This is a genomic window from Pseudomonas sp., assembly GCF_002796985.1.
GTDB lineage: Bacteria > Pseudomonadota > Gammaproteobacteria > Pseudomonadales > Pseudomonadaceae > Pseudomonas.
In genome coordinates, this window is record NZ_PEKX01000013.1 from 1 (window position 1) to 50,675 (window position 50,675).

The following is a 50,675-nucleotide window of genomic DNA, read 5'->3' on the forward strand; positions in this document are numbered from 1 at the left end:
TGAAGTTGTCCAGCCCGGTTGCCTTCAACTGGCCGGCCGTACCTGGCCGAGCTCGCCGAAGGCATGCGCCAGGTCGGCGACCTGGCGCTGCTCGCGCTGATTCATTTCCTGCAATTGCTGGCCGAGACCGGCCGAACCGAACACACCTCGCAGCCCCTGGCTGATATCGGCCTGGCGCTGGCCGAAGGCCGACAACGCCTGCTCGTCGCCCTCGCGGGCGGCGCTGAAAATCGCACCGAGGGTGCTGTTGCCGAAGACTCCGGCATCACCGCCACCGAAGCCGAGGAAGCCATGACCGCTGCCGTCGCCGAAGGCGCTGTTGCCGTGGTTGGCGAAGATCAGCGCAAGCTGGCTCTGGCTCGGGCCCTCGCGGAACACGCTGCCCAGCCCCGACTGCGCCGTGCCACGGTTGCTGCTGTCGAGCAGCGGTGCCTGGCCGAGCATCGGAGGGCCGACATCCGGCAGCACTGACTGCAGCACTGGCGTACCCCCCGTGATACCGCTGTCGAGGCCCGGCACCACCGGCACAATGCCCTGCTCGGTGCGGTACTGCGGATCGCCGTCACCCAGCGAGCCCTGCACCAGCAGGCCACGGGTCGACGGCAGGCTGCCCAATGCCAGGTTGGCGAGATTGCCCAGCGCATCGGTGAGATTTGCGCCATTGGCCAGGATGCTGTCGCCCAGCTGGATGCCATTGTTGTCGGCCTGGCCGCTGCCCACGGTGTAGGCAAACACCAGGTGGCTGGTTCCCGAGCCGGACACGTAGTCGGCATACACGGTGCCGCCCTGGTCCAGGGTGATGGCGATGCGCGGGATGCCGCCACGGGTATCCACCACCACGGCCTCGCTGAAATCGACGCCGAAGTTCAGGGTCTGCCCCGGTGTGTAGCGGCCATCGGCGGGCAGCGTCACGCCGCTGACCTGTGGGCTGCTGTGGTCCAGCACGTAGGTTTCGCCGACGAAGCCGTTCTGCAGGGTGTTGGCCGCGCCATCGCGCACTCCCGTACTGGCGTTCATCGAGAGAGTCAGATTGCCGTCGCCGGCCACCTGGCCGACGGTGACGCGCCAGGTCTGCTCGCCGATCTGTACGACCGAAAGCACGGTGCCATGGGCGCTTCCGGTCGCCTGCAGGGCGAAATCGGCGATCTCCAGGCCGGAGACCTTCTCGCTGAAGTTGACGTCGAACGCCAATGCCTGGGCGTTACTGGGCGAGGCGTCCACGCGGCTGATCGAGGACACCGTCGGCGCGGTGGTGTCGACCTGCACATCGGAGGTATCGCCCACGGTGGTCAGGGCCGTGTTCAGCGGGTTGCCGGCGGCATCCGCTATCACCGCCCCATTGGCCTGCAGGGAGACGATCTGGATGCCGTCCGCATCGTTGTCGCCGGCCTGTACGGTATAACGGAAGGCCATGCCGCCGCCGGGCGTGCTGCCGACGAAATCGGCGTAGGCGGTGCGCCCGCCGATATCCAGCGCCAGGCGCGGCGTGCCGTTGCGGGTGTCGAGCTGCAAGGCCTCGCTGGCGTCGAGGCGGAAGTCCAGCACGCTACCGGCCTTGTAACTGCCGGCTGCTGGGCCGCCGCTGAAGGCAACAGTGGGGGCGCTGGTGTCGACGGACACGCCAGCGGTGTCACCAACCTGATTCAGGGTCAGGTTCGCGCTGTTGGTCGCGGCGTCCGTCAACAGGCTGCCATTGGCCTGCAGACCGATGACCTGGATACCGTCGGCATCCGTGTCGCCGGCCTGGACCCGGTACTGGAACACCAGGGCGCTGCCGCCGGAGCCGGAAACGTAGTCGGCATAGACGGTACGCCCACCCAGATCCAGCGCCAGGCGCGGCGTGCCGCCGTTGGTGCTCACCAGCACCGCTTCGCTGGTGTTGACCGTGAAGCTGAGCACGCTGCCGGCCTTGTAGCTGCCGACCGCTGGCACGTCGACACTGACGACGCTCGGTGCCAGCGCGTCGATGCGCACGCCGAGGGTCGAGCCGACATTGTTCAGGGCGACTTGCGCGTCGTTGCCGGCGCTGTCCCTGATGGTGCCGCCAGTCAACCCGGCGCCGACGCTGATGCCGTCACTGTCCAGTTGGCCATTCTGCACGCTCAGGCGGAATACCAGGGCGTTGCTGCCGGAGCCGGATACATAGGTGGCGTAGACCGTCTGCCCGCCAATATCCAGAGCCAGGCCAGGGGCCCCGGTGACGAGCACGCTGTCGTTGAAGTTGACGGTGAAGTCCAGGTCCTGCCCGGCCACATAGGTGCCGTTGGCCGGAACGCCAACGCTAGTGACCAGGGGAGCAAGGCCATCGATGACGATGGCCTTGTTGGCCCCCAGGGAGTTCGCGCTCCCGGGGGTCGGCAGGGTCAGCACGGCATTCTCGGTGGTGGCGTTCTGGATGCTCGCACCGTTGAGCGCTAGCGCGGCGCTGGAGTTGAAGTCGAGGTCAGCGCTGACGTCACCCGCCTGCACGGTGTAGGTGAAGGTCAGCGAGTTGCTGCCGGAACCGCTGACATAGGTCGCCAGGCGATCGATGGCGCCGGTTTCCAGCAGCAGCGTCGGCGTGCCGCCACTGACCGTGACACTCTGGTCGAAGGTCACGATCACGGTGACCGTATCACCGACCTTGTAGGTACCGTCCGGAGTGCTGGAGGTGACACCCTGCACCACCGGGTTGGGGACAATGACGGAAATGGCGATGCTGTCGGTGTCACTCAGTGCCCCGCCACTGCCGGTATTGCCCAGGTCATTGGTGGTGATCTGCAGGCTGTCGTTGCCGCTGTAGCCGGCAGCGGGCCGGTAGACCATCCCGTTGAGCGCGCTATTGATATCGCTGCGAGTGCCAGTGAAGGTCATGCTGCTGTCCGTGCTGCCGTCACCGGTAGAGAAGACCAGGCCGGTGGTGCCGAACAGGGTCAACGTGCCGTGGCTGACGGTGAGGGTCACCTCCAGCATATTGTTGCCGGCATCGACATCGCTCACCGTGATGAGGTTGCCGTTAGCGTTGTTGAAGATCAGCGGTTGGTCACGCAGGGTGTCCTGCCCGGCCGGCACCGCGTTGACCGGGGCATCGTTGACCGCACTCACGCTCAGCACCTTGCTGCCGGCATTGCTGTCGCTGGTGCCGTCGTTGACCGCGAAGCTGATGCTGCGGTTGGCGCTATTGGGGCTGTCGGAGGTGTTGCGGTAGATCACCGCGCGCAGCGCCTCCTGCCATTGCCCCAGGCTCGCGACGCCTCCCGAGGAGGTCAGGGTCAGTACGCCGGTTGCGCTGTTGTAGCTGCTGCTGATGTTTCCATAGAGGAGCGAGTTGGTGTTGTTGAATGCCAGGACGTCCTCCCCGCTGTGGAAGCCGTTGCCAATGCTCACTGTGGCGCTGGTCAAGGTCGTGTTGTCGACATCGCTGACGGTGAGGCCGACATCGATGCGGGTGCCGCTGCCGCCTTCGGTATAGCTGCTGGCACCACCGCTGGTGCCGAGGACCGGCGCGTCATTGACCGCGACGACATCCACCCTCCGGGTCGCGGCGATACTGCTGGCCGCTCCATCATTGACCACGAAGCTGATAGTACGGGCAGCGGTATCGGGATTGTCCGAGCTGTTGCTGTACGTCACCGAGCGCAGCGCCGCCTGCCATTGCGCGAGAGTGGCGGTGCCGCCCGCCGAAGTCAGGGTCAACACGCCGGTAGCGGTGTTGTAGGTGCCGGTGATATTGCCCATGTTCACGCCGCCATTGGTGAAGCTCAGCAAGTCTTCGGCGGAATGGAAGTTGCCAGCGATGTGGACCACGGCATTGGCCAGCGTCACGTTATCGAGGTCGCTGATCAGGATGCCGCCATCCACCACCACCGCGGCACCGGCACCACCGTTGCCTTCGGTGAAGGTGGCCGAGCCGCCGCTGGTGGAAACGATCGGCGTCTGGTCGGTGTCCGTCACGGTCACCTGGCGGCTGACTATGGCGCTGCTGGCACTGCCATCATTGACCTGGAAGCTGATGGTGCGGCTGGCCGTGTTCGGCGTCACCGCGGAATTGGTGTACTGCACGGAACGCAGCGCCGCCTGCCACTGGGCAAGGCTCGCACCACTCACGGAAGTCAGGGTCAGTATGCCTTGGGCGGGGTCGTAGCTGCCGACGATGTCGCCCATGGTTGCGCCATCATTGACGAACTGCAGGATGTCTTGGCCACTCTGCAAGTTGCCGGTGATGCGCACGGTGGCGCTGGCCAGCGTAGCGCTGTCCGGGTCCGCCAGGAGAAGGCCGCTGTCGATCGCCACCGGGGTGCTGGCGATGTTGTCACCGGCGACGAAGGCCGCGCTGCCCGCCGAGGAGGTCAGTATGGGCGCCGCGCTGAGCGGCCCAGCCAGGACGAAGTCATTGCCGGTGCCCCCCACATAACTGACGGTCAGTTCGGTGCCGTTGCCGGCAGCGAGGAAAGTACTGCCCTCCGCAAGGCCGGTGAAGCTGCCGTTGATAGCTTCGGCGGCGTCGTTGACGATCAGCGCATAGGTGGTGCCCACCGCGGGAACATAGTCCTGGCTGACCGCCAGGACTGCATTGGTGCCGATGATCACCTGGCCATTGACCAGCACCTGGTCATAGCCGGTACCCGGGGCGCTGCCGTGGATCTCGGCCTGCAGGACCGCACCACTACTCATGATCAGGTTGCCGTTGATCGTCAGGGTACCGGCGCCACCATAGCCGGGGGACAGCGTGCCGCCGTTGCCGACCGCCACGGCGCCGCTGATCGTCGCCGTACCCGTGCCGCCCAGCGTTGCACCGCTCTGCACGCTGATCGAAGTGTTTCCACTGATCGAGCCATTGAGCATCAGGGTGCCGCCCTGCACGGCCGTAGTGCCGGCATAGCTGTTGCTGCCGCTGAGGATCAAGGTGCCGGAGCCGATCTTGGTCAGACTGCCGCCTCCGCTGATCGAGCCGCTGAACGTCGTGCTCTGGTTGCCGCCGCCGACAGTCAGCGTGCTGCTGCCCAACTGCACCGCGCCGGCTCCCGCCAGCGAGGCCAGGGTTTCAGCCGCCGACAGTGACAAGGTGGCGCCAGCGCTCACGGTCACGTTGGAGACATCGGCAATGGCATTGCCTCCGCTGACGGTCAACACGCCTGCGGCCACCATGGTGGCACCGGTATAGGTGTTGCTGCCCGAGAGTATGACGGTGCCGCTGCCGGTCTTGCTCAGGGCTCCGCCACCGGAGACCACTCCGCTCAGGGTCGCCGTGCCACCACTGATGGCCAGGGAGCCACCGGCGCTGCCCAGTACCACGGCATTGTCGACGGTGAAGCTGGCGCCGTTGTTGCTCAGGGTGCCGCCATCCAGCGTCAGGACGCCCGAGGACAGGTTGTCGTCGCTGCCGATCTGCAGGGTTCCGCCCTTCACGCTGATCGCGCCGAGCATGCCCGCCTCGTTGGCAGTGCTGCCCAGGGCCAGCGTACCGCCACCGCTCTTGCTCAAGGCGCCGGTGCCAGCCAGGGCGCTGGCCAGGGTGGTGGAGCCGCTGAAGTTGGTCACGGTCAGGGTGGTTCCGCCACCGAGATTGATGGTGCTACCGGTGATGGTCAGGCCATTGGCTGCATCGGTGAGCAGGGTCAGGCTCTCACCGATGCTCAGGTTGCCGGCCAGGGTGATGGTCTGCCCAGCCAGGGCACTGGTGAAGACGATGGTCTGGCTGCCGGTGCTGTCAGCCGCGGCGATGGCCACCGCCTCGCTGAAGCTGACGCCGTTGCTTGCATCGATGGTGGCCGTGTCGACCGCGTTGGTGACGTAAATGAAGTCGCTGTTGACGGTGGTGTTCGCGGTGACGGTGGAAGTGCCGTCACTCAGGCTGAAGCGAACCGTGGCGTCGCCGGCCGGCGTGTCGTTGCGGTAGGTGATATGCCGCGCGACATCGTTCACCAGCGCCGTGGTGGCCGCGGTGCCGCTGCTGGTGAAGCTGATGGTCAGGACGCCACCGCTATTGCTGAAGGTGGCGAAGGTCTGCCCGCTCACCTGTAGATTGTTGCCGCTGACCGTGAACAAGGCGCCCACGGTATTGAAGCCGAAGATATCCGCAGCGACAGCCGTGCCTGGGCGCTGCAGCGTGAGACTGGCGCCGTTCCAATCACCATTGCCGCCGTTGCGCGCACTGAGCTCGACGTCGCTCAACGACGCGTCACTGCCCGTGTCGAGGGTGACGTTGTTGCCAATACCGCCCCAGGCGCTGCTGTCGCCATTGAGGTTGCCCAGACTCGGCGCCGAGTCGATCACGATGGCCTTGTTGGCACCCAGCGACCCCGCGGCCCCCGGAGCGGCCAGGGTCAGCGTGGCGTCATTGCCGGCGCTGTCGCGAATGCTGCCGCCGTTCATGGCCAGCGCGGCGCTGCCGAGGTAGTCAAGGTCGGCGCTGGTGTCGCCGGCTTGCACGGTGTAGGTGAAGGTCAGGACGTTGCTGCCCGAACCGGAGGAGTAGTTGACCACCCGATCGGTAGTGCCGGTTTCCAGGCTGAGCTGCGGGGTACCGGTGACCAGGACATTCTCGTTGAACGTCACCTGAATGGAGATGGTATCGCCCGCCCTGTAGACCCCGTTGGCGGTACTCGAACTCACCGAGCTCACCGAAGGCGCCAGGGTGTCGATGACGAAGTTGCCCGAGTCGCGGCTCCCGGAGCCGGCCAGGCCGCCCTGGATCGCAGTGACCCCGCCCAGGTTGACGCTGATCACATTGCTCGCATCGGTGGTGCTGGCGTTCGGAGTGAAGGTACCGGTCCAGCTGAGGCCGCCATCAGAGGAGCCCAGCCCGCTGATGAAGCCGTTGGGCACCGTCAGGTCGCCGATGGTGAAGCCGGTGACCGCCGTGTTGAAGATGAAGGTGACCGTGGAAGTCTCACCAATTTTCAGGTTGTTGTCGGTGAAGGCGATGGAAACCAGATCGGGTACGACATTCAGGCTGACGGTGCTGCCGACCGCCGTCGCGAGGGTGCCGGTGTTGTCTCCGGCCCAGTTCGCCGAATTGGTCACCCGCGCCAGCCAGGTCGCGCGGTCGGCGCCGGTGATCGGGCCTGTGTACTGGATGTTGTCCAGTTCCGCTGCGCCGCCACCGGGAATGCCGACGGCATTGACGCCACTGGCGAGTGCGTTCTGGCTGTTGGTGCCGTCCGGCAGCATCGAGTCACGCAGGGTGGCGACGACGGAGGTATTCCAGCCGTTGGCGTCGACCACGCCGCCAGAGTTGTTGAAGCCGAAAATGAAATACGGATTGGTGTCCGTGTCCTGATAGATGAACAGGCTATCGCCGGCCAGGTTCATCGGATCGGTGACGGTATAAGCCGTGCCGGTGATCTGCCCGCTGAGGTCCGCGCCCGTGGTGACGTTGGTCAGCGTGTTGGGCTGATCGGAGCCGCCGAAGAACAGCGCAAGGCGCGTACCGGCAGCAATGGTGCCGGTGGTGGTCCAGGTGATGGTGCCGTCACCCGTGGAGGTGCTGGTGAAGGCATCGGAGGCCTGGTCCCAGCCCTTGTCGGTGAACTTGATCACCGTGCCAGCAGGAATGTCGACCAGGGTGGCCAGGGTCACGGTGTCGGTCAGCGCGTTCCAGCCCAACACCACCATGTCACCGGCATTGAGGGTATTGAGCACGTGGTCATAGCTCACGCCCGCCAGTACCGACTGGCTCTCGATGGCGCCGGTAGCGGTTTCCAGCACCCAGTCGCCGCCTTTGCCGGCATCGCCGCTCCAGTCGCTGGAGGCCGCCACATCGGCATCGGTGTAGCCGGCCAGCTTGCTCAGCAGCGCCGAGCCATCGGCGCCCTTGGCGACATCGCAGCCGTAGATCAACAGGTCGCCGTCGGCCCCGAGGCTAGCGCCAATCTGCTCCAGTTGCGCCTTCATGGCGTCGACGTTATCCAGCGTCAGGCGCGTGGAGCCGACCTGCACGCTGGCTTCGCCGCCGTGGGAAATCAGGTGGATCGCATCGAGGTCGGTGCGCCCCTTGAGGTAGTCGGCCATCTGCTGCAGGCCGTTCTTCGACGGGTCCAGCACCACCACTTCGCTGCCCTTGGGCAACTGGCTGGTGAGCTGCTTGTAGTCCTGGACGTTGCCGTCGACGAACACCACCTCACGGCGGGTATCGGTTGCCGCGGTCGCTGCCGGTGCTGCCGCCGCCGAGGAAGTGTCCTTCGCCACGCCATCGTGCTGCCCGGCGGCCTCGACAGCCTGGGCCGCCTGGTCGGCCACCACCGCTACCGAGGCGTCGAACATCATTCGCGGCTCCAGCGCCTGGATGAGCGAGGCCCTGTGCGCATGGCTGGATGATTTGCCGCCAGTCGTGTTGCGTTTCCAGAATGCCATGTTGACCTCGATCCGATTGCTGCTGGGACGGCGGAACGCGTCGGGGGATGCGCTGCTGGCCAGTCGATGTGTGAGTGCGTGAATTACGTTTCGAAACAGACGCCACTAACGGCGCCTGCTCGAAAGACCGGAACGGCTGTCGTTCCTCAGTTTCGGGACGGGAAAACCCCTTCCAGCGCAATGATGAAATTGACGCCCAGATAGGGGCTGTGAATATCGAAGGGGACGTTGCTGCCCACGACATTGGTGGACCCGCTGACGCTGGCATTGAACGGCGCCAGGGTGGTGGTGCCCGGCCCTGCGCCATACACCTTCACTTCGGCGCCAGCGGCGTTGTCGACAGTGGTCGCCAGGACGCTGGTGTTGGACGGCGACATGCTGGTGCCTTCGGTGGTGATCACCGGCACCGCAACCGAAGCCGTGCCCGTAACGGTAAGGTTATGCGCCGGCAGGTTGGCGATCGTGAGAGACGTGTTGGGGCTACCGGCGATCTCACCCAGATCGACATTGGCCAACCCAGGTCCCTGGCCGATGCCGACCGGGCTGCGACCACGCAGATCAGGCAAGCCGAAAGTGCTCTGGCCGTTGCCGCCATAGGTCGTGCCGAGCAGGGAAAACAGCGCAGCGTTTTGCGCAATCCCCATGATCTGCCCCCAGCAGAAGGCATATCCCCTCGGGGCGAAGTTGCCGCCGAACATCTTGATCTCGCCCAGGAACGGTTCGCTCATTGACTGTCTCTCCCTTGCCTTTCGCTGATTGTGGCGCCCGTATCAGCGGCCGCCGTGGGTCCAACGCCCGCTAGGCGGGTTTTTCCATATGGAAGACAGCCTGCAATACCGGGCGGCCATCGGCTTCCGGCCGGCCGGGGGTCATCAGCAGCAGCCAGCCTTCTTCATCCAACGGCGCAAGCCGGTACGAGCCCTGCGGCAACGCGCTACCCAGAGGTAGCCCGAAGAATGCCGAGAAGCACTCATGCCTGGCGGACATCGGCACGCCCGGCAGCACCTCCAGCAGCTCGACATCCAGCGTCTGTTCGGCGTCGATCCACAGCGTGAAATGGGAGCCTTGCGCCTGGGTCAGTTGGTCCTGGCTGGGCATCGCAATCATGGCGTCTGTTCTCATAGCGGCGCGCCCTGGGCAATAGGCGCGGCGAGGGTTGGCTGGGGAGCGCGCGGCGGACGGCGCAACTTGCGGTAGATGCCGTTCTCGCCGACGCACTCGAAGCCGTGGCGCTGGTAAAGGCGCTGCGCCGGGTTGTAGTCCTCGACATGCAGACCAACGCTGAGCCCTTGCGCATCGGCGCGCGCCAGTAGTTCACCGAGCAGCCCGCCGCCTATGCCGCGGCCACAGCAATCGGGCAACAGGGCAAGGTCGATGATCTGCAGGTGCTCCGGGCTCCAGCACAGGTAGGCGCGGCCGATAGGCTGGCCGTCCGCTTCGATCACGCAGAACTCCGCGTCGGGGAAATGCGCCTGGTAGTAGCGGTGCTGGGTGTCGAATTGTTGGGAGAGGAAGGCGTCGATAGCCGCTGGGGGCCAATCGAGCTGCGCCACCTCGTGGTTACGAGTGGTCGCGTATAGCGTACGCAGGAAGGTCTGGTCGGCATCCACGATGGGGCGAAGCTGCAGCAACTCGAGAGTTGGCATGAGGTCGAGCATCCTTGCGACCGCCCCTTGGCGGGGGCCACATCTGTTGTAATTGTTTTACGAGTGGTGAACGGCGGAAGCCTATCCGAAGCAGAAGGCGGATCGCCAGCATTTCCTGATAGATGTGTGATCCTTTTCCCTACTGGAAGTAGGACATAAGCACATCAATCGACCACTGACATCGTCTGGCGCAGGCCTTCCAGCGCTTCGTAGGGGCCCTGGGCCCATCGCTGCACGGCATCGCGCACTTCCGCGCTGGCTGACTCGCGCTTGCGCCGGGTATCGGCGCTGAAGCTCAGGGTCGGCTGTTTGGCGTCGAACCCGGCGACTTCGCGCAGTCGCGTGACATCGGCCTCGCGCACATCGAACAGGGTTGCCAAGCGCCCCCACAGCGCCCCCGGCAGCTCGCTGTAGTTCAGCGCAATGCCGCCCTGCCGCTGGCACAGCTCCAGGCCACCCTGAAGAATCTGGCCGACCATTCGACAGGTGTATTCCAGCGGGCTCATGGCCTGTGCTCCCGGCAACCGTTCGTCCAGCCCCGACGGCCCCAACAGCCCCGGCACCCGGTGCATGCCAGGCTGGGCCAGTTGCGATACGACGATTTCCAGCGGGTCGCGGTAGAGGAACACGAACGGCACGGCTGGATACAACTCACGCAGCAGTGGCGCCTCGAAGACGTTCCAGGCGTCCAGCTTCACCAGCAGACGCCCCTCGCCATCCTGGCGCCGCTGGCCGTAGGCGGAAAGCAAGGCACTCACCCACTCCGCCTGCCGCGCGACCAGGCTCAGGTCGCGATAATGCGCACGCAGCAGGCTGTCCAACGGCGACGGCTCGGAGAGCACGGTGTTACGCGGCAGGCCGGCAAGCATCTGCGCCAGCAGCGTCGAACCGCAGCGCGAGGCATGGAAGACCAGAGCGCCAGGCGCGAGGCCGGGGCTCACTCGCTGCCAGTCGAGCAATGCAGCAAGGCCCGTCTCACGGCGAAACGCCTGATTGAAGGGAAGGCGCAGCGCCTGCTCGACATCATCGCGGAAGAACGGCCGGGTCAGCGGCTGCTCGCCGAGCCAGCACCAGTCCACCCGCCACTCACCCGCTCGCGGCCAGACGCGGATGGGCAGCCAACCGTCCAGGGACGCGCGGGTCATTGCACCTTCCGTCATTGCACCTTCCATCAGTGCGTGGCCCATCAGTGCGTGGTCCATCCTTGCGCGGTCCATCAGTGCACCCGCCATTGATCAGTCCAGGCCTGGCGGCCCTGGCGCATCGCCGCGCGCACTTCGGCCTCGGCGAAGCGCAAGCCCAGGGTCTCGCCAAGACGCACCGCTTCGCGAATGAAGTCTTGAGTATCGGCACACGCGCGCAGGTGATTTGCCAGCTTGGCGTCGAGATCCACTCGCTGTCGGAACGCCGCGAAAGCGCGTACCGCCCTGCCCGGCTGCAGCGCCGGAGTCCCCACCCGCCCCTCCTCGATCAGCGCCAGCAACCAGGGCTCCGGGGCGCAGTCCAGCACCAGGTGGATGCGCGCGCTGGCACTGGGGTTGTCCACCCGGTGCGGGCGCGACAAGTCGAGAAACCAGCACTCGCCCGGCCGCATCGGCACCTGCAGGCCATCGAGAAGAAATTCGACGGACTCGGCACTTTGCAGCGGAACGTGAAGACGCAGGTCACCATCCGGCCGCCCCAGGTCAGGGTCGCAATGCTCGTGGATCCGCGCGCCCGGCCCCAGGCGCAGCAGGCGCGCACTGCGTACGGCGCCGTGGAACTGGCCGAGCAGCTCCTGCCAGGCCGGCTGCGCTTGCCACCAGGTGCTGGCGCGAGGCGCACCCAGGCCCGGCGCCAGGGGCAACGGTGCATCGGCTGCCGAAATCAGCGCGACCCCACTCCAGTCACCCTCGTAGTAGCCGCTGTTGAAGTGCGCCTGCCAAGCCTCGCTCTCCACTTCGCCGAGCGCTGCCAGCAGGGCCGGCAGATCGACGCGCATTGGCAGGCGTGAACAAGCTGGTAAGGGTCTGGCAGTCATGGAACAGCTCCTTGTTCCGGGAGGAAGATGAATGGCGCCGACTCAGAACCCGCTCTCGCGCACACCCAGCGCCGCCAGCCGGCGCCAGGCGTAACCGAGTATCGATTGCCCGCGCCCGTTCAGTACCACCACACCCCGGATGGGCTGAGTGAACTCCGCCGGGGGTTCGAGCAGAGTCAGGCGCACGCCGTATTGCGCCTGCACCGGCTCGGCACGTTGCTGGCTATCCCGGCGAACGGCGATCGGGCCCTGGTGGTCGGAACTGAGCGCTTCCAGTGCGAGGAAGGCCACGCCATTGGCGTCGACGTCGTCCAGGCGTACCGGCAGAGCCGAACGGGCCGGGTCGTCCGCAATGAAACGGCCGTCGGCACCCGCCTCCACTCGCCAGAGGTCGTCCTCGGCCAGGTAGCCGCGCAGGCGCAAGCCGGGCTCGACGATACGCACCAGCGGGTCGGCGGGCTTGAGCCAGCGCCCCGGGTACAGATCAGGCAGCACGTCGCGCACGACACCCGCTTGTGGTGCTCGCAGTTGCAAACGCTCGCGCTGGGCAGCGAAACCACGGAACTCGGCCACCGCCTCGGCCAGTTGCTGTTCGAGGATGCCGGCGTCAGCCACGGTTTCGCTGCGCCCCGCCTGGCGGCGCAGCTGCAACTGGAGGATCTCGATCTGGCGGCGGGCGATGGCCTGGCGCGAATCCAGGTCCGGAGACTCCAGTTCCAGCAGCAGGTCGCCCTGCGCCACGGCCTGCCCGTCCTTGACGTACAGCTGCTTCAGGCGCGCCGCCACCGGCGCGTGCAAGGCACTGGTATGCGAGGATTCGAGCAGCGCCGGAACGTCCACCGAGTCGCTCCAGGGCAGTATCAGCAGCGCCAGCACCAGCAGCATGCCACCCCCGGTCAGCAGGACTTTACCGGTCTCCGCCTGGTCGCGGCGCTGCCACCATTCGCGCAGCTCCCGCCAGATCGGCAGGCCGATGAACCAGACCAGCTCCACCAGCATCAGGAAGATGCCCAGCACCTTGAAGAACAGGTGGTACACCGCCAGGGCGATGCCGAAGAACAGCACTGCCCGCCACAGCCAGGAGCCATAGCCCCACACCAGCAGGCGCCGCGCCATGGTCGGCGACCAGGGTTCCGGACGTGGCTCGCCATAGCCAAATAGCGTCTCGCGCAGACGCCAGCGGCACAACGCGAAGGCGCGCGCCTGCAGATTCTCCACGCCCCACAGGTCACTGAGCAGGAAGTAGCCGTCGAAGCGCATGAATGGGTTGAGGTTGATGGCCAAGGTAGTGATCCAGGTAGCGCTGGCCAGCATGAACGCCGACGTTCGCGCCGGCCCGTCCGGCAACAGCGACCAGGCGAGCAGTGCCAGCACCGCCAGTACCAGCTCGGCGAGTACGCCTCCGGCACCGATCAGCAGCCGCGAGCGCCGGTCGTTGACGCGCCAGGCGTCACTGACGTCGGTGTAGAACATCGGCAGCAGCACCATGAAGGCCAGCCCCATGCTCTGTACCCGGCAGCCGGCGCGTTTGGCCATGAAGGCATGGCCGAACTCATGGCAGAGCTTGGCGAAGGTCAAGGCAACGCCGAAAGCCAGCGCCCCGCCGAAACTGAACAGGTGCGGGAAGGTCGAGAGGAAGCGATCCCAGTCGCGAGCCACCAGGAACAACCCCAGGCACAGCAGCACCGGCAAGCCCCAGCGCAACAGCCAGTCGCCATTGCGCGCCAGTACCGGCCAGGCGCGATTGAGGAAAACATCCGGACGCCATAACGGCACACGGAAGAACAGGTACTGGTGCAGTACGCGCTGCCACAGGCTCTGGCGCATCGAGGCGGCCTTGAATCCATAGCTGGCGCGCTGCTCGGCATCGACGGCAGCGATCAGGTCGTGGCCGCGCAGAAAGCGCAGCATCTCTTCCAGCTCGCTCTCGCCCAGCCGCCCGCCAGGCTCGGCGTTGGCCGCTGCCAGCACCCGCTGCGGGTCGCCCAGCGCCCAGTGCTGCAACAGCCGCACAGCGTCGGCGCCGAGCTTGAAATAGCGCCCGCGCAAGGAGTCGGCCAGGGTCCATTGCGGCGAGCCGTCGAAGTTCGGCGCGGCCGCGGACAGGCTCAGGTCGGGACGCAGCGCTGGCAGCATCAGAAACCGAGCCTCTGGCGCAACGCCGCCAGTGGTCGGCGCAGCAGGTAATAAGCCAGGGGAGCGCGCTCGCCCGAGAGCTTGGCCGTACCGCGCAGGCCGATGCGCGGCACGGCATCGAGGAAGTTGGCGTCCAGGCGGTAGCTCAGTTGCCCCGTTGCCGTGGCCTGGGCTTCGTAGGCGGAGCGTTCGAGGCGGGCGTCGTAACGGTTCAGCGGATCGCTGTCGAGGAACAGCGCGGCGTCGGCGCCAGGCTGCAGGGCAATGGCGTCGCCGACCGGCAGTTCGATGCGCAGTTCGGCTCGCGCCGGGTCGGCGATCTGCATCAACCGCTCGCCGGTCTGCACGGGGCGGCCCGTCCAACGCTCGGCGTCGGCGAACACCGCGATGCCGGCGCGATCGGCGCGCACCTCGCTGCGCGCCAGCAGTTGCCGGGCGTAGTCCAGTTCCGCGCGCTTCTGTTCGACACGCGCGGCCAGCAGGTCAATGCGCGCACTCGACTCGGCATCGGTGAAGGCGCGCTGAGAGCTCGATTTCAGTTCGGCCTCGGCAACCCCGAGGGCACGCTCGGCGACATCCGCCTGAGCCTTGAGGCTGGTGGCTTCGAAACGCACCAGCAGGTCGCCGGCAACCACCGGCTGGTTGGGTTTGACCAGGAATTCCGTGATGACCCCATCGAGTGGCGCGGCGACCACCCGACCACCCTTTGGTACCACCTCGGCCGGGGCCAGCACCGACTGGCGCACCGGCAACAGCAGCAACAGGCAAAGCGCGCCAGCCACCATCAGCAGCTTCTTCTTCGGCCAGCGCAAACGCCAGGGTTTGCCCGGCTGCAAGGCGAGCCAGGCATGGGCGTAGGTGTCACCCAACTGGGTCAGCAGGGCCTGTTCGGCTTCGATGAAGCGCTGGCCCCGGGCGATCCACAGCCCGCCAAAAACCTCACCGGCGCGATTCTTCAACGGCAACCAATACGCCTGAGCAACCGACAGCGCCTGCCAGTCACTCCGGCAGGCCTCATCCAGCGCGTCAGGCTCGACCATGCCCGGCTCCGTGTGCGCACCCTTGGCCTGCAACTGCCCGCTGGCGCGCTCGACGAACGCCACGAACGGCGCATTCGGCTCGACCACGCTGACGCCGGTGAGCGCACGCACCTTGCCGGCGATCAGAAGCGCCGCATGATGGAAGCCGAACAGCGCCTGGCCGTCGTTGACCATGGCGAAGGCCAACTGCTCGGTGCTGGCGGCCTGGCGCGCCTGGCGCTCCAGGCCGAGGAACAGGGCGAAGACCCGCTCCGCGCCGCCGACCGATGCGTTCATGGGCTCTCCGCGAACTGCGCGGTACCGCTCATGCCGGCGACCAGGCCGGCGGTGGGCGGCACGCTGGCGATCAGCAGCAACGTCTGGCTGGCTTCGTCGATGCGCGCGCCCAGGCGCTTGATCTCGACCTGCAGCGGCTGGCCGGTCTCGTCCGGGGTGAAACTGAAATGCTCGCCCGGCTTGAGCTTCGACAACCAGCGCGACGGCACCAGCAGGCGGATTTCCAGGCTGCGGTTGTCGACGATCTCCAGCAGCGGAGCGCCGCTGGCGACACTTTCAAAGGGCTGTGCCTTGCGCTGCACCACCTGGCCATCGTAGGGCGCCTGCACGCCGCAGCGGCGCACCTGCACCTGATAGACCTGAGCCTGCGCCTGCGCTTCGGCCTGCTTGGCCTCCGCCAGGGCCACTTCATAACGTCCCACGGAGTTCAGCGAGGCGAGCTTGCGGTTGTGCGACAGCTCTTCCGCCGCCGCCCGTACGCCCGCCTGGGCAGCATTCAACTGGGCCTGGTAGGCGGAGCAATCGAAGCGCACCAGGACATCGCCCTTCTTGAAGGCCTGGCCTTCGGCGAACGGCATCTCGAGGATCCGCCCAGCCAGCTCGCTGGACAGCATCGCCTGGCCGCGGGCATAGAGCACGCCGCGCACGTCCCTGCCCACCGTCGCGCCCGGGCCACCCTCGGTGACCGGCAACAACGGATCGGTCAGCGGTTCGGCCGCCTGCACACCGACCGCCAAGGCCAGCATTCCCCAGATTCCCCACGCCACTTGCCTGCGCATCCCTCGCCCTCCTCGATACGAAGCGCGGAGTCTATGTGAGCGCTGACCTGTAGGAAATATCTGCAGAGCACTCTGCCACTATTTATTCCCGGCGGAGCGCCGGTAGTAGCCCAGCACCAACTGCACCAGCGCTTCCTCGATGCCTTCGCGCCGCCCCGGTGCCAGAGCCTCTGGGTCTTCCAGCAGGGCACGCAGAACACCGCCGACGGCGTGGGCAAGGACGAACACCTCTGCCTCGTCGAGTTTGCGCAATTGCTGGTCGTGGTCGACCAGGCCATGGCTGACCAGGTGGGTCATGATGCTGCCGCGCAAGGCCGGCAAAGGGCTGCCGCCGCCACGGGTCAGCAGGTAATGCATCAGTGCCTTGTGCGCGCCAGTGCGCCCGCCGTAGGCGCTGACAGCAGCGTGAATCACCGCGCGAATGCGTTCACCGGGCGTTTCCGGCGGGCGGCCGGTGAGCGCGCCCATGATGCCTGTCGCCAGCGCCACCAGTTCGCGCTGGGCCAGTTCGTCGAGGATGCGTTCCTTGTTGGGGAAGTACTGGTACAGCGTGCCGACGCTGACCCCCGCCAGTTCCGCCACATGGTTGGTGGTGAAACCCTCCAGGCCATGACGCTCGAGGATGCGCCGCGACGCCTCCAATATGAGTTCGATCTTCTCCAGCGCCCGCGCCTGCCGTGGCAGGCGCCGACTATCTGGCTGATTTTCCGCTGTTTTTCGGGTCACCTGGGGCCACCGGGAAAGCGAGTACAGCAAGCGCCGTGTCCTACCTATCATGGCAGCCACATTCAGGCCGGCAAGGCGAGCGGATGAACCGCAGCGTCCGGCACGGGAGACCCGCCATGAGCCACAAGAGCCACACTGCGCAACTGGACGACGATATCTGCGTGCACATCTTCGCCGCCTCCGGCGCCATGGTCGGCGTGTGCCTGACGGTGGTGGGCATCCTGCGCATCATCGTCGGCCAGCACCGCGTCGACCTGATCGGCCAGGACATGCTCGCGCTGAACACAGTGATCTACCTGGCCACCACCCTGGCCGCCTACTTCGGCCTGCGCACCCGTAAACTGCAACGCAACCACCGCCTGGAGCGCCTCGCCGACACGCTTTTCCTGGTGGGGCTGACGATCACTACGCTGACCACTGCTTTCATCGCCTGTGCCATGTCCTGCTGTTGAGGCGACGGACACCTTTCAGGCGCCTTACATGGGTTCATGGGCGGGCAGGACAAGCCGTGCTCATTCCGCTGCCCACAGGCAGCGCGCCGGCCTTGTTCGCGAGCAAGCTCGCTCCTACAGATTGGCGGCGCGTGCAATGCGGATAATCCTCGGCAGCGGGAGGTTGGCGCTCTAACGATCAAACATCAGCGATGACTGATGTCAGCCTAATCAAATATGAATTTTTCCTGATGCGGCAGCACCCTACTCTGCCCCAGCGCTGCAATGACAGCGCCAGCTTATGGGTGATGACCGATGCAGGGCGCAGCCAGGCGCCGGCACGCCAGCGGCAAGGCTTGCCCTTACCGACCATGCGACGCCCTGGCGCACCCGTGATCGACTGGCCGCGAGGGTAGCAGACCGCCACTAGCTTGTAGGAAAAAACTTGCACGATCGTTCAGGAAATTCGCAATACCACTCATGCCCGCCAGAACGGTTTGGCGACCTCCAGCGCCACCTGGCGGCGTGTCAGGCCGATGTCCTCGATCAGGTGCGGATTGGCCCTGGCCATGCTGGCGAGCTGGCCGCGAACCCGGCTTCGCGCCTGCCAGAGCGCGAGCAGTTCCAGCAAGGCCGGCAGGCTGAGTGGCCGGTGCGAAGCTTCCGACAGCAGCAGGCGGGGAGTATCGTTCATGGCAACCTCCATTCAACTCGTGCCTCATGGGGCCGAGCATGGCGGTCACGCGTAGCGCCGTCCTCAAGCGGCGCCAAACACTTGCAAAAACTTGCAAAGGGGGCGTCATGCAGCGATCCCGTCTGGCTTTCGGCCCCTTCGTGCTGGACGGCCCTGCCGGCACGCTCAAGCGCGAAGACACCCCTGTCGCCGTTGGCTTTCGCGCGCTGAACCTGCTGCAAGCCCTGCTGGATCGCTCGGGCGAGATTTGCACCAAGGCCGAACTGCTGGACGCCGCCTGGCCGGGCCTGGTGGTCGAGGAAGGCAACCTCACCGTGCAGATCGCGCAACTGCGCAAGGTGCTCGGCGACGCGCCGGACGGCCGCTCGTGGATCACCACCGTGCCCCGTGTCGGCTACCGCTTCAGCAGCGCCGTACAGCGACTGGCGGACACGCCGCGTATGCCACCGGCGCTGCCGGAAGAACCCTCGATAGCCGTGCTGCCCTTCATCAATCTCAGCGACGACCCGCAGCAGGCTTTCTTCGCCGACGGCCTGAGCGAAGACCTGACCACCGAGCTGTCCCGCGTCGGCGGGCTGTTCGTCATCGCCCGCACCTCGGCCTTTGCCTACCAGGGCAAGGCCATGGACGTGCGCGAGATCGCCCGCGAGCTGGGCGTGCGCTACCTGCTCGAAGGCAGCGCCCGGCGTGCCGAGGCGCGGGTGCGGATCAATGCGCAACTGGTGGACGCCAGCACCGGCGAGCACGTCTGGGCCGAGCGTTTCGAGAGCCGGCTTGAAGGCCTCTTCGACCTGCAGGACCAGCTCACCGGGCAGATCATCCAGGCCCTGCTCGGCCACCTGCGCACGCCGCTGCCGCGCAATCGGCCGCGGAATCTGCAAGCCTACGAACTGTGCGTGCGCGCCCGCCAACTGATGGACGATTCACCGCTCGCCGCGCGCGAAGCGCACCTGATGCTGAGCCGCGCCATCGCCCTCGACCCGCAGTACGCCGAGGCGCGCCGCTGGCTGGCGATGAACCACTGGATGGGCTGGATACACAGCGGCGGCCCGACCCCGCTCGAACGCGAAACCGCCCTGGCGCAGGCGCGCGAGGCCGTGGCCATCGACCCCAACGATGCCGGCTGCCGCTGGAGCCTGGCCTACCTGCTGACCTACGAGCGCCAGTATGCGGAAGCTGACGCGCAGTTCCAGCGTGCGCTCGAACTGGACCCCAACGATGCCGACGCCTGGACGGCGCTGTCCGACGTCACGGTACTGGCCGGGCGCATCGACGAGGGCCTGGAGCACATCCGCCGGGCCTTTCGCCTCAACCCCTTCCCCGCCGGCTGGTACTACCTGACCCTCGGCCAGGCGCAGTACGCGGCGCGCGACTACCTCGGCGCCGTCCAGACCCTGCGCCGCGACGAGACCTACCGCAGCAGCTCGCGGCGCTTCCTCGCCGCCAGCCTGGCCCAGTTGGGCCGGCTGGATGAGGCGCGCGCGGAAACCGAGTTCTTCCTGGTCACCAATCCCCACTTCACCATCCGCCATTGGGTGGCGACCGAGCCCCTGCGCGATGGGGCGGTGCGCGAACATTTCGTCGAAGGCTTCCGCAAGGCCGGCCTGCCCGACTGAGCACGCGCATGGCCCCCGTAGGGCGGATAACGCTGGGAGCGTTATGCGCCCTACTCCTGCCCCCACGAATGGCCCCGTAGGGCGCATAACCCGGAACGGGTTATCCGCCATCGCGGCCATCGACACGCAGTTGTCATCCACGCCGGCTAACGTGCTCGCCCACCACTCGCCCCCGGCGCTGCCAGCAGACGGACCATGACGGTAGACACCAGCACCTCCCGCAAGCAGTTCCTGATCCGCTCGGAAAACATGACCGCCGACGATTTCGGCGACCTCTACACGAGGATGTTCGGCAACCTCTACTCGGGGCTGCCGCGCCCCGAAAAGCCCATCGCCATCGGTGGGGTCTATGGCCGCTACGAGGGCGTGAGCTTTCGCCGCCTGAGCTTTCACGGCGACCTGCTGAGCGCAATGCCGGACCTGGACGACGAGATCACCTTCATCTTCCCCAGTGCCGGGCGCATCGTCTTCAACCAGTCCAGCGACAGCGTCGGCCTTCCCAGCGTCGGTCTGGCCATGGAGAAGGCCTCGGTAAGCTCGGTGGGCTTCATCGACGGCCACGCGCACCACGGCTTGTCGGTACGCCGCTCGCTGTTCGCCAAGCGCCTGGCGACACTGCTGGGCCGACCGATCAGCCATAAAGTGCGCTTCCAGTCGCGCGTGGACCTGAGTAACGAGGCCTTCCAGGGCATCAAGGCGATCGTCGCCCTGGCCACCGGCAACGAGTTCGACCTGCTGATCAATTCCAGCGCGCTGATGCCGGCGCGCCTGCAGGAAATGCTGGTGGATTCGGTGCTGGAAATCTGGCCGCACAACTACAGTGACGCGCTCAAGCGCCCTGCCCCGCAGATCGCTCCGCGCCATGTGAAGCTGGCCATGGACTTCATCCAGCACTCCATTCAGGAGCAGCCCGATGTGATGGTCAGCGGCAGTGACCTGGCCGAACTGACCCATGTCAGCCTGCGCGCCTTGCAGGACGGTTTCCGCCGCTTCGTCGGCAGTTCCATCGTTGCCTACCAGCGCGAAGTGCGTCTGCAACGTGCCTATGACGCGCTGCGGCAGGATGGCGCGCAGTCGGTCAGCGAGATCTCCCTGGCCCTGGGCTTCAGCAACGTCGGGCGCTTCTGCCAGTACTTCCAGAACGCCTATGGCATGAGCCCGGCCGACCTGCGCCGGAACTTGCCGGTGACCGCGTAGGGCGGATAGCACCGTTGGCGTTATGCGCCCTATTCGCTCGCCGGTAATGATTCGACCGGCTCCGGTTCGCGAGCAAGCTCGCTCCTACAGGGTGTCTAGCTCTTCGTAGGAGCGAGCTTGCTCGCGAATATCTTCATCCACGCGCCTACTCGTTGCATGCAAACGGTGCCGATCAGCTGCGTAGGGCGCATAACCCGGAACGGGTTATCCGCCAACCGCCATGGCGAATAGCGCCGTTGGCGTTATGCGCCCTATTCGCTCGCCGGTAATGATTCGACCGGCTTCGGTTCGCGAGCAAGCTCGCGCCTACAGGGTGTCTGGCTCTTCGTAGGAGCGAGCTTGCTCGCGAATATCTCCATCCACGCGCCTACTCGTTGCATGCAAACGGTGCCGATCAGCTGCGTAGGGCGCATAACCCGGAACGGGTTATGCGCCAACCGCCATGGCGAATAGCACCGTTGGCGTTACGCGCCCTGCCCGCTCGCCGGTAATGATTCGACCGGCTCCGGTTCGCGAGCAAGCTCGCTCCTACAGGGTGTCTGGCTCTTCGTAGGAACGAGCTTGCTCGCGAATATCTCCATCCACGCGCCTACTCGTTGCATGCAAACGGTGCCGATCAGCTGCGTAGGGCGCATAACCCGGAACGGGTTATCCGCCAACCGCCATGGCGGATAACGCCGTTGGCGTTATGCGCCCTACTCGCTCGCCGGTAATGATTCGACCGGCTTCGGTTCGCGAGCAAGCTCGCTCCTACAGGGTGTCTGGCTCTTCGTAGGAGCGAGCTTGCTCGCGAATATCTCCATCCACGCGCCCTACTCGTTGCATGCAAACGACCCACCGCAAATTCCGCGACGGGCCGCTCTTGCAGCACGGTGCCGATCAGAACTGGTAGCTGGCCTTCAGGCTGCCACTGGCGCCGTGGCTACCGCTGCCGCCCAGCGCGCCCACTTCGGCGCCGACGCTGAACTCGCCCTGGCTGGCGGTCAGGCTGAACGCGCCGCTGAACTGGTCGCGGTTGTCGAAGGCGGCCTGCTGGGAAATATCCAGGCCCAGCAGGTGGCCTTCGCTGTCGACCTTGTAGTCACCCAGCGCGTGGTCGTAGCCCACTTCCAGGCCCGGCACCATCTGCCAGCCGCTGCCGAGCGCCGCCGGGGCGAAGGATGCCTTGAGGTTGGCGTAGGCACTGCGGCGGTTCTCGCTGACATCGTCGACATCCAGCGCCAGCTCGCTGCCCTTCTCCTGGAAGCCGTCCAGGTCGAGATGGCTGTAGCGCAGGCCAACGCTCGGCTCCAGGGTCACAGTGGAGACGGCGGTGCGATAGCCCAGCGCAAGGCTGGCGCCGCTGAGGCTGCCGCTGGTGTCACCCTTGGCCTTGCCCAGGCCACCGCCGATATCGCGCTTGCTGTCGTAGTCGAGCCAGCCGTAACTGAGGTTGGCGTCGACGAACAGGCCTTGTTCCAGGCCATCGAGGGCGAAGCGCGCACCGCCACGCAGGAAGGTCAGGTCAGTGTCCACGTCGCCACCGGCACCACCAACGCTGCCTTTGCTGTAGCCGAAGCCGGCGTTGCCGCTGAGCTGCTCGGAGAAACGCTGGGTCACGCCGATCAGCATGCCCTGGGTATGCTCGTTGCTGCTCTGCGCATTCGAGGTGGCGGAGTTGCCCTGGTAGCCGGCCAGCGCCGTGCTCCACAGGCGGGTCTGCCCGGTCTTCAGGTCGACGCCGCTGGCGTAGGGTGCCGCGGCGCGGTCGATCAGTGCAGCCTGGCGCAGCAGGTAGCTGGCCGCATCGGCATGCACCTGGCCACCGACGGTGGACTCGACGCCGCCGAGGGTTCCGGCGTCGATGGCCGATTGCAGGTAGTAGTTGTACGCGGTGTAGTCGCCGGAGAGGCTGCTGTTCTGCAACTGGGTCAGCAACTGTGCGCCGGCGGCGGCGTTGCCGGAGAGGCCTGCGACGCCCGGCAGGGTGCTGTAGTAGACCATCTTGCCGCGCAGCACGTAGAGGGTTTCCTGGGACAGGCCGAGGCCTTCCTTGAGGTAGTTGTCCATGCTGCCGTACTGCGCGGTGACTTCGTCCAGGCCCGCCTGCAGGAAGCTGGCCTGCACGCCCAGCAGCGGCTCGTAGATGGCCGCCATGCTCGCCGGCAGCATCGCCAGGGTCGCCTTGACCCGTGCTGCGGTGTAGTCGTTGGTGGCCAGGTAGTTGTCCATGATGGTCTGGCTGTCGACCCCGGCGATGCTCAGCAGCACGGCGGCGGTCCAGCCAGTGCGGTCCTTGCCGGCGGTGCAGTGGAACAGTGCCGCGCCGTCGGCTCCGGCCAGTTCATTGAACAGCTCGGTGAACTGGCTGCGCATGCCGGCGTCGCTGACGAAGGCACGGTTGGTCTGCTCCATCATCGCCACGGCCTGGGCGGCACTGGTGAAGGAGATGTTGGTGACGTTGGCGCCGGAAGTGGTGCTGCCGATGATGTCGATGTTGTGGTAGGTCGCCCCAGCCGGCAGGGTGTCCGGCGTGCCGGCGATCTCGCTGCTGGTGCGCAGGTCATAGACGTCGCTGATGCCCAGGCTGTTGAGCGTCGCCAGGTCCGAACCTTTCGGGGTCAGCGCGTTGGAGCGATAGAACACCCCGGAGCGCATCACGCCGTCGCTGGTGGTGCCCGCTGTACTGGTGAAATACGCGGTGGTGGTGCCGGCGATGTCGCGGAAGTTGTCGATGCCGGCCAGCCGCGGGGTGTCCAGGGTGTAGGTTTCGGCCGCGTGGGCACAGGCGATGGACAGGCTGAGCAGGGACAGTGAATAGAAGACTCGATGAAACACGATGTAGCCTCTTTGAGCTTGTTGGCGGGGCTACTATCGGTGGCGCTCGGGGACCCGAATGTGACAGTGGCGCGCCCTGCGCAAATGGGCGCGCGATCTGTCCGTGGGCTGCGTTTTCTGTCCGTGCGGCTAGTCTTCGCGGCGCCCGGAAGACTCGCGGTCGCGCGGGTAACGGTGCTTCGCAGGGAACGCCGGCAGCCAAGCCTCACGGCGGCAGGTCCACAGTTCGTAGGTGGGCTGAAACTGGTCGGGGGCGTCCAGCGAACCGAGGTTCACCTCCACTTCGTCGCCGCTGCGGCCGTACACCGAGGAACCGCAGCGCGGGCAAAAGTAGCGCCCGGCGTACTCGCGGGTTTCGCCGTCGATGTGTACGGCGCTCTCAGGGAAGATCGCCGAGCAGTGGAACAGCGCGCCGTGGTGCTTGCGGCAATCCAGGCAATGGCAGATGCCGACCCGGTAAGGCTGGCCAGAGGCCTCGATACGCACACTGCCGCACAGGCAGCCGCCGGTGATCTTGTCCATGCTCGTGCCTCCTTGATGGATTGGAGCTGGGGAGAGGGTGGTGGGCCAGACTCGACTTTCCGGCTCATGCGGCTTTTGACCTTGCCATCCCAGCCACAGGTCCTGTCAACCGACCGCGGCTATGGCCCGCCCCCGCCGATTTGGCCGTTTCGCGATATTCCTCGTCCGGATTGCGTGAGACAGCCGTCTGCGCCACGCCTAGCATAGGCCACCCAACACGAAGAACCCGGCGCGCCCTGCCCGCGCGCCCTACCTTGCTGCCCCGGAGTCCCATGTCTACCACCGCCTCCCCCCTGGCCACGCCGTCCGTGGCCAGCCAGGCCAGCCCCCTGGTCATGCGCGTGATCGGCGCCTGCGCCCTCGCCCACCTGGTCAACGACCTGATCCAGGCCGTGCTGCCGTCGATCTACCCGCTGCTCAAGGCCAACTACGGCCTGAGCTTCACCCAGGTCGGCCTGATCACCCTGACCTTCCAGCTCACCGCCTCGCTGCTGCAGCCCTGGGTCGGCTACCACACCGATCGCCATCCCAAGCCCTGGCTGGCGCCGCTGGGCAGCGTCTGCACGCTGGTCGGTATCCTCATGCTGGCCTTCGTCGGCAGCTTCCCGGCAATCCTGCTGGCCTCGGCACTGGTGGGCATCGGCTCCTCGACCTTCCACCCGGAAACCTCGCGCATCGCGCGCCTGGCCTCGGGCGGGCGCTTCGGCCTGGCGCAGTCCACCTTCCAGGTCGGCGGCAACGCCGGCAGCGCCTTCGGCCCGCTGCTGGCGGCAGCCATCATCATTCCCTACGGCCAGGGCAACGTGGCCTTCTTCGGCCTGTTCGCGGTGTTCCTCGTCGGTGTGCTCTGGGGCCTGAGCCGCTGGTACCGCAGCCACCTCAACCTGTTCAAGCTGAAAGCCGGCGGCGTGGCCACCCATGGCCTGTCCAAGGGCCGGGTCACCGCTTCCCTGGTGGTGCTGGCGCTGCTGGTGTTCTCCAAGTACTTCTACATGGCCAGCTTCACCAGCTACTACACCTTCTACCTGATCGAGAAGTTCGACCTCTCGGTGGCCAGCTCGCAGCTCTACCTGTTCGGCTTCCTCGGCGCGGTAGCGGCCGGCACCTTCTTCGGCGGCCCGGTGGGCGACCGCATCGGCCGCAAGGCGGTGATCTGGTTCTCCATCCTCGGCGTCACGCCCTTCACCCTGGCGCTGCCCTACGTCGACCTGTTCTGGACCAGCGTGCTCAGCCTGATCATCGGCTTCATCCTCGCTTCGGCCTTCTCCGCCATCGTGGTCTACGCCCAGGAGCTGGTGCCGGGCAACGTCGGCATGATCGCCGGGGTGTTCTTCGGCCTGATGTTCGGCTTCGGCGGCATCGGCGCGGCGTTCCTCGGCCACCTGGCCGATATCCACGGCATCGAATACGTCTACAAGCTGTGTTCGTTCCTGCCGCTGCTGGGCTGCCTGACCATCCTGCTGCCCTCGACGAAGAAGAAAGCGTAACCCTCCTGCCGCCGGCCCCGCGCCGGCGGCAGGCCCTTCGCCCGGCCGTTCGTGCGCGGGCAGGAATGATGGATCGTACAACGCGGCTCGCGGCAGTCACCGTGGTTCAGCATCGACGAGATGGCCTGCCGGCTCGTCAGCCCTCGCGGCGCTCCGGCTGGGTGGCGTGCACGAATACCGTGTAGGTATCGGCCGGGTGCGCCACGCCGGCCTGGTCCAGCGCGCGGGCAATGGAGCCTCGGTGGTAGGTGGCGTGATTGAGGACGTGGAAGAACATTTCCTCGCGGGTCAGGCTGCCGCTGCGCCCGTCAGTGAAGCGGAAGCGGATGACTTCCTGCGCGCACTCCGGCGTCAGCACGGCGAGCTGTTCGACGTACCACTGGCCAGACCTCAGCAGGCGCTCGCGCAACTCGTCGTAACCGGGCACCGCCTGGGTGTTGGTCGCCGGGTGCGGGTCGGCCTCGCCGTTCAACCGCGCGCGGAACAGGTCCTCGACTATCGCCAGGTGGTTGAGCTGCTGAAGAGCGAAGGCGTACTCATCGGGAAACTTCTCGGGGTCGATCAGAGCGACGGCATCCAGCACCCTGCGGTCCGACCAGCATTTGTAGGCGAAAGCCTGGGGCAGCATCGAAGGAACTCCTTCTCAGTGGAAAGCGGTGGCGCACTGTAGCGCAACCCGCTGCCCGGCAAGCTAGCCGGCGCCACCCAGCACGCCGGCTGTTATGCAGCCTCAATAACCGGCCTGGCGATCCACGGTGTGCAGCAGCTCGCGGCCATCCAGGTCGCGCAGGATGTTCTGCGCCACCACCGCCGCACCGCCTTCCACCTGCATGGTGCTGGCGATGTGCGGGGTGACCCACACCTGTGGGCGCGACCACAACGGATGGCCCTCGGGCAGCGGTTCGTGCTGGAACACATCGAGAATCGCCGCGCCGACCTGCCCCGCGTCCAGCGCTGCGACCAGATCAGCCTCCACCACATGCTCGCCGCGGCCGACGTTGATCAGCCCGGCGCCCCTGGGCAGTTGCGCCAGCGTTTCGCGGTTGAGGAGGCCGCGCGTGCTGTCGGTCAGCGGCAGCAGGTTGACCAGGATGTCGCACTGCGCCAGGAAGCTCGGCAGCTCCTCGGGGCCGGTGTAGGTCTTCACCCCGTCGATCTGCCGCGCGGAGCGGTTCCAACCCAGCAGCTGGAACTTCAGGTGACGCAGCTGCGCGAGGCAGGCCTGGCCCAGTTGGCCGAGGCCCATCACGCCGACCCGGCTGGTGGCAGCCGGGAGGATGCTCAGTGGCTCCCATACCTGCGCCGCCTGGGCGGCGCGGTAGGCCGGCATTTCGCGGTGCAGCGCCAGTGCCGACATCACCACGAACTCGGCCATGATGTCCGCCAGGGACTCGTCGACCATGCGCACCAGCGCCACCGATTCGGGGATCTTCGCCAGATCGAACTGATCCACCCCGGCGCCCGCCGCGAACAGCACGCGCAGGCCGGTGTAGCGCTCTAAATCGGCAACCGCCTTCCAGGTCAGCAGGTAGGTGACACGCGCCGGGTCGACCGCCTCGAAGCCTTCGACAAATTCAAGGTCGGGTATCTGGGCGGCCAGCAGGGCTCGCCATTTGTCCGCGTGTTCGGGTTCGGCGTTGTAAAGAAAGATCACGTCCTGTTCCTCGCTCTTGTTCTTCGCACGTCCGGCCAGTTAACCAGCCGGCCAGCACGAGGAACACCACGGGCAGCCGACTGCGGGCCCGCAGACCGAAGCGCCTGGCGCCCCCAAGACCCTCCCTTACTCCCTGCGCCACCATCTGCCGCGCCGCTCTTCGCGCATCAGTTTCGGCACGTCCGCCATTGGTACCCAATATTCGCCCTGCCAATCCAGCACCGCCACCGGCCGCCCTTCCCCCTTGGCCTGCAGACGCTTGGGTAGGCCCACAGCCGCCCGCCCCTGATCCCTGAGAACCGGCAGCACATGGCCCGTAAGCCATTGGCGCAACGCCCGATGCTCAGGGTCACGAAAACGGTTCAGCACGTAGAAAGCGCCATAGTCACTGACCAGCAGCACGTCTTCCTCCCCGCTGCCCGTCACCAGGCGCGCTTCGCGGAAAAGATCTTCATCCATTCGCAGGACATAGGCGTCGACCCGCTCGCGAATCAGATAGCCCAGCTCGCGGGCGACCAACCAGGGCTGGTTGTCGATCAGCACGCCGCGCAGGGAGCGGTTGTAGCGGTGAAAAACAGTGGGAACGTAGATGTCGTCCATGGAAGCTGACCCAGATGGTTGTGTATGGGAGCCTCCTCATCCGTCGCCAAACAGATTGGGAGGCGAAACCGTGCAGGGTTGGCGAACCGGCAACCATCATCCGGCAGACCCGAAGGTCTCCCTGCACGGCCCGCCATAGCAAAACACTGCACCCGCAAAAATACGGTGCAGGGCCTGTCAGCGCAGGTCGCGTGATTGGTTGAGACAGGTCGCCAAACCCGTTCCCCTGTCGCTTTCACAGGGGCCGGGCGAGGTTATGGGGAAGGTTTGCGCCGGTCAAGCGAGGACTGCTTGGCGTTTACCAGGGCGCTTTATCCCGCAGGAGGCTGCAACGGGAAGGTACGGTCCGCTTCCGCTCCGAAGCGGACCGTCGTATCGGGCAGCGATCAGCTGTCAGCCGCCCGACGTCCAGCCGGCACATCGAGCGCGCGGGCACCCTGTCGCCCACGCGCCTTGCCAGCGTTTTGCGTAGTGGGCGACAAGATGCTGCGCGTACTGGGTTCAGTCCGCGGTCTGCTCCACCGCCGGATCGGCGGCAGGTGCCGCTGGAGCGCTGGCTTTGGCCTTCGAACGATTTCGTCGGTCCTGGCTGCGCTGCCGCGCCGCTTGCTGCTTCGCATACTGCGCCTGGGCTGCCGTCACGGTGCCCACCGCTTGACCGTTCAAGTCCAGGCGCGGCGCATTCTCCACCATGCAGGCCCAGTATCGAGCGCCCCGGCACCAGGTAGCGATGCCCAGCTTGAGCTGTTCGCTGGTGACGCCAAGCAGCTCCAGGTGCAGCTCGGCATCCTTGAAAATGCCCTCCTTGAGCGGAACCTTGGGGGCCGGATTGACCGGGAAGGCCATTGGAAAGTGCTTCTGCAATCGCCAGATTGCTTCCACCGCGGGGTCCTGCTCACGAGGCTTCGCCTGTGGCGGGGATTTCCGCTTGGGGCGCACCGCGCTATCGGTCTTTACCTGCTCTTTTTCAGCCCGCAGGCGGTCACGTAGCTCAGCTAGTTGTTCAAAACCCATTGTTCAATTCACAGCTTCGAGGTTGATGGCGAGGCACAAGGTTATTCGATGCAGCCCTTCGGAGCACCTGAATCAGGATAAATCGTCGCTGATTTCCCGATGGCTGGCTGAAAACCGTGCCGCGATCAGCGCCTATGACGACCGCGCGCAAGCCCTTGGAGTGATCACGGCGCCTCTGGTTCCTCGGTGCCGCTACAAGCTGAAATAGCGGCCAATCAACGTCAATCCGCTGGCCAACACCAACCAGGTCACCAACCGTATGAAAGCCTCGCGGGACAGCCGCCGCATCAGCCGTCGCCCCGCCCAAAGGCCAACCCCCATCACCGGCAACAACGCCAGCGCAAGCATCAGCAAAGCGCTGTCGGCATACACCCCGGCCAACAGGAACAGCCCCAGCCGCACCACCGTACTGCAACTGATCAGCGCGCTCTGGGTGGCGCGGGCCTGTTCGCTGGAGGCCAGCCGCGCATTCAGGTACAGCGCATAGAGAAACCCTCCGCTGCCAAACAAGGCACCGAACAATCCGCCCAGCGTGCCCGCCGGCAGCGCCCACCAGGCATTCAATTGCTCGGGCCGTGCTTTCACCGCCAGGCTATAGAGCGCATAGCTGCTCACGAACAGCCCCATCAACAACAGCAACACAGCGGACTTCAGCTGCAGCAAAAACACCACGCCCGCGGTGCAGCCCACGGCCATGCACGGCAGCAGTCGCAGCAGTTCGTTTCGCGCGACCGCCTTGCGCGCGGGCAGCCAGTTGCCAAAGGCGGCGATGAAATCCAGCAATACCAAAAGCGGGATGATCCGCGACAGCGGCATGAAGTGAATCAGCACCGGCCCGGCTACCAGCGCCGTGCCGAAACCGGCAATGCCAAACACCACATAGGCCGCGGCGATACCCAGCCCGATGACCAGCCAATCGATGGTGGAGAAAGGCAGCAACGCAAGAACCGAAGCCAGCATGGGGAAACCCGTCGTGAAGGTAGGGGCACAGGTTAGCCAAGACGAAGCCATGCCGACTAATATGCAAAATTGCCAGCAGCCATCTCAAAAAGAGATTGCACCATGACCTCCATTCGCCAGTTGCGTTACTTCGTCGACATTGTCGAGTACGGGAGCTTTACCGCCGCCGCCGAGCATCTGTTTATCGCCCAGTCCGCCCTCAGCCGGCAGATCAAGGAGCTGGAGCAGCACCTGGGCACGCCGCTGTTCGAGCGCACCGCGCGCCAACCAAGGCTGACGCCCGGTGGCCAAGCCTTTTACGACCGCGCCCGCAAGCTGCTGGCCGATCTCGACAAAGCCGAGCGCCTGACCCGGGAAGTTGGCCAGGGCCTGCGCGGCAGCCTGCGCCTCAACCACTCCAGCACCGTGCCCATTACCGGCCTGTTGCTGGAGCGCATCGGTGCCTATTTGAACGACAACGCCGATGTTTCCCTTGAAATCGCCCAGCAGTCTTCCGAAGCCCAACTGCAGGACATCGCCGAAGGCAATCTCGATATCGGCTTGCTGCGTTTGCCGGTGCTGCGCCAACACGATGGCGTGGATATTCACCCGCTGTTCGAGGAACCCCTGTACCTCGCCGTTGCGGCGCAACACCCGCGCGCGCAGCTGGCTAGCGTGCAATTGGGCGAGCTTTGCGAAGAGCGTTTCATCTCCATCCCCCACGGCCAGCGTGGCGGCCTGAGCTATCAGTCCGCGGCGCTGTGCATGCAGGCCGGCTTCTTTCCCCGTGCTGCGCAAGTGGTGTCGCGCAAGACCACTCAGTTGCAATTGATCCAGGCCGGTTTTGGCGTGGCGCTATTGCCCGAGAGCATGCGCGCCTTGGCCCATGAGTCGGTGGTGTTCGTGCCGCTGGAAGATAAGGGCTGCATCACCACCGTGGCATTGGCGTGCGCACGCGGGAAGCGGGAAATGGCGAGGCAGTTTGTGCAGGTGATGAGGGGCGATGATGCAGGCTAGGCCCAGAGACGGAAGCTGGATGGGTGCGCTAGAGGTATGCCTTACCCGGCATCGAGCGAATCCCGAGCCCCCCCGGAACGGCTGGCCCGCCCGCTGGCGGAATTTCACCCCTGCGTATCGCAAACGCGCGGGGCATGTCGGGCACTGCCATTCTGCTGTCGGGGTGTTGCGACGCTTTAGGTTTGCACTGGCGCTTGTTGGCTTGCCAGCGAAGGGGAACCTTTGGATGCTACCGACTCTGAGCGGACTTCTCAGCCGCAGAATCAGGATGGCTCAAGGGGATACCGGCATCAAAGATGGCGACAGCAATATGTGTGCGAACTTTCAACTTCCCCAAGTGGCTTAGAAAAATCTGCATAACGCCATCCAGGAAGATAAAATCACTCACAGAAATCCTTGGATTTCAGGACGTGATTGGATATTGATAGCCATGCAAACGACGAAACGACCTGACCGCCCGCTTCTGGGCGTTGGTTGTCTGTCGAACCGGTTAGGTGCTCTTGGGCCAGGAGTCTTGAAACACGAACCAGGAAGCTTGGCTGCTGACATGAACATGCTTCTGCCTGGACGGCATGAAGGCCGTGTCCAACGTGCCAAGGGCTATCGAAACCCAATCGGAAAAATCCCCTTGGCTTTTTGACCAGAACAGGGACGAACCACAGTTGGCGCAGAACTGGCGTGTGACCCCTGCCGACGATGAGTAGGGCTTGAGCTCATCGTTGCCGGCCACGATCCGTAGATCACCGCGCGGCACGCTACCGTAGCTGGCGAACGCCGCACCGTGGCCTTTCCGACACTGGCCGCAATGGCAGTGGCTGACAGCCTTTGGTGGCGTTGCCACTTCATACCTGACAGCTCTGCACAAGCAGCTGCCTTGGAAAACTTCAGACATTTCGCCATCGATCCTTGAATGGGAGCGGCAGCTTAAATAGAGCGTTGCCGCATGTCGAACTGACGTTCCCATACTTCCGCTAACGACCCATAGCGGACGCCCGCTCAATGGGCGCTGCGATAAATGAGCCAGGTAATGAACGCTACGAATGGAGCGAATAGAACCAAGCCGCCGACCACGACTGCCCAGCCCCAGGCGAAGCCGCTTTCTCCCCTGAACCGGCCACCGCTCAGAAAGCGCAATAAGCGGACACCGATGCGGTGTGCCAGATAGCTGAGTATGAAGTCTTCGAGGAAGTCCATCTGATATCTAGGTGCGTGATTTCCAAGTGGGCGAATGGAGTAAAGCTCAGCTTTGAGGTGATCGGCGGTGGCCGCCCGCTTCTGGTCGATTTTTGCCTCTGACGAGAGGCCGCTACCGACCCAAAGCGGACGGCCCTCGCATCGACAACACTCAGCGCGCTTGCTTTGGCTGTCGCAACCACGCAAACAAGCGCAAGGCATCACTTTTTACCAGTAGCGCCATCGCCATTAAGCAGGCAGATGTCAGAGACAGCCCCTCAACAAGAACGGTGGGGTTGCTCTCCTGGTGGCTATGAATACGGACGAGTTGATGGAGGACGGTGCTCGCATACAGCTGAGTAGGGAAACACAGCAGGATCATGCAAGTTCGCCGAACGAAGACATGCAGCCGGCTCAGACGCGCCGGGACAATCGCCGGAAGCCAAACAGGTAGGCTGAATACGACCGCCATCGCCATCCAGACAGCAATGGCGCTCCGTGAAGTCTGCGGCTCGACAGCAAAAGTGAACGTGACCCCGAGGATTGCGAAATAGCCTCCGATGGCGCACGCGAGAAGCAGCAAGGTGATTCGGGCTGAGTTGGACATTTCTCTACCGACCAGCGAGAAGTGCTGACAAGTTGGCGAGTGAAGCACAGGTGCCATGTTTGCGCTGTGTTCAATGTCCGCTCCTGGGCGATAGCAGCCCCTGACGAGAGGCAGCTTCCGCCCCCACAGCGCACATGCCTGTGTGATTGGAACGAAAAAAAGGCGAAGCCACCTGGTTTCGCCTTTTTTGTCCTGGGCCGCGAGTGGGTCAGGTGAGGGACAGTGCCCCGGTCGACAGCAGATAGGTCGCATAGACGCCGGCACACACGACTGACAGCGCCAGGACGACTTCCACGGGTTTGAAGATCTGTGCGCCCTTCTCTTTCCGCGCCCAGATGTAGAAGGCGATGCCTAGCGCGTAGAGGATCATCGACAACAGCAGGTATTCCAGGCCGGCGGCATAGACCAGCCAGGCGCCGTAGAGAGTGGCCAGGGCGCCGATGACGATGTCGCGGGTAATCGCGCGGCCTTCACCGGCTTCGTAACCGTCCTTTTGCAGCGCCACTTTGAGGGCATACAGGCCGCTGAGGAAGTACGGAATCAGGATCATCGAGGTGGCCAGCAGGAGCAGCGCAAGGTAACCGGCCTGCTCGAAGTGGGCGATGATCAGGAACAGCTGGGTCAGGCCATTGGTGAGCAACAGGGCATTGACCGGCGCCTTCCTGGCGTTTTCCTTGCCGAGGAACTTCGGCATGGTGCCGTCCTTACCGGCGGTATAGGCGGTTTCGGCCGACAGCAGGGTCCAGGCCAGCAGCGCGGCACCCACGGAGACGATGAGGCCGATGTTCATCAGCGCGGCGCCCCAGGGGCCGACGGCAGCGGCCAGTACACCGGCCGTGGAGGGGTTCTTCAGTTGCGCCAGTTCCGGCTGCGAAAGCACGCCCAGGGACAGTACCGAAGCCGCGACGAACAGCAGGATGGAGACGAAGAAGCCGATCATGGTGGCCTTGCCGACATCGGATTTTTTCGCGGCGCGCCCGGAATACATCGAGGCGCCCTCGATACCGATGAATACCCAGGTGGTCACCAGCATGATGCCTTTCACCTGGTCCATCACCGAGCCGAGAGTGGCGTTGCCCCAGAAGTCGATCTTGAAGGTTTCGACCTTGAACGCGACGGCGACCAGCACGAGAAACATGACCAGCGGAACCAGCTTGGCGACGGTGCCGATCAGGTTGAGCAGCGCGGCGGTCTGTACGCCCCGGCAGATCAGGAAGTGCAGGCCCCAGAGCAGGATCGAGCTGATGATCAGCGCAGACAGCGTGGTGCCGTCACCAAAGAAGCCGAGAGCGCCGAAGGAGCCGAGCGCCGAGCAGATCACCACGTAGTAGGACACGTTGCCGATCCACGCGGAAATCCAGTAGCCCCAGGCGGAGTTGAAGCCCATGTACTCGCCGAAGCCGGCGCGGGCATAGCCATAGACACCGCCTTCCACTTCGCTCTTGCGGTTGGCCAGGGTCTGGAAGACGAAGGCGAGCATCAGCATGCCGACAAAGGTAATGCCCCAGCCGATCAGGATGGCGCCGGCACCGGCCTTGGCTGCCATGTTCTGCGGTAGGGAAAATACACCGGCAGCGACCAGCGCACTGACGACCAGTGCGGTCAGGGCCGGAAGTTTGAGTTTGCCTTCGGTCTGGGCAGTCGTGGCTGCCGAGATGGGTTTACTTGTGTCAACGGTCATGGAATTTCTCCTTAACCATATAAAGCGGGAGGTGTTCCCAAGTGTCAGTTAGAAGTAGCCGTACTGCTTTCCGACATATTCGGAGGTCATGCATTGCAATACGCCACTGTATCCAAGGGAGAAGTAGACAATATCTCCGACCTGGTACCCCGACTTGGAGTGGGTGGCATCCAGTATCAGATGATCCGAACTGGCTCCGAGGACTTTTACGCCTGGGTCAAGCGGTCTTAGTTGAGAAAAGGAAACATCCTGTTCACCAATCGCCCCAAGAGCACGATGGTGTACGCCGAGATTTTCGAAAACAGGTTTTCTACCCATCGCATCCAGTGCCGTGGAGTGTTCCGGAACGGAGGGTTTGTCTTTCAGTTCGATGATTTCCACGCCAATTTTCACGGCATCCTGGCGGGTATTGGGGATGGGCTCGTCATTCAGGCCGAAGCCCATGATCAGCGAGGCGCCGAGGCGCAGTTGGTTCACCCCTTCGGGCAGCCCACCATTCATGAGCAGGAACAACGCGGAGGAGCTGGCACCGGAGATGGTGCGCAAGCGGATGTTGAGTTCTTCCTCGATTTCCCGGGCCAGGTCGACCAGCACTTGCTGGTTCTCGGTACTGGGCTCCACCCCGCCGTAGCAGGCGAGGTTGGCGCCCAGCCCTTCCAGCACAAGGCCCGGCAGCTCCTCGTGGACGAGGCGAGCCAGACGTTTGGTTTCCCTCGGGTCGATGCAGCCTTCGCGCAGGTCGCCCAGGTCGTGCATGAGGATGACCCGGTGCTTCTTGTGCTGGGCCACCGCCGCGGCGGAAAGCGCACGGAGGGTATGTTCCTCGGAGTTCAGGGAAATATCGGCGTAGGCAACTATCTCGTGCGTCATGCTTATTTGCGGAAGGCGCAGCAATAGTTTATCGACCGGCAAACTGGCAATCTTCTTCAGGTTCTGAATTCTGGAGTCAGCGATGGTTTTGACGCCGCCTTCGATCATCGCCTTGGCGACATTCGCCGCTTCGCAACTCAGTTTATTTACACCAATAGGTTCAACGCCATGTTCTCGACAAAGTTCGATCATTGCGCGGGTGTTGTCGCGAATGACTGCCAGGTTGACGAACAGGCACGGAAAGTCCTAGGCTCTCATCGTCAGTCTCCTTACATGAGAAGCTGGTTACTTTGATGGGTGGCCGGGCCAGGAGGGAGGTGGTCAGGTCGCCTGAGTCTGTCCACTTGGTTGCCAAGGGCGACAGGCTATGTTGATGAGAAGAAGATTACTCTCTTGTTTTTGTCGTGATAGTGCGACTGTGCGGCGACTTGATTTGCAGCAATATCCCCAATTCCAAATATTGACGCCAAACAATGGTTTTCAGGCGCACGCCAAGTCGGGCTCTGCTAATTCCGTTTCATGCTGTACTGCGAAAAGGCAATCCAGGTAGGTCGGAAAGAAGTTCAAGCGTCAAGGGAAAATCAGCCCTCGCCGGCGCGATGAACGCCTACCCGGCATCACCGCGCAGTGCCTCTCCCAGCGAGATCTTGTTCGAGACATTGAGCTTCAGATAGCACTGCTGAAGGTAGCCCCGGACCGTGGCCGGCTTGAGCCCGAGGTCGCGGGCGATCTCCTTGTGTGAGCCACCGGCCGCATACGCGCGCGCCACCATTTCCTCCCGGCGTGTCAGCCCCAGGCTGACACGCAGCTGCAGGCTCAGGTGGCAGCTTCCGTCCTCGCCCTGGGAGACCGAGACATCCAGCGTGCGCCCCTGCCACTCCCCTGCACCGAGATGAACCATACCGAGCAGCGCACTGGGCAAGTGCCCGCCAAACCACTCGGGAAACTCCGCCATCAGCACCTGGCAGAAAGCGGGCGTGGCCTGCTCCAGCCAAGCCTGTTTGCTCACGGTTGCGGTCAACTGGCGGGCATTGGCCTGCTCGCTTGGCGACGTGGCCAGCGCCTGCTTCTCCTCGGCCAGGAACAGATGGGGAATCAGCAACTCGACCAACGCGCGGTCGTCTTCGGTGAACAGCGGTAGCGAGTCGTCGCGGTAGATCGATAGAAAATGCACCAGCCCTGTGTCCCGCACGGGTATCGCCGTCGACAGGGCTGACGCAATGCCGTAGCTCGCGTCGAAGTCCTCCGGCGCCTCGTAGCTGCTGTAACGCACCGTGACGCCGGGATGCTCGATGACGGTGTGCGCCAACTCGTCGAGCTCGGCGCTGCAGAGCCAGTCATCGGCGAATCCGGCGGGGAGTCGATGCAGATAGCTCTGCAGCACCTGGGGTGAGCCACCTCGCAAGTGCGCCACTCCCCACCACGCGGCGCTGATGGGCAGGTGCTCCTCCAGCAACGCCAGGGCGCTGCTGCGGAAACTCTCCAGCGTCGACTGTGCGGAGAGTCGGTGCCATGCCAATAGCAGAGAGGACAGCGTTGCGAGTTGCATGTTGTCGCGGGCCCTTCCCGAGCCGGTGACAGGATGATCGGCCGATTCTACGCAGCTGACTTTGGCGCGCCTACATCGATTGCCCAGTGCATTTGCAGGGTTGGCGGCGCCCCGCTCTCTTGCTGAACTGGCGCCTCGCGCTCCCACGACGCTGGTTGAGCGGACAACAACAAGAACCGTGAAGGAAACAGGAAAGCTATGAACGTGAGAACCCGTGGCATCACGACGCTGTTCGTTGCGTCAGTTTCGGCAATCGGTGCGCTCAGTGCCTATGCCAGCACCGAAGGAGCCACTCCGGCGGCACTCGAACAGCCGCTGCCGGACCCGAAGAACCTTTTCTCCTGGACGACCGAGGAAAAGGTCGCCGGGTTCAGCCATAGCGCCAACCTGTACGGCACCGAGGCCTTCCGGCGCGGCACCGATGTGCTCGCCCTGCCCGCCGCAAGCGCGGCCCTGAAGGCTCGGGCGCAGGCAGTCACCTATCAATACGGCAGCAGCGCCGATGGCACCGCCAAGCGTGACAACACGGTCGACGACTACATGGCCCACAGCAAGGCCACCGGCCTGCTGGTGATCAAGGACGGTGCCGTCGTCCTCGAGAAGTACGCAATGGGCGTCAACGCCGCCACGGTCTGGGACAGCAAGTCGGTCGGCAAGTCGGTCGCCTCCACGCTGATGGGCGTCGCCATCAAGGATGGCCAAATCAAGAGCCTGGACGACACCGTCGAGCAGTACATCCCCGAGCTCAAGGGGTCCGCCTACGAAGGCGTCTCCCTGCGCGACATGCTGCGCATGAGCTCCGGCGTGAGTTGGGACGAAAACTACCTGGACCCGGAATCCGACATCGTGGCGCAGCTGGGTTGCCAGCGTGACGAGGCCGACACCGCGGGCTGCATGCTCAAGCTCATGCAGCAGTTGAAACGCAGCGTGGACCCGGCAACGGGCAAGCCTGTCGCACCGGGTGAGGTCTTCAACTACAGCACCGGGGAGGCCTACCTGAGCGGCCTGGTGGTGCAACGGGCCACCGGGAAAAGCCTGGCCAAATACCTTGAACAGAAGATCTGGCAACCCTTCGGCATGGAGGCCGATGGCAACTACTGGACCTCAAACGGCGTGTCCTTCGGTGGCGGCGGGTTCAATGCGACGCTGCGCGATTACGGCCGCTTCGGGCTGTTCTTCCTCAACAACGGACGCCTGCCCAATGGCTCGGCCGTGCTGCCGGACAACTGGGTGCGGGACGCCACGACCTGGACTCTGGCCTCGGCCGAACCTGGCGTGACGGATAACGGCCAGTACGGCTACATGTGGTGGTTCAGCCCCGCCTACGAGGATGGCGTCCACCAGCCAGCGCCGCTGTTTGCCAAGATTGGCGCCCCGCTGCAAAACACCACCAACCCGGCCGGGGCGGTGCCGATCCAGGGGCGCCCCGCCATTCAGGGGCTGCCGGGTTCGGTGTCCGACTGGACGTTCGCGGCGATCGGGGTGTTCGGCCAGATGATTGCGATCAACCAGAAAGAGAACCTGGTCGTCGTCCAATGGTCGGTCTGGGACAAGCCCGATCCGACCTGTTGCGACGCCTCGGAATCGGGCTATATCGCCAGCAACCCCTACGGTGAAGAGTCGACCTTCCTGAATGCCGTGATCAGCGCCTTGCATTGACGCGCGCACAGGGGGCCGGCAACGGTTGTTCGAACAGAACGTCTGTTGAGTGCGCCCCCTGCCCTTTCACCCCCAGCGGGATTGCAGATGCCTGACATCCTCCGCGTGAAACTCCAGGGCCTGCCCGTCCGCCGGAATCAGCAGACGCTCCTGCATCCCCCTTGCACTGGCCGCCTGGCGTAACTCATCGCGGGTTACCGGGCAGTGGTTGATGGCCTCCAGGTGGTTGGCAATCACCACGCCTTCGCTGAGCGCCGTGAATTCCAGTACCTCGTCGCGCCCCATGATGATGTCCCCACCCAGGTCGAAGCTGGCCCCGCCGGCCGGCACGACGCTGACCTGCGGACGGCAGCGGCGGACGAAATCGCGAATGGCCGGCGTCAACACCGTATCGCCTGCCAGGTACAGGCTGGGCTCCCCAGGCAGCTCGATCAGATACCCGCTGCCGTGCTCCATCAAGCTGCCCACCCAGCCTCGGCCATGCTGGCAAGGCACGGTGCGGATCGTGCCATTCAGGAACGCCACTGGCGCCTCGTGCCCTTCGGCCAGAGGCTGCACATTCAGCTTGCGACGGGCCAGGTACGGGGCGTCGTACGGGGTACAGATGACCGGTATGTTGCGTGCCCGCAACCAGCGCTCTGCCGCCCGGTCCAGGTGGTCGAAGTGGCCTTTCTGGCAGTGCGTGATGAGGCAGTGAGTCACTGACGCCAGCGCGGACTCGGCCACCACCGGCAACTCGACGGTGGGGTTGCGCTGCCGCCCGGCGAACAGCCGCAGTGAGGGCAGCGTGCCTTTACCGGCCAGCATCGGATCGACTAGCACGCGATGCGCACCCAGTTCGAGGATGAGTGTTGCGTTGCGGATCTGCTGAATCTTCATCATGAGCCCCTGTTCAGTGAGAGCCTCATGGTGCCTGTGCGCAGATGCGTCCATAATGGCAGTCTTTGACACATTTGATTCAATTCAAGCCATGACCAAACCACTGAGCGTTGGCCTCCTGCTGTTCCCTGGCTGCATGCCCGCCGGGCTGCTGGCCTTCGGCGATATGCTGCACGCCGCCAACCGGCGCACCGGACGGGCACTCTTTGCAACGCACTACGTTGCCCTGGCGCGTGGTCCCGTCGAATGCGCCCACGGCATGCTGCTGAACGCGAGCCTCGGGCTTGCCGAAGCGAAAATCGATGCCCTGCTGATTCCAGGATTCTGGGCCGAGTCCGCTGAACAGGTGGCCGCCACTCTCGAAGCCAACGCGCCATTGCTCAGAGCACTGGCGCGACTGAACAAGCAGTGCAGCCTGTGGAGCTATTGCACCGGCGTCAGCCTGGTCGCTGCGGCCGGGCGTCTGGCGGGCAACGACGCGACGGTGACCTGGTGGCTGGCCGACACCTTGCGTACGCGCTTCCCCGATATCCGCTGGCAAACCGAGCGGCACTGCATCTTCACCGCGCACAGTGCGACAGCCAGCGGCGTCAATGGCTACCTGCCGATTGCCCAGGCACTGCTCGAACGAAACCTGAACCAGACGGAGTTCCACGACCTGATCCGCCTGATGGTGCTGCCTCGGCCGATCCAGGCGCATGACGCCTTCCAGGCCATCAGCCTGATCGAGCAGCCCAGTGACTTGCTTCGGCGTCTGCACACCCTGGTCCAGCGGTTGCCCGCCGAGCAGATCACCCTCCAGAAGCTCGCTGGCGAACTGGGCCTGTCGGAGCGCACCCTGGCGCGCAGAGTCGGCTCCGAAACCAGCACCTCCGTGGCCGCCTACGCCAGACGCATCAAGCTGGGCCAGGTTGGCGAGCGCTTGACCTTCACCGCGGCGCCGATCAAGTCGATCAGCCACGAACTGGGCTTCAGCAGCGAATCCAACCTGCGCAGGATGTTCAAGGAACTGACCCAGTTGACGCCCGCCGAGTACCGCGAGCGATTTTCCCGCTACTGACGCTGCGGTGCTCCGGCGGGCGTGTCGCAAAAGAACAGGCGCCTTGCCGGAGCATGCGCCGCCATTCCCCGTTACCGCCCTCGCGCTCGCCGGCCGCCGCGCCGCTCACTAACGAGCGGTCGCGCCCTCATTCATCAGGTAAGTCACCAACTGCCGCGCGTGGGAAGTCAGGGCGTCCCAGCTCGGCACGCAGATGCGCAATTCGCGGGTCGCCCAGGCGTCCTCCAGCGCGACCACCACCACCGGCAGCTCCTGCGCGAGCCGCGTTGCCGCGGCCTCGGGCAGCATGGCCACCCCTACCCGCTGGGCGACCAACTGGGCGATGGCGTCGAAACTCGGTGCGCGCACGCGCACCTTCAGGGGCAGCGCATTGCGCACCGCCATCGCCTCGACGAAGCGTTGCATCGCACGCTCGGCGGGCAGGCAGACGAAAGCGAAGCCCAGCGCATCGCGCAGGCTGGGCAGGTGCTGGCTGGCCAACGGGTGCTCCTGCGGCACCAGCAGCACCAGCTTGTCGTGGCGAAACGGCAGCGATAGCAGGCCCGCGGTGGGCAGGTTGCCGTCGTACACACCGATGTCGATCTCGCCATTCTGCACGGCGCGCAGCACGTCCTTGCTGTTCTGCTCGATCAGTTGCAGGTCGACTTCCGGATAGTCCGCCAGGAACGGCCCCAGCGCGGTGGGCAGGAAGGTGCTGTTGGCCACGGTGGAAGCCGCCAGGCGCAAGGTGATGCGGCGCTCGCCGTTCAGCTCCTGCAGGGTGTCCTTGAGCTGCCGCGCCTCTTTGAGCACACGCTGGCTGGCTTCCAGTACCAGCCGTCCGGCCGGGGTGAGTGTCATGCCGTCGCTGCGCCGCGAGAACAGCGAAAGCCCGCAGCGCTCCTCGAACAGGCGCAGGCGATTGCTCGCAGCCGAGACCGCCACCGGCACCGAGGCTGCCGCCTTGCTCAGGCTGCCAGTGCTGGCGATGGCGGCGATGAGGCGCAGGTCGGCAAGGTCGAAATGCATGTCGCGTTCTCCAAAAACGAAAGTGTTGTTCGCGAAGTAGCGATTCTAGCGAAACAGCCTTATCTCTAGAATAAAGCCTTTTCCCTGCCTTGCAGCCGCACCGCCATGAATAGCCTGACCTCCCTCTACCAGCGCAGCCTGCACAACGGCGTGCTGTTTGCCGTGTTGTCCGCCACCGGTTTCAGCCTCAAGGCGGTGTTCGTGAAGCTCTCCTACGCCGCCGCGCCGGTGGATGCGCTGACAGTGCTGGCCATTCGCATGGGGCTGGCGCTGCCGCTGTTCCTCTGGCTGATCTGGCTGAGCAGGAGCCCGGACCAGCCGCGCCTTTCGCTGGCCGACGGGGTGCGCATCCTGTTGCTCGGGCTGTTCGGCTACTACCTGTCCAGCCTGTTCGACTTCTACGGCCTGCAGTACATCAGCGCAGGCCTTGAGCGCTTGATCCTGTTCACCTACCCCACCCTGGTGCTGCTCCTGCAGATGGGCGTGACCCGTGAACGACCGGACTCCCGCACGCTGGCCGCGATGGGCCTGTGCTACCTGGGCCTGGGCATCGCCCTGGTGCACGACATCAAGGTGGAAGGCGGCAATGGGCAGATCCTGCTGGGCGCCCTCTGGGTGTTCGCCAGCGCCGTCACCTACGCCCTGTATTACATGGGCACGGCGGCCGTGGTGCGCCGTGTCGGCTCGATGCGCCTGGCCGGGCTGGCCGGTGGCGCTTCATCGGTCATGGTGCTGGTCCACTACGCCGTGAGCGGCGACGTGCAGCAACTGGCGACGTTGCCTGGCGCAGTGTGGCTGCACGGTTCGCTGATGGCGCTGATCTCCACCGTGCTGCCGATCTACTGGATGGCGCTGGCCATCCAGCGCATGGGCGCCACCCACGCCGCCGCCTTCGGCAACCTGGGGCCGGTGCTGACCGTTTTCGCCTCGTGGGCACTGCTCAACGAGGCGATCTCGATCTACCAGTTGGCCGGCCTGGCGCTGGTGCTCTTCGGCGTGTCGCGGCTGTCCGGTGGCAAGGCTGCGAAGCCCCGGAGCGCGCCGAAACAGCAGCCCGAGGATGGCCGGACCTCGAGCTGATTGCCCGCTGCTTTCGACCGTTTCCAGCGCCTCTTCGGGGGCGCAGAACGCTCGGAGCCCGTGGGCGTTACAATGGCGCCCGCACCGATCCCCCGGATCGGGCACGCCCGGAGCCCGCTGCAGATGTTCACCCTGGTAAATCTCGACACCCCGCCGCCCGAATCGCTGAAAAGCCAGGTCCTGCAAATGGTGGTGGACTATTTCAGCGACGTCAGCCCGGTGCCGCTGACGCCCAGCAACCCACTGTTCCAGCTGTACCAGTACGTGATCGGCTACGAGGTGCACCTGTACCTGCAGGCCATGGACAGCGCCCAGGACAGCACGGCGCGGCTGATCCTCGCCCTGGATGACGAAGACCCTTCCCAGGTGCTGGGTTTCGCCCTGTACCTGCCGAGCCCGGACGATGCCGAGGCCTGCACGCTGGCCTACCTGGCCGTCCAGGCCAGCCACCGTCGACACGGAATCGCCCGCGCCCTGCTGCAGGAGATGATTCGTCACCGGCCCCACGCCGAACTGGCGTGCGCCGCCAGCAAGGTGCCGACCTTCGAATCACTGGGGTTCCAGGTGCTCGCCGCGCAAGGCCCACACGTGCTGCTGAACACCCGCGACCACCGTTCCAACGGCATGGTGGCGGTGCAGGACCTGGCGCCGATCTACCAAACCAAGGAAGTGCGGCAGATCCATACCTACCTGGTGCAGCAGAACGGCAGGAAGGCCATGAGCGAGGCGGAAAAGAAGCGTGACCGCCTGCTCGACCAGATGGCCTACCAGGCCCGGACACTGGTGAGCGAGCGCTTCCCGACGATTCACTGAGCAAGGGAAACGACGGCCAACGCCCGCCTCTACTGGAAGCGCACGAAGGTGGCGCCCTCAGGGCGACTTGTCGGCCAACGCTTCCAGAAGCTCGGCGGAAGGCACGAAGAACAGGCTGCCCGTCACCGCCTTGCTGTAATCCAGCAGGCGATCGTAATTGCCCGCCGGGCGGCCGACGAACATGTTCTCCAGCATCTCCTCGATCGGTGCCGGGGAGCGCGCATAGCCGATGAAATAGGTGCCGAACTCCCCTGCCCCGGGCCGGCCGAACGGCATGTTGTCACGGAGGATCTTCACCTCCTGGCCGTCCTTCTCCAGGGTGGTCAGCGAACTGTGCGAACAGCTCGGCTTGACCTCGTCGCCCAGCTCGATATCGGCCAGCTTGGTGCGGCCGATGATGCGTTCCTGGGCTTCAGTGGACAGCTGATTCCAGCCGGTCATGTCATGCAGGTACTTCTGCACCAGCACGTAGCTGCCGCCGGCGAAGTCCGCATCCTCGTCGCCAATCAGGGTGAAGTGCGGCACTTCACGGCCTGCCGGGTTCTCGGTGCCGTCGACGAAGCCAATGATGCTGCGCATGTCGAAATAGCGGAAACCCTGGACTTCATCCACCACCGTGACCGCATCACCCAGGCGCGCCACCAGTTGCGCGGCCAGCTCGAAACAGAGGTCCATCTGCTCAGCGCGGATGTGCAGCAGCAAGTCGCCGGGGGTGGAAACGGCAACCCGCTCGCCCGTGCCGATTTCACGGAAGGCATGCAGGGAAGCCGGACGCGGAGCGCCGAACAGCGCATCCCAGGCCGCCGCGCCGAAACCCACGACACAGGACAGGTTGCCGGTCGGCACACGCTTGCCGACCGAACGCACCAGCGCGGCAGCGTCCTCGCAGAGCGCGCGCACCGGGCCCCAGTCCTTGCCCGGCGTCAGGGTGGCGACCAGGAAGATCGCGCTGCGGGTGATCGGGCTGTCGACTGCCTGCGGTTCGGGGGATTCGTTGAGCATCATTGGTCTGCGCCATCATCGAAATGGGAGGATCAGATTATCAAAGCAGGCATCCGCCGACTTTGACAATTCGGCTTGCAACAGCCCTTGCGCTAAGCCCTCGGCTTGATCGAATACAACCCCGCCAGCAGGATCAGCAGCGCACCAGAGATCGTCCAGGCGGTCGGCGACTCGCCGAAGGCGATGAGGCCGATCAGCGTGGCGAAAGCCAGCAGCGAGTAGTTGAACGGCTGCAGCGTCGAGGCCTGGGCGTACTTCAGCGCCTGGATCAGCAGCAACTGGGCGAGCACCCCGGTGACCGAGAGGATCGCCAGCAGCGCCGCCTCGTGGGGCGTCGGCGTGACCCACGCCGGGAGGCCGACGCAGGTGACCGCCACGGCGCCGACCAGTGCCATGTACAGCGTGGTGGTGGCGAAGGAATCGGTCTGGCTGATGCGCCGCGAGAGGATGTTGAAGAAGGCGAAGATCAGCGCCGCCGCCAGCGGGATCAGCGCCGCGGGCTCGAACACACCCACGCCGGGACGCAGGATCAGCAGCGTGCCGCCGAAACCCACCGCCGCCGCCAGCCATTGCCGAGCCACCAGTCGCTCGCCGAGGAACACCCGCGCCAAACCCAGCGCCATCAGCGGGAAAACCGCATAGAGCGCGTGGGTCTCGGCCAGCCCGAGGTAGCGCAGGGCAATGCCGAAAAGGGCGATCTCACCCACGCCCAACAGCGCGCGGACTACCTGTAACCAGGGATTGGCGCTGCGGCTGGCCGCGCGCAGGCCACCCTGGGAGCGGCAGACCATGAGCGCGAACAGCACGAACACCCAGTAGCGCACCATCACCAGCTCGCTCACCGGCAGGTGGCGCACCAGCACCTTGGTGAGGCCATCCTGGCAGGCAAAGATGAACATCGACAGCAGGCACAGGGCGATGCCCAGGCGCGGGTTGCTGGCAGCGGCCAAGTCGGCGGCCGTGGTCTTGCTGGTCATGAAGAAAGGCTCTTGGACGATGGCAGCCTCGCGACGGGCGCCTCCAGCGCTTGTGCCGGAGCGATCGGGGGGCGGTCAACCCACGCGGCGCTGGCAAGCACGCCGATGTCGCCCGCGAGTCGCCGGCACTTCAATCCGGCGCGGCTTCCCTCTACAGTCTGGCGACCCGCTCAAGGCGACTACGGTGATCCATGGACAGGTTTCAGGAAATGACAGTGCTGCTGGCCGTGGCCGAAGCCGGCAGCTTTGCCGCGGGTGCGAAGCAGCTGGGCCTGTCGCCGCCCAGCGTGACCCGCGCCATCGCCGCGCTGGAGCAGCGCCTGGGCACCCTGCTGCTGGCCCGCAGTACGCGCAGCGTGCGCCTGACCGAAGCCGGGCAGCGCTACGTCGAGGACTGCCGGCGCATCCTGCAGGAGCTGGAAGAAGCCGAGGAGCTGGCCTCCGGCAGCGCCCTGCGGCCGCGCGGCAACCTGACGGTGACCGCCCCCGTGCTGTTCGGCGAGCTGTACCTGATCCCGCTGATCGCCAGCTACCTGGAGGCCCACGCCGAGGTGACGGTCAATGCGCTGCTGGTCGACCGCGTGGTGAACCTGCTCGACGAGGGCATCGACGTCGCCGTGCGCATCGGCCAATTGCCCGAGGGCAGCCTGACCGCGCTGAAGGTCGGTGAAATCCGCCCGGTGGTCTGCGCCTCCCCCGCCTTCCTCGACCGCCACGGCCGCCCGCAACAGCCCAACGACCTGCTCGACGCACCGGTGGTGATGGCCGCTACCAGCGTGCTGCTCACCGACTGGCAATTCGTCACCGCGGACGGACCGCTGACCCTGCGCCCGCCGTCGCGCTTTGTGGTCAGCTCGAACAACGCGGCGATCCACGCGGCGCGGCTGGGTTGGGGCTATACCCGCGTGCTGTCGTACCAGGCCGCCGAGGCCGTGGCGCGTGGCGAGCTGGAGATCGTCCTCGAGGAGTTCGCCACGGCGCCGCTGCCGATCCACCTGCTCTACCAGGACAGCGCGCGGCTGCCGGCGAAGGTACGCAGCTTCGTCACGCATTGCGCGGAACGCCTGCGCGCCGACCCGGCTCTGCAAGCCTCGCAGCCGTGAGCCGCTACCGGGAAATGCAGGCGTTCGACGCCGTGGCGCGCTCCGGCAGCCTTGCCGCGGGCGCACGGCGGCTGGAGCTGTCCACCGCGACGGTGATGCGTCTGGTAGCCGCGCTGGAGGCCCGCCTGCACTGCGAGCTGCTGCTGCGCGGCCCGCGCGGCATCGAATTGAGCGCCAGCGGCGCAGCCTTCGCCGCCAGTTGCCGGCAGATTCTCCAGGGCATCGATGAGGCGGAAGGCTCGCTCGGCGGCTTGCAGGCGCACCCGGCCGGGCAGCTGAACCTGACGCTGCCGCTACTGATGGCCGACCGCCTCTTCGCGCCCATCGCCCTGGATTACCTGGCGGCCTTTCCCGACGTGCGCCTGGTCAGCCGCCACCGCGAGGATCTGCCGCGTCTGCTGGAGGACGGCATCGATGTGGCCCTGGTGATAGGCGCCCTGCCCGACTCCTCCGGCTTCGCCCTGCCGGTGGGCACGGTGCGGCCAGTAATCTGCGCATCCCCCGACTACCTCGCGCGCCAGGGCGTGCCGCAGGCGCCGGAAGACCTCAAGGCGCATAGCATCATCGTCTCCGGCAGTCAGGGGGCGATCAGCGAATGGCGCTTCCGCCACCAAGGCGCGCTGCGTTCGGTGCGCCTGTCGCCGCGTCTGATGTGCAGCACCACCCAGGCGGCCATCCGCGCCGCCAGCCTGGGACTCGGGCTGACCCGCTGCATGAGCCACGAGGCGCATGCCGAGATGAGCAGTGGGCGTCTGCAGGTCGTGTTGCAGGACTACGCGGCGCCAGGGCTGCCGGTGCAACTGATCTACCGCGAAGGCCGCCGCGCGGCGGCGCGGGTGCGTACCTTCCTCGATTTCGTGGTGCCACGCTTGCGCGCGCATCCGGCGTTGCGCGGGTAACTCGCGGCGTTCTGGGCGGTTCGCGAGCAAGCTCGCTCCTACAGTCCAGCTCCGGGGTTTCCTTGTAGGAGCGAGCTTGCTCGCGAACATCGCCGTTGCGGTCTATCCGCAGCCGCCGACCGATTCTTCCGCATTCTGAAACGCTGGATTGCCCGCCCTGGTGATTCTGCGCGCCGGCCAGCGGGCGCAGCATTCACCCATCAGCACGAGCAACCCGTCACGGACCGACTCGCGCTGCCCACCCAATCAAGCCAACGGAGTCACCGCCATGTCGCACACCATCAGGCTCTACCGCCACCCGCTGTCCGGCCACGCCCATCGCGTCGAGCTGATGCTCTCGCTGCTGCAACTACCCACCGAACTGATCTCGGTGGACCTCGCCAAGGGCGCACACAAGCACCCGGACTTCCTCGCGCTGAACCCCTTTGGCCAGGTGCCGGTGATCGATGACGAAGGCGTCATCGTCAGCGACTCCAACGCCATCCTGGTCTACCTGGCGAAGCAGTACGGCAACGGCCGCTGGCTGCCGGAAGACCCGCAGGGCGCCGCCCGCGTGCAGCGCTGGCTGTCGGTGGCCGCAGGGCAGGTTGCCTACGGCCCCGCCGCCGCGCGGCTGATCACCGTGTTCGGCGCCGCCTTCAACCCCGGAGAAGTCGTCACCCGCGCCCACACCCTGTTCCAAGTGATGGAACGCGAACTGGCCAAGACACCCTTCCTGGCCGGCAGCGAAGCGACCATCGCCGACGTGTCCAACTACTCCTACATTTCCCATGCGCCGGAGGGCAACGTCTCCCTGCAGGACTACCCGAACCTGCGCGCCTGGCTGGCCCGCGTGGAGGCCCTGCCGCACTTCGTGCCGATGCAGCGCACCGCCATCGGCCTGCAAGCCTGATACAACCGTCGCTGCCGGGGTGACCCGGGAGCCATTTCGTCGCGAGGTGCCCGCCATGTTCCAGTTGCCCAAACACCGTACCTCCCCCTGGCATGCCGGCGAGAAGGCGATCCAGGAGCGCGTCGGCGTCGCCGAGCGCATGGAAGTCCACGGCCAGAAAGTCATCCGCGACTACATGCCCGACCAGCACCGCGAGTTCTACCACCAGCTGCCCTTCATCATCGCCGGCGCCGTGGATGACCAGGGCCGGCCCTGGGCGACCCTGCTAGAAGGCGCGGAAGGCTTCGTTACCTCGCCCGACCCGCAAAGCCTGCTGCTCGACAGCGTGCCCGACAGCCAGGACCCCGCCGCCAGCGGCCTGCAAGCCGGCCGGCCGATCGGCCTGCTGGGCATCGAGCTGCACACCCGCCGGCGCAACCGCATGAACGGCGTCCTCCGCGAAGTGGACGGCGGCCTGCTGACGGTGGCCGTCGAGCAGTCCTTCGGCAACTGCCCGCAGTACATCCAGAAGCGCGAGTGGAGCCGCGACGAGCAGCGTTACAGCCAGCGCGCCCCGCGCGAGGACTTCGGCGCGCTGAACGGGGAGCTGGCGACGATCATCCGCAATGCCGATACCTTCTTCGTCGCCAGCTACGTGCAGCACGAGGACGGCGACCGCTCGGTGGACGTCTCCCATCGCGGCGGCCGCCCCGGCTTCGTCCGGGTCACCGGCAACCGCCTGACCATCCCCGACTACGCCGGCAACCTGCACTTCAACACCCTCGGCAACCTGCAGGCCAACCCGCAGGCCGGGCTGCTCTTCGTCGACTTCGAGAGCGGCGACCTGCTGCAGGTCCACGGCCGCACCGACATCCTCTTCGACAGCCCGCTGCTGGCCGCCTTCGAAGGCGCCGAACGCCTGTGGACCCTGGACGTACAGCAGGTGGTGCTGCGCCGCAACGCCCTGGCGCTGCGCTGGAACTTCCGCGAGTACTCGCCCACCAGCCTGATGACCGGCACCTGGGCCGAGGCCGACGCCAAGCTGCACGAGCGCGAGCAACGCCAGCAGTGGCAGGACTGGCAGGTACTGCGCGTCGAGCCGGAAAGTGAGGACATCCGCTCGTTCTACCTGCAACCGCCAGCCGGCACCGCCGTGAGCTTCACTCCGGGCCAGCACTTGCCGGTGCGCCTGACGGCCGGCGAACAGGCGCTGATCCGCACCTACAGCCTTTCCAGCGCGCCGTCGGACGGAGAACTGCGCATCAGCGTGAAGGCCCAGGGCCCGGCATCCCGGCACCTGCATGAACAGATTGCTGTGGGCGATCACCTGCAGGTCCGCGCGCCCATGGGCAGCTTCACCCTGAAGGCCGACAGCGCGCGCCCGGTGGTGTTGATCGGCGCGGGCGTGGGCATTACCCCGCTGCTATCGATGCTGCGCGAACTGTCGACGGACACGGCGCGGCGCGTGCATCTGTTCCAGTCCGCGCGGACGCTGGGCCAGTTACCGTTCCAGCGCGAGATCGCCGAGTTGCGCCAGCGCGCGCCGCAACTGCAGGTCCACCGCGCGCTCAGCCGCCCCGAGGAAAGCGCAGAACTGGGCTGCGACTTCGAACAGGTCGGCCGTCTGGATATCGAGGCGATCAAGGCGCGGCTGCCGCTGGACGATTACGACTTCTACGTCTGCGGCCCCGGCGAGTTCACCCAGGCGATCTACGACGGCCTGCGCGGGTTGAACATCGCCGACACGCGCATCCACGCCGAAACCTTCGGCCCCTCGACGCTCAAGCGCCGGGGTGACGGCCAGACACCGACGCTGGTGCAGCCGCCTGCGGCCACCGAACCGGTGCCGGTTTACTTCGCCGGCTCGGCCAAGGAGGCCCGCTGGAAGCCCGAGAGCGGCAGCCTGCTGGAACTGGCCGAGGCCCGAGGTCTTGCGCCCGACTTCAGCTGCCGCGGCGGCTCCTGCGGCACCTGCAAAACGAAGGTCGTCAGCGGCCAGGTGCATTACCCCAACCCGCCGGCGGAACTGCCCGAAGCCGGCAGCGTACTGATCTGCTGCGCCATCCCGGCGCAGGACGACAGCGGCGTGCAACCGCTGGTGCTGGACCTCTAGGGAGGCGAATCGATCATGAACGCACTGACTGCATTCGAGAGCGGGAGCGAACGCTTCCCGCGTTGGGACGAGGAAGTCGTCGAAGCGGCCACGCCGGGATTCTGCGGGCCGAACGAGGCGGAAGTGGGCTTCCTGCTGCCGCAGTTGATCTCGACGCCGGGCTGCCCGTCGCGCTCGCGCACCGTGGCGATTAGCGCGGCGCTGATGCGCTGGTTCAGGCGCACCTAAACAACCACACCGAAGCACAAGGGAACGCCAGCGTAGGATGGGTGGAGCGCAGCGATACCCATCGATCCGTGCCTGCGATACAGCATGGGTATCGCAGGTGTTCTGCCGGGAGACATAGGTAACGGTTGTCGGGGGACATGGGTAACGGTTTCCTATCA

Annotated in this window: 42 protein-coding genes; 14 read left to right on the forward strand and 28 right to left on the reverse strand. The window is 65.4% G+C overall.

The features are described 5' to 3' along the window. Positions 1-24: 24 nt before the first annotated feature. The 10 genes from CTR55_RS19025 to CTR55_RS19070 form a co-directional block, all read right to left on the reverse strand. Complete coding sequence (locus CTR55_RS19025) at positions 25-8,334, reverse strand: DUF4347 domain-containing protein (protein WP_296288401.1); 8,310 nt, start codon at positions 8,332-8,334, stop codon at positions 25-27. 146 nt (positions 8,335-8,480) lie between these two features. Next, positions 8,481-9,062: a tail fiber protein gene (locus tag CTR55_RS19030; RefSeq protein ID WP_296288402.1), complete on the reverse strand. Its 582-nt coding sequence runs from the start codon at positions 9,060-9,062 to the stop codon at positions 8,481-8,483. Positions 9,063-9,132: 70 nt separating this feature from the next. Next, the gene (locus CTR55_RS19035; protein ID WP_296288404.1) at positions 9,133-9,441 is read right to left on the reverse strand and encodes a hypothetical protein; all 309 of its coding nucleotides are present in this window, start codon (positions 9,439-9,441) and stop codon (positions 9,133-9,135) included. 11 nt (positions 9,442-9,452) lie between these two features. Further along, a complete protein-coding gene (locus tag CTR55_RS19040; RefSeq protein WP_296288406.1) occupies positions 9,453-9,980 on the reverse strand; it encodes a GNAT family N-acetyltransferase in 528 nt (175 codons plus the stop codon). Between the two features lie 164 nt (positions 9,981-10,144). Continuing rightward, positions 10,145-11,125 carry a sulfotransferase gene (locus CTR55_RS19045; protein ID WP_296288408.1) on the reverse strand — a complete coding sequence of 327 codons (981 nt, stop codon included), beginning with the start codon at positions 11,123-11,125 and terminating at the stop codon, positions 10,145-10,147. Between the two features lie 71 nt (positions 11,126-11,196). After that, on the reverse strand, positions 11,197-12,000 hold the full coding sequence (locus CTR55_RS19050; protein ID WP_296288410.1) for an aspartyl/asparaginyl beta-hydroxylase domain-containing protein: 804 nt from the start codon (positions 11,998-12,000) through the stop codon (positions 11,197-11,199). 42 nt (positions 12,001-12,042) lie between these two features. Beyond that, positions 12,043-14,139, reverse strand: coding sequence for a biotin/lipoyl-binding protein (locus tag CTR55_RS19055; protein ID WP_296288467.1), 2,097 nt, complete (start codon positions 14,137-14,139; stop codon positions 12,043-12,045). Then, a complete protein-coding gene (locus tag CTR55_RS19060) occupies positions 14,136-15,452 on the reverse strand; it encodes an HlyD family efflux transporter periplasmic adaptor subunit (RefSeq protein WP_296288411.1) in 1,317 nt (438 codons plus the stop codon). Before CTR55_RS19060 ends, CTR55_RS19055 begins: the two co-directional genes overlap by 4 nt. Next, a complete protein-coding gene (locus tag CTR55_RS19065; protein WP_296288413.1) occupies positions 15,449-16,231 on the reverse strand; it encodes an efflux RND transporter periplasmic adaptor subunit in 783 nt (260 codons plus the stop codon). Before CTR55_RS19065 ends, CTR55_RS19060 begins: the two co-directional genes overlap by 4 nt. Positions 16,232-16,309: 78 nt before the next feature. Beyond that, positions 16,310-16,957 carry a TetR/AcrR family transcriptional regulator gene (locus tag CTR55_RS19070; RefSeq protein WP_296288414.1) on the reverse strand — a complete coding sequence of 216 codons (648 nt, stop codon included), beginning with the start codon at positions 16,955-16,957 and terminating at the stop codon, positions 16,310-16,312. 116 nt (positions 16,958-17,073) lie between these two features. On the opposite strand from CTR55_RS19070, the gene CTR55_RS19075 reads away from it, so the two are divergent. Further along, entirely contained in the window at positions 17,074-17,409 is a 336-nt protein-coding gene (locus tag CTR55_RS19075) for a hypothetical protein (RefSeq protein WP_296288417.1), read from the forward strand. A gap of 457 nt (positions 17,410-17,866) precedes the next feature. Here CTR55_RS19075 and CTR55_RS19080 read toward each other — a convergent pair whose 3' ends face one another. Next, on the reverse strand, positions 17,867-18,082 hold the full coding sequence (locus CTR55_RS19080) for a hypothetical protein (RefSeq protein WP_296288419.1): 216 nt from the start codon (positions 18,080-18,082) through the stop codon (positions 17,867-17,869). Between the two features lie 107 nt (positions 18,083-18,189). Between CTR55_RS19080 and CTR55_RS19085 the strand changes: the two genes are divergently transcribed. Together CTR55_RS19085 and CTR55_RS19090 are read left to right on the forward strand one after the other, a co-directional pair. Continuing rightward, a complete protein-coding gene (locus tag CTR55_RS19085) occupies positions 18,190-19,698 on the forward strand; it encodes a winged helix-turn-helix domain-containing tetratricopeptide repeat protein (protein WP_296288420.1) in 1,509 nt (502 codons plus the stop codon). Between the two features lie 195 nt (positions 19,699-19,893). After that, positions 19,894-20,895, forward strand: coding sequence for a helix-turn-helix transcriptional regulator (locus tag CTR55_RS19090; protein WP_296288422.1), 1,002 nt, complete (start codon positions 19,894-19,896; stop codon positions 20,893-20,895). 879 nt (positions 20,896-21,774) lie between these two features. Here CTR55_RS19090 and CTR55_RS19095 read toward each other — a convergent pair. Then, positions 21,775-23,712 carry a tyrosine-protein phosphatase gene (locus CTR55_RS19095; protein WP_296288424.1) on the reverse strand — a complete coding sequence of 646 codons (1,938 nt, stop codon included), beginning with the start codon at positions 23,710-23,712 and terminating at the stop codon, positions 21,775-21,777. A 129-nt stretch (positions 23,713-23,841) separates the two neighbouring features. Further along, positions 23,842-24,234 carry a GFA family protein gene (locus CTR55_RS19100; protein WP_296288426.1) on the reverse strand — a complete coding sequence of 131 codons (393 nt, stop codon included), beginning with the start codon at positions 24,232-24,234 and terminating at the stop codon, positions 23,842-23,844. Between the two features lie 272 nt (positions 24,235-24,506). On the opposite strand from CTR55_RS19100, the gene CTR55_RS19105 reads away from it, so the two are divergent. Then, entirely contained in the window at positions 24,507-25,721 is a 1,215-nt protein-coding gene (locus CTR55_RS19105) for an MFS transporter (protein ID WP_296288427.1), read from the forward strand. 136 nt (positions 25,722-25,857) lie between these two features. Here CTR55_RS19105 and CTR55_RS19110 read toward each other — a convergent pair whose 3' ends face one another. The 5 genes from CTR55_RS19110 to CTR55_RS19130 form a co-directional block, all read right to left on the reverse strand. Then, a complete protein-coding gene (locus tag CTR55_RS19110; RefSeq protein ID WP_296288428.1) occupies positions 25,858-26,349 on the reverse strand; it encodes a DinB family protein in 492 nt (163 codons plus the stop codon). A gap of 102 nt (positions 26,350-26,451) precedes the next feature. Beyond that, on the reverse strand, positions 26,452-27,375 hold the full coding sequence (locus tag CTR55_RS19115; RefSeq protein ID WP_296288430.1) for a glyoxylate/hydroxypyruvate reductase A: 924 nt from the start codon (positions 27,373-27,375) through the stop codon (positions 26,452-26,454). 126 nt (positions 27,376-27,501) lie between these two features. Next, a complete protein-coding gene (locus CTR55_RS19120) occupies positions 27,502-27,975 on the reverse strand; it encodes a phage antirepressor (protein WP_296288431.1) in 474 nt (157 codons plus the stop codon). A 501-nt stretch (positions 27,976-28,476) separates the two neighbouring features. Then, the gene (locus tag CTR55_RS19125; protein WP_296288432.1) at positions 28,477-28,989 is read right to left on the reverse strand and encodes a ProQ/FinO family protein; all 513 of its coding nucleotides are present in this window, start codon (positions 28,987-28,989) and stop codon (positions 28,477-28,479) included. Between the two features lie 192 nt (positions 28,990-29,181). Further along, positions 29,182-29,949 carry a sulfite exporter TauE/SafE family protein gene (locus CTR55_RS19130; protein WP_296288435.1) on the reverse strand — a complete coding sequence of 256 codons (768 nt, stop codon included), beginning with the start codon at positions 29,947-29,949 and terminating at the stop codon, positions 29,182-29,184. Positions 29,950-30,051: 102 nt separating this feature from the next. Between CTR55_RS19130 and CTR55_RS19135 the strand changes: the two genes are divergently transcribed. Beyond that, entirely contained in the window at positions 30,052-30,945 is an 894-nt protein-coding gene (locus tag CTR55_RS19135; protein ID WP_296288436.1) for a LysR family transcriptional regulator, read from the forward strand. 490 nt (positions 30,946-31,435) lie between these two features. On the opposite strand, the gene CTR55_RS19140 is transcribed toward CTR55_RS19135, so the two are convergent. The 6 genes from CTR55_RS19140 to CTR55_RS19165 all read right to left on the reverse strand — a co-directional run bounded on the left by CTR55_RS19140 (position 31,436) and on the right by CTR55_RS19165 (position 36,825). Beyond that, complete coding sequence (locus tag CTR55_RS19140; protein ID WP_296288438.1) at positions 31,436-31,837, reverse strand: GFA family protein; 402 nt, start codon at positions 31,835-31,837, stop codon at positions 31,436-31,438. A 104-nt stretch (positions 31,838-31,941) separates the two neighbouring features. Then, positions 31,942-32,139 (reverse strand): hypothetical protein, encoded by a 198-nt coding sequence (locus tag CTR55_RS19145; RefSeq protein WP_296288439.1) that lies wholly within the window; start codon positions 32,137-32,139, stop codon positions 31,942-31,944. Between the two features lie 151 nt (positions 32,140-32,290). Beyond that, on the reverse strand, positions 32,291-32,725 hold the full coding sequence (locus tag CTR55_RS19150; RefSeq protein WP_296288440.1) for a hypothetical protein: 435 nt from the start codon (positions 32,723-32,725) through the stop codon (positions 32,291-32,293). Positions 32,726-32,933: 208 nt separating this feature from the next. Next, entirely contained in the window at positions 32,934-34,406 is a 1,473-nt protein-coding gene (gene arcD / locus CTR55_RS19155) for an arginine-ornithine antiporter (protein ID WP_296288443.1), read from the reverse strand. 48 nt (positions 34,407-34,454) lie between these two features. Next, complete coding sequence (locus CTR55_RS19160) at positions 34,455-35,510, reverse strand: alanine/ornithine racemase family PLP-dependent enzyme (RefSeq protein WP_363711300.1); 1,056 nt, start codon at positions 35,508-35,510, stop codon at positions 34,455-34,457. Positions 35,511-35,883: 373 nt separating this feature from the next. Further along, positions 35,884-36,825, reverse strand: coding sequence for a helix-turn-helix domain-containing protein (locus CTR55_RS19165; RefSeq protein ID WP_296288445.1), 942 nt, complete (start codon positions 36,823-36,825; stop codon positions 35,884-35,886). A 198-nt stretch (positions 36,826-37,023) separates the two neighbouring features. On the opposite strand from CTR55_RS19165, the gene CTR55_RS19170 reads away from it, so the two are divergent. After that, on the forward strand, positions 37,024-38,484 hold the full coding sequence (locus CTR55_RS19170) for a serine hydrolase (RefSeq protein ID WP_296288446.1): 1,461 nt from the start codon (positions 37,024-37,026) through the stop codon (positions 38,482-38,484). A gap of 66 nt (positions 38,485-38,550) precedes the next feature. On the opposite strand, the gene CTR55_RS19175 is transcribed toward CTR55_RS19170, so the two are convergent. Continuing rightward, the gene (locus CTR55_RS19175) at positions 38,551-39,363 is read right to left on the reverse strand and encodes an MBL fold metallo-hydrolase (protein WP_296288448.1); all 813 of its coding nucleotides are present in this window, start codon (positions 39,361-39,363) and stop codon (positions 38,551-38,553) included. Between the two features lie 91 nt (positions 39,364-39,454). On the opposite strand from CTR55_RS19175, the gene CTR55_RS19180 reads away from it, so the two are divergent. After that, positions 39,455-40,423, forward strand: a complete 969-nt coding sequence (locus CTR55_RS19180) for a helix-turn-helix domain-containing protein (protein ID WP_296288450.1) — start codon at positions 39,455-39,457, stop codon at positions 40,421-40,423. Positions 40,424-40,531: 108 nt separating this feature from the next. Here CTR55_RS19180 and CTR55_RS19185 read toward each other — a convergent pair whose 3' ends face one another. Further along, entirely contained in the window at positions 40,532-41,431 is a 900-nt protein-coding gene (locus tag CTR55_RS19185; RefSeq protein WP_296288451.1) for a LysR substrate-binding domain-containing protein, read from the reverse strand. Between the two features lie 105 nt (positions 41,432-41,536). Here CTR55_RS19185 and CTR55_RS19190 point away from each other — a divergent pair, with 105 nt between their 5' ends. Both CTR55_RS19190 and CTR55_RS19195 read left to right on the forward strand, forming a co-directional pair. Beyond that, positions 41,537-42,511 carry a DMT family transporter gene (locus CTR55_RS19190; RefSeq protein ID WP_296288453.1) on the forward strand — a complete coding sequence of 325 codons (975 nt, stop codon included), beginning with the start codon at positions 41,537-41,539 and terminating at the stop codon, positions 42,509-42,511. 123 nt (positions 42,512-42,634) lie between these two features. Further along, positions 42,635-43,324: a GNAT family N-acetyltransferase gene (locus tag CTR55_RS19195; RefSeq protein WP_296288455.1), complete on the forward strand. Its 690-nt coding sequence runs from the start codon at positions 42,635-42,637 to the stop codon at positions 43,322-43,324. Between the two features lie 57 nt (positions 43,325-43,381). Here the strand turns inward: CTR55_RS19195 and CTR55_RS19200 are convergent, their stop codons facing one another. Both CTR55_RS19200 and CTR55_RS19205 read right to left on the reverse strand, forming a co-directional pair. Then, positions 43,382-44,326, reverse strand: a complete 945-nt coding sequence (locus CTR55_RS19200) for a Dyp-type peroxidase (protein ID WP_296288457.1) — start codon at positions 44,324-44,326, stop codon at positions 43,382-43,384. 92 nt (positions 44,327-44,418) lie between these two features. Continuing rightward, entirely contained in the window at positions 44,419-45,303 is an 885-nt protein-coding gene (locus CTR55_RS19205) for a DMT family transporter (protein ID WP_296288459.1), read from the reverse strand. Positions 45,304-45,494: 191 nt separating this feature from the next. Between CTR55_RS19205 and CTR55_RS19210 the strand changes: the two genes are divergently transcribed. From CTR55_RS19210 to CTR55_RS19230, 5 genes are all read left to right on the forward strand, one after another. After that, on the forward strand, positions 45,495-46,406 hold the full coding sequence (locus tag CTR55_RS19210) for a LysR family transcriptional regulator (RefSeq protein ID WP_296288461.1): 912 nt from the start codon (positions 45,495-45,497) through the stop codon (positions 46,404-46,406). Continuing rightward, positions 46,403-47,305, forward strand: a complete 903-nt coding sequence (locus tag CTR55_RS19215) for a LysR family transcriptional regulator (RefSeq protein WP_296288462.1) — start codon at positions 46,403-46,405, stop codon at positions 47,303-47,305. The genes CTR55_RS19210 and CTR55_RS19215 overlap by 4 nt, the downstream gene beginning before the upstream one ends. A gap of 268 nt (positions 47,306-47,573) precedes the next feature. Continuing rightward, positions 47,574-48,197, forward strand: a complete 624-nt coding sequence (locus tag CTR55_RS19220; protein ID WP_296288463.1) for a glutathione S-transferase — start codon at positions 47,574-47,576, stop codon at positions 48,195-48,197. Positions 48,198-48,252: 55 nt separating this feature from the next. Then, complete coding sequence (locus CTR55_RS19225) at positions 48,253-50,289, forward strand: pyridoxamine 5'-phosphate oxidase family protein (protein WP_296288465.1); 2,037 nt, start codon at positions 48,253-48,255, stop codon at positions 50,287-50,289. 15 nt (positions 50,290-50,304) lie between these two features. Next, entirely contained in the window at positions 50,305-50,517 is a 213-nt protein-coding gene (locus CTR55_RS19230; RefSeq protein ID WP_296288466.1) for a hypothetical protein, read from the forward strand. The last annotated feature ends 158 nt before the right edge of the window (positions 50,518-50,675 follow it).

Excerpts from the sequence above, each read along its gene's own strand:
- CTR55_RS19090 (WP_296288422.1), top strand. The coding sequence starts at position 19,894 with ATGACGGTAGACACCAGCACCTCCCGCAAGCAGTTCCTGATCCGCTCG.
- CTR55_RS19150 (WP_296288440.1), bottom strand. The coding sequence starts at position 32,725 with ATGTCCAACTCAGCCCGAATCACCTTGCTGCTTCTCGCGTGCGCCATC.
- CTR55_RS19105 (WP_296288427.1), top strand. The coding sequence starts at position 24,507 with ATGTCTACCACCGCCTCCCCCCTGGCCACGCCGTCCGTGGCCAGCCAG.
- CTR55_RS19175 (WP_296288448.1), bottom strand. The coding sequence starts at position 39,363 with ATGAAGATTCAGCAGATCCGCAACGCAACACTCATCCTCGAACTGGGT.
- CTR55_RS19080 (WP_296288419.1), bottom strand. The coding sequence starts at position 18,082 with ATGAACGATACTCCCCGCCTGCTGCTGTCGGAAGCTTCGCACCGGCCA.
- CTR55_RS19200 (WP_296288457.1), bottom strand. The coding sequence starts at position 44,326 with ATGCTCAACGAATCCCCCGAACCGCAGGCAGTCGACAGCCCGATCACC.
- CTR55_RS19165 (WP_296288445.1), bottom strand. The coding sequence starts at position 36,825 with ATGCAACTCGCAACGCTGTCCTCTCTGCTATTGGCATGGCACCGACTC.
- CTR55_RS19140 (WP_296288438.1), bottom strand. The coding sequence starts at position 31,837 with ATGTCTGAAGTTTTCCAAGGCAGCTGCTTGTGCAGAGCTGTCAGGTAT.
- CTR55_RS19210 (WP_296288461.1), top strand. The coding sequence starts at position 45,495 with ATGGACAGGTTTCAGGAAATGACAGTGCTGCTGGCCGTGGCCGAAGCC.
- CTR55_RS19085 (WP_296288420.1), top strand. The coding sequence starts at position 18,190 with ATGCAGCGATCCCGTCTGGCTTTCGGCCCCTTCGTGCTGGACGGCCCT.
- CTR55_RS19125 (WP_296288432.1), bottom strand. The coding sequence starts at position 28,989 with ATGGGTTTTGAACAACTAGCTGAGCTACGTGACCGCCTGCGGGCTGAA.
- CTR55_RS19230 (WP_296288466.1), top strand. The coding sequence starts at position 50,305 with ATGAACGCACTGACTGCATTCGAGAGCGGGAGCGAACGCTTCCCGCGT.
- CTR55_RS19065 (WP_296288413.1), bottom strand. The coding sequence starts at position 16,231 with ATGCGCAGGCAAGTGGCGTGGGGAATCTGGGGAATGCTGGCCTTGGCG.
- CTR55_RS19130 (WP_296288435.1), bottom strand. The coding sequence starts at position 29,949 with ATGCTGGCTTCGGTTCTTGCGTTGCTGCCTTTCTCCACCATCGATTGG.
- arcD (WP_296288443.1), bottom strand. The coding sequence starts at position 34,406 with ATGACCGTTGACACAAGTAAACCCATCTCGGCAGCCACGACTGCCCAG.
- CTR55_RS19050 (WP_296288410.1), bottom strand. The coding sequence starts at position 12,000 with ATGACTGCCAGACCCTTACCAGCTTGTTCACGCCTGCCAATGCGCGTC.
- CTR55_RS19040 (WP_296288406.1), bottom strand. The coding sequence starts at position 9,980 with ATGCCAACTCTCGAGTTGCTGCAGCTTCGCCCCATCGTGGATGCCGAC.
- CTR55_RS19220 (WP_296288463.1), top strand. The coding sequence starts at position 47,574 with ATGTCGCACACCATCAGGCTCTACCGCCACCCGCTGTCCGGCCACGCC.
- CTR55_RS19180 (WP_296288450.1), top strand. The coding sequence starts at position 39,455 with ATGACCAAACCACTGAGCGTTGGCCTCCTGCTGTTCCCTGGCTGCATG.
- CTR55_RS19225 (WP_296288465.1), top strand. The coding sequence starts at position 48,253 with ATGTTCCAGTTGCCCAAACACCGTACCTCCCCCTGGCATGCCGGCGAG.
- CTR55_RS19045 (WP_296288408.1), bottom strand. The coding sequence starts at position 11,125 with ATGACCCGCGCGTCCCTGGACGGTTGGCTGCCCATCCGCGTCTGGCCG.
- CTR55_RS19170 (WP_296288446.1), top strand. The coding sequence starts at position 37,024 with ATGAACGTGAGAACCCGTGGCATCACGACGCTGTTCGTTGCGTCAGTT.
- CTR55_RS19195 (WP_296288455.1), top strand. The coding sequence starts at position 42,635 with ATGTTCACCCTGGTAAATCTCGACACCCCGCCGCCCGAATCGCTGAAA.
- CTR55_RS19190 (WP_296288453.1), top strand. The coding sequence starts at position 41,537 with ATGAATAGCCTGACCTCCCTCTACCAGCGCAGCCTGCACAACGGCGTG.
- CTR55_RS19100 (WP_296288426.1), bottom strand. The coding sequence starts at position 24,234 with ATGGACAAGATCACCGGCGGCTGCCTGTGCGGCAGTGTGCGTATCGAG.
- CTR55_RS19110 (WP_296288428.1), bottom strand. The coding sequence starts at position 26,349 with ATGCTGCCCCAGGCTTTCGCCTACAAATGCTGGTCGGACCGCAGGGTG.
- CTR55_RS19060 (WP_296288411.1), bottom strand. The coding sequence starts at position 15,452 with ATGAACGCATCGGTCGGCGGCGCGGAGCGGGTCTTCGCCCTGTTCCTC.
- CTR55_RS19145 (WP_296288439.1), bottom strand. The coding sequence starts at position 32,139 with ATGGACTTCCTCGAAGACTTCATACTCAGCTATCTGGCACACCGCATC.
- CTR55_RS19120 (WP_296288431.1), bottom strand. The coding sequence starts at position 27,975 with ATGGACGACATCTACGTTCCCACTGTTTTTCACCGCTACAACCGCTCC.
- CTR55_RS19075 (WP_296288417.1), top strand. The coding sequence starts at position 17,074 with ATGAGCCACAAGAGCCACACTGCGCAACTGGACGACGATATCTGCGTG.
- CTR55_RS19185 (WP_296288451.1), bottom strand. The coding sequence starts at position 41,431 with ATGCATTTCGACCTTGCCGACCTGCGCCTCATCGCCGCCATCGCCAGC.
- CTR55_RS19035 (WP_296288404.1), bottom strand. The coding sequence starts at position 9,441 with ATGATTGCGATGCCCAGCCAGGACCAACTGACCCAGGCGCAAGGCTCC.
- CTR55_RS19205 (WP_296288459.1), bottom strand. The coding sequence starts at position 45,303 with ATGACCAGCAAGACCACGGCCGCCGACTTGGCCGCTGCCAGCAACCCG.
- CTR55_RS19135 (WP_296288436.1), top strand. The coding sequence starts at position 30,052 with ATGACCTCCATTCGCCAGTTGCGTTACTTCGTCGACATTGTCGAGTAC.
- CTR55_RS19025 (WP_296288401.1), bottom strand. The coding sequence starts at position 8,334 with ATGGCATTCTGGAAACGCAACACGACTGGCGGCAAATCATCCAGCCAT.
- CTR55_RS19030 (WP_296288402.1), bottom strand. The coding sequence starts at position 9,062 with ATGAGCGAACCGTTCCTGGGCGAGATCAAGATGTTCGGCGGCAACTTC.